The sequence below is a fragment of the Micromonospora gifhornensis genome (assembly GCF_016863515.1).
GTDB classification, from domain to species: Bacteria; Actinomycetota; Actinomycetes; order Mycobacteriales; family Micromonosporaceae; genus Micromonospora; species Micromonospora gifhornensis.
In genome coordinates this window covers 1-53,758 of record NZ_BOPA01000044.1, presented here as the reverse complement: position 1 = coordinate 53,758, position 53,758 = coordinate 1, and the positions used below count along the sequence as shown (strand labels likewise).

Here is a 53,758-nt window from a genome sequence, read left to right as displayed (position 1 = left end):
AAGAAGGTGCCCTTCCTTACCAGCTGGCGCGGGCGGAGAAGGCGATGCTGGCGAGCAGGAAGCCGCCGTTGACGATCGTGAACGCCACGATCACCCAGAACACCAGCGCCGGAGCGACCGCCAGGACCAGGGCCGCCGCGAAGATCACCGCGCCGTAGTCGCGGACCAGCTTGACCAGGCGTACGGGCAGCGAGGTCGAGGTGACCATGCTTGCCGCGTTCGGGCCGGACTGCATCACCGAGGTGACCAGGTTGACCATCCAGCTCCCGGCGAACGCGGCCACCAGCCACACCGGCGTCGAGGGGCGCTGCGCCACCGCAGTCGCGGACAACGCGGCGACCAGGGCGATCTGAGCCGCCACGTCACAGAGCACGTCCACCCGGGCGCCTGCCGCACTGCCCTGGCCGGTCACCCGGGCCAACTGGCCGTCGGCGCAGTCCAGGGCGTACGCCACCTGCCAGCCGACCAGGGCGAGCAGCCCCACCAGCCAGGCCGGTACGTCCCCGGCGGCGACCGGGCCGGCGAGAGCGACCACGGTGGCCGAGGTGGCCAGCCCGAGCACCAGGTTGGTGATGGTCAGTGCGGTAGGCCGGAGCCCGAGACGCTGGGCGACGAGCGCGAAGACCGCACCGATCCACTGGCTGACCGACTCGCTGAACAGGCCACCGCCCCGGTTCACCCGGTGGAAGTCGGCGATCGTGGGGTGGGTCGGCTCAGCCAAGGTGCTCACGGAGGGCGTCAACGTAATCTCCCAGCCGGGTACGAAGGTCGTCAGCGGACAACGCGAGGTGTTCGAGGATGGTGTAGCGGTCCGGCCGGGTACGCGGCGCGAAGGCGACCGCCTCGACGAACTGCTCGTCGGTGAGACCCAACTCGCTCGGCCGGGTGGAGAGGCCGTGCCGGTGCAGGCAGCGGGCGAGCTGGCCGAAGCGCTCCAGGTCACCGCGCAGGAAGGTGCAGAACAGGGCACCCAGGCCGACCTGCTCGCCGTGCGAGCCGGTGCCCGGGTAGAGGTGGTCGATGGCGTGCGAGATCTCGTGGTCGCCGCCGCTGGCCGGCCGGCTGGAACCGCAGACCGACATCGAGATGCCGCCCAGGATCAGCGCCTCGGCCAGCGTGGTCAGGAAGGCGTCATCGGTGATCTTGCCGGGGTGGTTGACCAGGGCCTCCGCCCCGGTCCGGGCCAGCGTCAGGGCCAGTCCGTCGATCGGCTCGTCGCGTACCTGATGGGCCAGCTCCCAGTCGGCACAGGCGCTGAGGTTGCTCACCGCGTCGCCGATGCCGGCCTGGGTCTGCCGATCCGGGCCGTTCTCCACGAAGTCGAGGTCGACCAGGACGGCGATCGGGATGTGTACGCCGTACGACCCCTTGCCGCCCTCGTGGCTCAATGAGGCCACCGGGGAGGCGATGCCGTCGTTGGCGAGGCTGGTCGCCACGGTGACCATCGGGAGGGCGTAGCGGGTGGCGGCGTACTTGGCCGTGTCGATGGTCTTGCCGCCACCGATCCCGACCACCGCGTCGTAGTGTCGGCGGCGCAGTTGGTCGCCCAGCGCGTTGGCCGAGTCGACAGTGCCGCCGCTGACGGTGAAGATGTCGGCCGATCCGAGCGAGGGCCGGCACAGGTCGGCGATCTTCTCGCCCTGCCCGGGGCCGACCACCAACGCCACGTCGCCGCCCCCGGAGATCCGCCGGTCGGCGAGCAGCGCGCCGAGGTCCGACACCGCACCGCGGCGGACCTCGATCGACAGCGGCGTCGTGACGGTACGGGCTAGTAACGGCACGCGATCTCCCGAGCCCGGGCCAGGTCGGCGTGGTTGTCGACCTCGACCCAGGACACGTCCCCGATCGGAGCGGCTCGCACCTCGCCACCCCGGTCGGCGAACTCCTGGTAACCGTCCTCGTAGTACAGGTTCGGGTCGCGTCGCCAGGTCGCCTCCAGCGCATCGGCGAGCGCCTCGGCCACCTGCGGCTCGATCAACGTCGCGCCGATGTACTCGCCGTACGCCTCGGCCGGGTCCATCAGCTTGGTGATCCGGGTGAGCTGGCCGGCGGCGTCGAAGGTGGTCTTCATCTCCTCCTCCGCCAGCGCTTTGATGTTGTCGATCGCCAGCAGCACACCGGGACCACGCTCGGCGAGCAGCGTCTTCTCCACGCTCACCGGGTGCACCGTGTCACCGTTGACCAGCAGCACGCCGCGGGCGAACCAGTCCCGGGCCAGCCAGAGCGAGTACGCGTTGTTCCACTCCTCGGCCTTGTCGTTGTGCACGAGGGTGATCGTGACGCCGTACCGGCGCTCCAGGTCGGCCTGGCGTTCCCGGACGGCGTCCGCGGCGTACCCGACCACCACCACGACGTCCGTGAGTCCCACCTCAGCCAGGTTGCGCAGGGCGATGTCGAGGATGGTGATCTCGCCATCCACCGGCACCAGCGCCTTCGGCAGGGTGTCGGTGTACGGGCGCAGCCGGCGACCCGCGCCAGCCGCCAGCACCATTCCGACCATTCCGGTACCAGTCTCTGTCTCAACGGCGTTCACCGGAGGAGGATAGCGCCGTCCCGTGGGCTGCCGTCGGCCCAGCCGGACAGCGCTGCCAGGTCGGCCAACATCTCCAGCCGCCGCGACCCGGGTCGCCCGGCACCGCGCGCCCAGGTGGCGGCCCGCGACCAGTGCGGCTTACGCGACAAGGGCGGCTGTGCGGCGTGTGCGCTGGTCCGCCGCTGTCGTGTGCGCTGGTCCGCCGCTGTCGTTCAGGAAGGAGTCGACCTCAGCAGGGCGAAGGCTCGCTCCGCGATCTGGCGGATCAGGCCCTCGTTGACGTGGCGGTGCTCGTCCAGCACGTCGACATCGTCCGGACCGAGCCAGCGGTACTCGGTGTGCTTGCCGGCCTCCAGCACCGGTGCGGTCAGGTCACCATCGACCCGGACCAGCCAGTCGTACTCGATCCGGGTCAGACCGTCGTCACCGACGTAGCGGAACTCACCGACCGGGCCGAGGATCTCCGCCACCTGCCAGCCGGTCTCCTCCAGGACCTCCCGACGCAGGGCCTCCTCAACGGTCTCGCCCGGTTCGACGTGACCGCCGACGATGTCCCAGCAGTTGGGGAACAGGCGGCGGTCCGCCGACCGACGCTGAAAGAACAGCCGCCCCTCAGGGTCGACGATCAGCGCTCCCGCACACCGCAACGGCTCGACGGACACCCCAGCACCCTAACCCTCCCCCACCCCACCCACCCACCACCCGCCCGCCCCCTCTACCCGCCCGCCCCTCCGCCCGCCCCCCACCCGCCCGCCCCCCTCTACCCGTCGATCTTGCACTTTGTGTCCCCGCATAACGGTCCTATGCCGCGAATCAGCGTCCAAAAGTGCAAGATCGACGGGGCGAGGCGAGGCGAGGCGGGGCGGGCGGGTGGGGTGGGGTGAGGCGGGGGTGAGGCGGGGCGGGGCGAGGTGGGGTGGGGTGGGGTGGGGTGGGGGTGGGGGTGAGGAGGGGTGGGGCGGTGTGGCGGGGTGGGGTGGGGGGTATGGGGGTTGGGTCGGGGGTGGAGTGGGTTGGTGGGGAGGACAGGATGCGTGGGGCGGACCGGTTGATCGAGCAGCAGTACGCCATGCTGCTGCGGCGGGACGTGGCCCGCCTGCCCGAGTTGTACGCGGTCGACGGCAGCTACGGCATGCCCGGCGTGACGGTGCGTCCGACCGAATTGCCGGCGCTGCTGCGTACCTGGACGGGTGCCTTTCCTGATCTGCGGGTCGACCCACTCGGCGCGGTGCGCACGGCCGGTGGGGCGGCGGTCGAGCATCGGCTGACCGGCACCCACACCGGGGTGCTGCACACCCCGTTCGGCACCGTCGCGCCGACCGGTCAATCCGTGTCCTGGCAGGTGGTGGACATGGTCCGGGTACGGCGGGGTCGGATCGTCACCTGGCGGTGCTACTTCGACTGGGGGCAGCTGATCACCTCGCTCGGGGTGCAGGTGGCGGGCCTTTCCCGGCAGGTGCCGTTGGCATCCGTGTCGACCGGCGAGCCGGTGTTCGCCGGACGGGAACCGGCGGCGGCCTGACCTGCTCCGCCGTCCGGCCGCACCTGCCGCGCAGTCCGGCGCGACCGGGCTGACTCCCCGGTCGGCTGAGCCCGTCCTCCCGGGTCGCCCGCCTCACCTTCCCGGTCGCTCGGCTCACCCGACCCGGTGGCTCAGGATGCGGACATCGCCGTGCCGTCGGCGTACGCCCTGCTACCGCACGTACGCTGAACAGCCATGACCGCCGAGCAGTTGATCTCCTTCGCCCGTGGCGCGCCTTCGCTGGACATCGTCGATGTCGAAGGGCTCAAGGCCGCCGCCGTCCGCGCGTTCGATGCCGATCCCGCCGGGGTGACCGCGTACGGCACCTCCGTCGGCTACCTTCCGCTGCGGAAGTGGATCGCCGAGAAGCACGGGGTCCAGGCCGACCAGGTGTTGATCACCAACGGTTCCCTGCAGGCCGACGCCTTCCTCTTCGACCACCTGGTACGCCCCGGTGACGCCGTGGTGGTGGAGCGGCCGACCTACGACCGGACCCTGCTGAACCTTCAGCGGATGGGCAGCGAGCTGCACGGGATCACCATCCAGCCGGACGGCCTGGACACTGCCGAGCTGCGCAAGCTGCTGGAGTCCGGGGTGCGGCCACGGCTGGCGCACATCATCCCGAACTACCAGAACCCGGCCGGTGTGACGCTCTCCCTGGACAAGCGCCGGGAGCTGCTGGAGTTGGCCGCGGAGTACGGCTTCACGATCTTCGAGGACGACCCGTACGCCGACATCCGGTTCCGTGGCGAGCCGCTGCCGTCGATGCTGTCGATGGACACCCGCGGCGTCGTGGTGCACGCCTCCAGCTTCACCAAGACGGTCTGCCCCGGCGTACGGGTCGGCTACCTGATCGGCCCGGCGGACCTGATCGGTGCCATCGCGAGCAAGGCGACAAGCCTCTACATCTCGCCCGGGATGGTGGCGCAGGCGATCGTGCACCAGTTCTGCGTCTCCGGCGACATCGAGCGGTCGATCGAGACGGTCCGGGCGGCGCTCGGCGAGCGGGCGCGGGTGCTTGCCGAGTCGCTGCGCCGGCACATTCCCGAGGCCCGGTTCGTGGAGCCGGACGGCGGCTACTTCCTCTGGGTCGAGTTGCCGCAGGACGTCGACGTCGAGAAGTTGGCGCCGGCGGCTGCCGAGCGGGGCGTCGCGGTGGTCAAGGGCAGTGATTTCGTCATCGACGGTGGGCGGCACGCGCTCCGGCTCGCCTATTCGGCGGTCACCGCGGATCGCGTCGACGAGGGCGTGCGGCGGCTTTCCGAGGCGATGGAAGCGGTTCGCGGCTGATTATCTGTCGGGTTTCTGACAGTACGGCCACGCCGGTCGCTCCAGGGCTCCCCCTTGGGGCGACCGGCGGCTCACAATGCTGCGAGCGTCACTCACCTGCGTACTGCGGCCTTTCGGGCTTCGACCGTCGTGGACATGCCCGACGCGAGCCGGCCGCCGTACGCCCCGGGTGACGCGGCAGCACCACCCCCGCCCCCATGGCGCCGGGCGGGCCGGGCCGCAGCCTCACCCCCCGTAGCGGTCCGGTCCGTCCGGCGCCACCCCCCGGCGGTCGCCGGAGCCACCATGATCGTCGCCGCGGCGTACCCTGCAAGCCGCAACCAGGGCGTGCGGAGGGGGCGTGATGACCGATCGGATCAAGCGAGGCCGGAACACCTCCACCGCCGACCAGCGGACGTCACCGCCGGATCAGGACCGGGCCCGCTCCGCGGTCGCCGGCCGGGCGCTGCGGCCCCGCGACTGGTCGCCGGTACGCGCCGTGACACGTCGCCTCAGTCCGGACGGAACACGGACGGTGACGGCTCCGGCCGAGTCGCCGCGCAGCGCGGTGGTGGACTGCGCGGTCTACGTCGACGGTAGGCGCCAGCCCGGCGAGTGGAACTTCGCGGAGGCGCTGGCGGCGGCGCGCCGCGAGGAGAGCGGCTTCGTGTGGCTCGGGCTGCACGAGCCGGAGCTGGCCGAGATGACCGAGATCGCCGAGAGCTACGGGCTGCACGAGTTGGCCGTCGAGGACGCCGTCAAGGCTCAGCAGCGGCCCAAGCTGGAGCGCTTCGGCGAGGTCAGCTTCCTGGTGTTGCGTACGGCCCGCTACTGCGAGCACACCGAGCTGACCGAGAACTCCGAGGTCGTGGAGACCGGGCAGGTGATGCTCTTCATCGGTCCACACTTCCTGATCAGTGTCCGGCACGGCGACGCCAGCCGGCTCGCACCGGTTCGGGAGGAGTTGGAGAGCCGGCAGGACCTGCTGCTGCACGGCCCCTGGGCGGTCGCGTACGCGATCACCGACCGGGTCGTCGACCTCTACCTGGAGGTCGCCGACCAGCTCGAGGACGACATGGACGTGCTGGAGATCGAGGTCTTCGACCGTCAGGCCACCGGCCGGATCCAGCGGATCTACCAGCTGAAGCGGGAACTTGTGGAGTTCAAGCGCGCGGTGATGCCGTTGCAGCGTCCGCTGCTCGCGTTGACCACGCAGATGAACCGCGAGGTGCCCAAGGAAGTACGCCGTTACTTCCGTGACGTGCAGGACCACCTCAGTCGTACGGTCGAGCAGGTCAACTCGTACGACGACCTGCTGAACTCGATCCTCCAGGCGCGCCTGGCCCAGGTGACGGTCGACCAGAACAACGACATGCGCAAGATCGCCGCGTGGGCGGCCATCGCCGCCGTCTGGACCGCCATCGCCGGCATCTACGGCATGAACTTCGAGTTCATGCCCGAACTGAAGGTGGCCTACGGCTACCCCGTGGTCCTGGCCCTGATGCTCACCATCTCCCTGGCCCTCTACCGCTGGTTCCGCCGCAACGACTGGCTCTAACCCCCTCCCGCCCTCCCCGCACCCTCACCCCTCTCGCCCGCCGATCTTGCAGTTTCGGTCGCTGATTCGCGACACAAGTCCGCTTTGCACCGACACAAAGTGCAAGATCGACGGGGCGAGGGGGGTGGGTGAGGGTGAGGGGGCAGGGGGTTAGGGGCGGCCGTTGGAGGTGGAGGGGGAGTTGTTGACGGCCTGGGTGAGGTTGTCGGCGGGGCGGCCGCTGGTGGTGCGGGCGCCCTCGGCGACCGAGGGGACCTTGTCGGTCGGGGTGGGCTTGGGCGGGGTGGTGGTCTTGGTGGTGGAGGCGCTGTCGCCAGCGGCCACCGCGGAACTGCCCGCGCCGGTCGAGGCCTTGCCTGCGCCGGCGGGGCCGGTCGTACGCACCTCGATGGTCTCCACCTCCTCGCGCATCGGCTCGAGCGTCGTGCCCGGGTCGTACTCGGCCCACGCCTGCTGTTCCCGGTAGCGCCGCAGGGCCATCGCACCGGCCAGGCCGGCCACCGTGCCGGCGGCGAGCAGGCCGATCATGGTGCCGCGGCGGGACTTCTTCTTCGCCTTCATGTTCTTCGCCTTGACCTTCCTGGTGGCCGCCGCCTTCTTGGTAGCGGCAGCCTTCTTTCCGGCGGCAGCCTTACCGGCTGCCTCGGCCTGCGCCTGCCGCATCGCCAGGGTCAGGGGCGCGAGTGCCGCAGCCGTCGTCGCCAGACCGCTCGACGCGCGATCACGGATCATGACTGTGGCTGGCATGACGGCACTGCGAGCCGCCTCGACCCGTGGACCGACGGTGGCGCCGGCACCCTTCGCCGCGTGCGTGGCAGCCTGACGCAGGTGACCAACGCCGCGGTTCAGCTCGGCCCTGGCCAGTTGCCCCTGGGTCTTGCGCCGCGCGAATCCAAACACGTTCCCACCTCCTGGGAGTTGTCCTCTGTCATCCTCCACCTTCGGATGCCTCCGCATGTCCAGATCGGGCACATGGGAGGATCCGCAAGGAACTGACCAACGAGTGAGGAGTACCCGTGGCCGAGGCTGTCTACGCCACCTTGCACACCAACGCCGGTCCGATCCGGCTGGAGCTTTTCCCGAACCACGCGCCGAAGACGGTCCGCAACTTCGTCGAGCTGGCCGAGGGCACGCGCGAGTACACCGACCCGCGGACCGGCCAGCCGGGCAGCGGTCCGTACTACGACGGCACCATCTCGCACCGGGTGATCAGCGGGTTCATGGTCCAGATGGGTGACCCGACCGGCACCGGTCGCGGCGGCCCGGGCTACAACTTCGCCGACGAGTTCCACCCCGAGCTGCGTTTCGACCGGCCTTACCTGCTGGCGATGGCGAACGCCGGGCCGGGCACCAACGGCTCGCAGTTCTTCATCACGGTCTCGCCGACCCCGCACCTGAACAACCGGCACACCATCTTCGGTCAGGTGGCCGACGAGCAGTCCGCGAAGGTTGTCGACTCGATCGCCAACACCCCCACCGGCCCGAGCGACCGGCCGCTGCAGGACGTCGTCATCGAGCGGGTCGAGATCGAGCGTCAGGGCGCCTGACCCGTACGTCGTCCGGCCGTGTCCGCCGCCCGGGCCTGGGTGTGGCGGGCACGGAGGATCCGACCGGGGTGCGGCCCATCCGTCGCTGCGGCGGATCAAGGTACCTTTGCTCGCATGACTGAGCGCTCGGGCACCTGGGGCTCGCGGTGAGTGAGTCCGCGCCGACCACTCCGGCCTGTTACCGCCACCCCGGGCGGGAGACGTACGTCAGATGCACCAGGTGCGACCGGTCGATCTGTCCGGACTGCATGAACGAGGCATCCGTCGGCTTCCAGTGCCCGGAGTGTGTGTCGGAAGGACGTCGTAGCGTCCGGCCGGCGCGTACCGCCTTCGGTGGCGGTGCCGCCGGCCGGCACGGCTACGTGACCAAGGCGCTGATCGCGATCAACGTGCTGATCATGCTGGTGTCGATCGCCTCCGATCGGGGCGGGGACGCGGCGGCCGGTGGCACCGGCTTCGGCGGTCTGATGGGTGGCAGCACCCCGCTGACCGAGTGGGGTGCCGTGCTGGGTCGGGCGATGTTCCTCGACGGCAGCATCGGCGGGGTCGCCGAGGGCCAGTGGTATCGCCTGGTCACCGCGATGTTCCTGCACTACGGCGTACTGCACCTGCTGCTCAACATGTGGGCGCTCTGGGTGCTGGGCCAGTCGTTGGAGGCGGTGCTCGGGCCGCTGCGCTTCGCCGCGCTCTATTTCATCGCCGGCTTCGGCGGCAACGTCGCGGTGTACGTGTTCAGCCCGCCGAACCAGATGTCGGCCGGCGCGTCCACCGCCATCTTCGGTCTCTTCGCGGCGATATTCGTGATCATGAGAAGGCTCGGTCGGGACACCTCGGCGATCCTGCCGATCCTGGTGATCAACCTGATCTTCACGTTCACCGTGCCGCAGATCTCGATCGCCGGGCACCTCGGTGGCCTGGTGTTCGGCGGGCTCATGGCCCTCGTGCTGGCCTACGCTCCGAGGTCACACCGGACGCTGGTGCAGGCGGTGGGCGGCACGGTGATCATGGTGCTGCTACTCGGCGCGGCGCTGATCCGTACCGTCGCCCTGCTCGCCTGAGGGCGGCCGGGACGGGCGTGCCGGCTCCGGGCGGACGGCGGCCAGGGCGTCGGCGACGTCCTCCGGGTCGGTGCCGAGGTCGAGCCGGCTGAACAGGTGCAGCGTCTCGCTGGTGTCGATCTCCAGCGCCGGGCCGGCGAAGCCGCGTCCGGGTCGGCGCTGCACCCGGATGCTCTCCACCGCCGACCAGGGCAGGTGCTGCCGGCCGGTCCAGCCCTTCGGCACGGTGATCCCGCTCGGATCGACCGCCAGCCGGACCGGCGCGATCACGTCTCGTACGCCCCACCCGGCCAGCAGCGCGGCACCCAACGCGCCGGCCACCGGCCGGAGCAGGTCACCCTCGGCCAGCAGGAACCCCAGGGCGAGGAGGCCGGCCGCGCCGACCAGCTTGAGCACCGGTACGGCGGCAGGAATCCGCCACTGCATCGGGGTCGTCCCGGCAGGAACCCGACCAGCATCCGTTTCGGAAGGCACGAGACCAGCATGCCAGCGCGGGCGGACGGCCGGCAGATGGGCGTAGGATCGAGGCAGCCCAAGTTACCGGGGAGTACAGATGAGTGACGCGGTTGTCGTCGGTGCGGTGCGTACCCCGGTCGGACGGCGCAAGGGCAGCCTTGCCGCAGTGCACCCGGTGGATCTGTCGGCGCACGTGCTGCGCGCCCTCGCCGAACGGACCGGATTCGACCCGGCGCAGGTAGACGACGTGGTGTGGGGGTGCGTCTCCCAGGTCGGCGAGCAGTCCTGGAACGTGGCACGCAACGCGGTGCTCGCCGCCGGTTGGCCCGAGTCGGTGCCCGGCACCACGCTGGACCGGCAGTGCGGCTCCAGCCAGCAGGCGCTGCACTTCGCCGCCGCCACAGTGCTCTCCGGCCAGGCCGACCTGGTGGTCGCCGGCGGGGTGGAGTCGATGACCCGGGTGCCGATGGGTTCCAGCGTGGCCGGTGGCCAGCCGTTCAGCGAGCTGATCCTGGCCCGCTACCGGGGCGTCGAGGGCGTCGCCGAGGATTCGCCGCTGCCGTTCAACCAGGGCGTCGGCGCGGAGTTGATCGCGCAGCGCTGGCGGTTGTCCCGTACTCAGCTCGACGAGTTCGCCCTGGCCAGCCACGAGAAGGCCGCCGCCGCCCAGGACGCCGGAGCGTTCGAGGGCGAGATCGCGCCGGTCGTCCTCCCGGACGGCGGCAAGTTCGCCGCGGACGAGGGCGTACGCCGGGACACCTCACTGGAGAAGCTGGCCGAGTTGCCCACCCCGTTCCGCCCGGACGGAGTGGTCACCGCCGGTTCGGCCTCGCAGATCTCCGATGGCGCGGCCGCGCTGGCCGTCACCACCAGCGAGTGGGCCAGCCGGCACGGCCTGCGGCCGCTGGCCCGCATCCACACCGCCGTGGTCGCCGCCGACGACCCGGTCGCCATGCTCACCGCGCCGATCCCGGCCACCGCGAAGGCGCTGCGCCGCGCGGGGCTGGGCATCGAGGAGATCGGGGTGTACGAGGTAAACGAGGCGTTCGCCCCGGTGCCGCTGGCCTGGCTGGCGGAGACCGAGGCGGACCCGGAGCGGCTCAATCCGCGTGGCGGGGCGATCGCGCTCGGGCACCCGCTCGGCGGATCGGGTGCCCGGATCATGACGACGATGCTCGCCCACATGCGCGACAACGGCATCCGCTACGGCCTCCAGACGATGTGCGAGGGTGGCGGAATGGCGAATGCGACTATCGTCGAGCTGCTCTGACCTGCGCCGCTGAGCCGATCTTCGTAACGTGGAATTTGCAAAAAGCAGTTGCGTGAGCCACGTCACCGGTTGAGCAAGGTCGTTGGGTAGGGCATGGACGTCTTCTCCCGAACGTTCCTTCCCGCCGCTGCCGAAGCCGGGTTGGCGGTGCAGACCGCGACCCGGCACATGCCGGTGTTCCGTCGCTGCGTCGGCTCCAGCGACGCCACAGTTCTGGTCACCCGGTGCAGCCGGCCCGACCGGCCGATGTCCGGCGAGTACCTTCTCCTGCTCACCCACCGACGTCTCGTGATCACCCGGCAGACCCGGGTGCTGCATCGGCTGCGGCTGCACCTCAACACCGAGTTGCGCGAGCTGAGCCACGTGACCTGGAGCCCCGACCCCCGACTGCACTCGGTCGAGTTGGCGGCCACCGCCATCGACGGCATCCGTGAGCGCTTCCTCGTCCGCACCCAGCACCCGAAGCAGGTGTGGCAGCTCGACGCGCTGTTCAACCACGCCTTCCGCACCCGGGTACGCACCACCCGACCCCGGGTACTGGCGACCGTCGCGGAGGCCTCCGCCGTCCGGCCGACCACGCTGCACCCGGCCGCGGCCCACTGACCGTCGCGTCGCCGACAACGACCGGCGAGGCGGCAGGTGAACCCCACCGCCCCGCCGATGATCAGGGCCAGGCGTCAGTAGACGCGAGACCCGATGAAGTCGTCGTACCCGTACCCGACGGGCTGCGCGAACGACCGCGACTCGAACGACCACTGCTGTCGGGAGCTGCTGGAGCAGTTCGCCAACCGCAGCCGGGGGGTGCCCAGCAGCGGGTTGTCGAAGGCCAGGCAGAGGTTGCTGTTGCCGGCGGCGCGGATCTGGTTGCCGGAGAAGACGAACTTCTGGTTGTTGCCACCGTGGCAGTCGTAGATGTTGACAGTCGTGCCGGAGGTCAACGATCCGCCGGTGACGTCCAGGCAACGGTCGTGGGACAGCTCGGAGTGCAGCGACTGCCGCGTCGGGTCGTACCAGAAGCCCTGGTTACGACCCCCGTGACAGCGGTACGACTGCTGCGCGGTGTTGTTGCGTGAGTCGTACCCCTTGCCGTCCACGCAGGTGCCGGTGGCGGCGTTGCGCAGCTGCTTGAACTGCATCAGGCCCGGGTAGAGCACGCCGTTGCCGGTGCTCGCCGGGTCGACGCAGGTGCCCTGCTGCTGGCCGGAGGCGTAGAACTGGGTGATGCACTGGGCGAACATGCCGTGACCCCGGTAGTTCGGGTGGAACGACTGGCGGGCCGCGTTCTCGTCCCAGACGCCGAGTTCGATGTAGAGGCCGCGTACGGAGGTGTTGTCGGTGCACACCTCATGGCCGTGGAAGAGCCGGCTGCCGTCGAGGTAGCGGGTGCCGGTGTTGGCCGCCGCCGCCCGTAGCGCCGATTCGAACAGCGGTACCGCCTTGTTCCGGGCGAAGGCGGCGTCGGCCAGGTAGAGCAGGCAGCCGCCGTTGTACCAACCGGGGAAGTTGGGGTTGTCCTCCACGTCGGGGCTGGCCGGGCTGGAGTACGACATCAGCACCAGCTCATAGTCGGAGTTGAGGTAACCGGCACCGGTCATGGTCCGGCGGATGTCGTTGAGCGCGTCCTCGACGGCGCGCCGGCTGCCGTCGGTGCGTACCGTCCACTGGTCGGTGTAGGTGGGCCAGCAGGGGCCCTGGAAGAGGACGCGGCGCACCGCGCAGTCGGTGGCGACCGGACCGAACTGGATCGTGCCGTCGCCGTTGGCGCCGACCACCACCCAGATCAGTTTGATGTTGGTGTTGCGCGCCTTGATGGCGAGATGGTCGCCCTGGTTCAGCTCGTTGTGCTGGGTCGGGCCGCCCGCGATCAGGTTCCACGGGGTGGCACCCGAGCAGGCGATGTTGTAGCGCTCGTCGGCGGCGATGCCGGTACGGAACACCGCCTGGTCGTACGAGCGGTCGCACCAGTTGCCCGGCTGGTGGGTGCCGGGCACGTAGTTGCCCACCCCTTCGCCGGAGATCTGACTGTCGCCCATGGTGATCAGCGCGGTGCGGCGCTGGGCGAGTGGCCGGATGCCGGGAGTGCCGTACAGCTGGGTGGCCTCGGCGGCGCGGATCGTTTCGAGGTGGGCGGGGAGTGGCTGGACGGCGGGACGGTCGGCCGCGGCGGCCGGTGAGGCCGGCCCGGCCAGCATGGGCAGGACGAGAGCGGTGGCGAGGACGGCGACCTGGACGAGTCGCCGTCGGGGCGTCCGTTCACGCCCGGCAGGGGAACCAGACATCGAGGCGCTCCTTTCGGTTCGATCGCGGGACGTCGATCGAGTTACCGGAAGGTAACGCGTGAGATGCAGGTATGTGAATACGCTTCGGGATACTTGCGTGCAGCGATCAACCGGGCCAAATGGGGCAGGAGGTCAGCGGCCGGGCAGGGCGTAGCCGACGTAACTGCGGAACTCGAACTCCCAGCCGTCGGGCACCAGGTCCGCGCAGAGGGTCCGACTGCCGACGCAGACGATCGCGTCCACCGACGTCGGGTCGGCCGCCGGACGGCCGTCCACCACCGACTGGAGCGCGACCAACTCCGGTGACCGGCCGTTCTCGTCACGCAGCAGCAACCACCACGGGTACTCCCAGTCGTCGTTGCGCTGCGACAGGCCGATCCGGCGGGCCTCGGCGGCGCGTACCGCGTCGGCCGCCCACCGGTACTCCTCCGCCCACTGGGGACGCCGCAGGAAACGCAACTCCCACTCGGCGGTGGTGAAGACCGAGCCCGTGCCGACCAGCCTGCGGGGAAAGCCGTACGACACCGCCAGCACGCCGGCCAGTGCAGAGGTCGCCAACACCGTCACCACGACTGTCGTGGCGATCGACCGCCGCCCACCCGCAGCGCGTCCCGACGTGCCGGCGAGCCTCGCCGAGGCCGAGCGGCGCAGCAGCGCGTCCAGCCAGAGCCCGGCCAGCGGCACCGCCACCGCCAGCGCATAGAGCAACAGCCGGTTCCCCCAGGGCTGCCATTTGATCATCGTGGTGTGCAGCAGCACCGCCACCACGACCACCAGGCCGTACGCCCGCAACGCCCCGGCCGTACCGGGGCTGATCCGGGCCGGGCGGCGGAGCGCCGCCACGACGGCGAGCAACGCCAGCACCCCGGCCAGCGGGAAGGCCACCCGATCCTCGTCCGGATACCAGGACGGCTCAGGGAAGCTCTCCCGCCCGAAGGTGATGTCGCGGTCCTGCGGATCGACGCCGAGCAGGTCGGCCACCCCGACGATCACCCGGGCGGTGACGTCCCGCAGCGGTGCCAGCGGAGTGTCGAACGCGGTGTGCCCGATGCGCAGCGCGTTGACCAGCACCGACGGCGGATCGTGCCGCTCCATCGGCACCGAGTTGCGCAGCCGGTCCGGGCCGAGCGGATGACCGAACTCGGCGTACACCCGGCCCAGGAAGGGACCGACCACGGTGGCGGCGACCACCAGGATCAGCACCGACGCGCCGACCGTACGGGCCAGGCTGCCGGCCGGAATCCGCCGTCGACCGGCCGACCGGGCCAGGTACGCCAGGCGCAACTGACCCAGCCCCCAGAGCACCAGCAGCGGCCCCACCGCGAGCAGGCCACTTGTCTTCGTCACTGCCGCCAGACCGGTGGCCGCACCCAGGGCGAGCAGGTCGCCGAGGTGGGCGCGTCGCCGCAGCCCGTCCAGGGCCAGGGTGGCCGCGCAGACAACCCAGGCGGCACAGACCAGATCGGTCTGGGTGCTGGTCGCCTGCAACGTCACCATCGGCGTGGTGGCCAGCAGGAACGCGGTAAGCAACTGGGCCCGTCGACCACCGCCCAGTTGAGCGGTCAGCCGGGTCACCGCCAGCAGGGCACCCACCCCGGCGGCCCACTGGACCAGGTTGAACAGTGCGTCCGAGCCGGTGAACAGGCGCAGGTGCAGCAGCAGATATTCGGCACCCGGTGGAATGGTGACCTGCCGGTGGATCGCCGTGGCCCAGAACGTCAGGTCACCCTGCGCCACCCACCGTTCCACCTTCGGCAGGTGGTAGGTCTGCGAGTCGAAGTTGTTCGGCGCGGCCAGCAGCGCGATCAGCAGCTCGACCAGGACGAGGCCGCCGACCGTACCGGCGAGCAGCCGCTCGCCCCGACCCGCCGTACGCCAGAAACCGGTGATCGGCGCCCACCAGCGTGCCGGGCCGTCCCCGCCCGGCGTCGGTGCCCGGTCGAAGCCTGCCTCGGCGGGGCGGACCTCGGTGGCCAGTCGGGTGCCGGACGACACCGACGTGCCCGACCCGGCCGTGACCAGGGCGGGTGCGGCGGTGCGGTCCACGGCATCCGCAAGGGACGCCGTCACGGCCTCGGTGGACAGGTTCCGCCGGTCGCGGCGCTGCCGCCACCCGGCTGCCGCCACGCACCCGACCACGAAGAGCAGCCAGGCCACGGCGAACGCGGGCAGTGTCAGCAGCCCCGACCCGCCCAGCACCTCGACTGTCACCACCGCGAACGCGCCGGTGGCCAGGGCGGCCCGGATCACCGCGAGGCGCCGGGGCGCGACACTGTCCACGGTCCGTGGCCGTAACGCCACGGTCAGCGCGACGACGGCAGCGACGGGTGCCAGGACGAGCGGAAAGCCGACGGCCGACATGGCCGGAAGTAAACACCATCAGCCTGAATGTGCGATGGCGGATGTCCATCGGCAGTCGCCACCACATCGCTGAGCTGCCAGGCTAGGCTATGGCCGACACACTGCCGCCCTCGTGGAGATTCCCGTGAAGCTGTCGATCCTCATGCCGGTCTACAACGAGGAAGAGCGCATCGGGGACGCCCTCAAGCAGGCGTTGGCCGTGGAATATCCGTGCGAGATCGAACTCGTGGTGGTCGATGACGGCAGCCGCGACGGCACCGGAGAGGTTCTCGGTCGCGCCGACGACGCCCGACTGCGCGTGATCACGCATCAACGCAACGCAGGCAAGGGTGCCGCGATCCGTACGGCGGTCGCCGCCGCCGAGGGCGAATACATGGTCATCCTCGACGCGGACCTGGAGTACGACCCGCAGGACATCCCCAAACTGCTCGCCCCGGTGCTCGACGGCCGGGCCACCGTGGTCTACGGCAACCGGACCTTCGGCAGCCACAGCGCCTACAGCTTCTGGTACGTGATGGGCAACCGAGGCGTCACCATGGCCGCCAATGTGCTGTTCAACTCCTACATCGGCGACCTGGAGACCTGCTTCAAGCTGATGCCGGTCGCGCTCTACCGCTCGCTGGACATCCGCTCCCGAGGCTTCGGCATGGAGGCCGAGGTGACCGGCAAGCTGCTGCGTCGCCGCATCCGGCCGTACGAGGTGCCGATCAGCTACCGGGCCCGGGGCCGCGAAGAAGGCAAGAAGATCACCTGGCGGGACGGGGTCGAGGCGCTCTGGATCCTCGGACGCGAGCGCACTCGCCGCCGTCCCACCGCTGCCTAGCCCGCGACCGCGGCCGGGGTGAGGAAGCCGGTCAACGCCCGGCGCAACCCGGCCGGGTCCAGCCCGTGCCAGCGCAGATGATCCTCCGCCGAACCGTAGCGGCGTAGCTCCTCCCGACCGACCCCGAGCGTGAGCAGCCGGTGCGGCCGATCCGCCAGCGCTGCCGAGACCACGCGGGCGGAAGTCCCCGCCAGGTAGGGCTCGACCAGGATCACCTCTGTGCCGGCGAGCGCCCGCAGGCCGGCGACGTCGAACGGACGCGGCCGGTGCGTGTAGGCCACCGTGACGGGCAGGTCCGCGACGGCGGCCAGCGCCGCGTCCAGCATCGGGCCGACCGCGACCAGCAGGGCCGCGCCGGGACCCGCGTCCCGCACCACCACCAGATCACCGGCACCGGCGTACGCGCGGTCGTTCTGCAGGATCGACAGCCGCAGGTACGCCGAGGTGTCGGCGGCCACCGTCGCACGCAGCAGCCCGGACACCTCGCCCGGGTGCCCCGGCACGTGCACCGTCCAGTCGCCGAGGGTGTCGAAGAGCGCGACGTCCGCCGGGCTGAAGTGGGTTCGACCGGACTCCGCCCGGTCGAACGAGCCGCCGATGCCGACCAGCACCGCGCTCGCCGCCTGGTGGTCGAGGTCGAGCTTGATCTGCTCGTACGCCCGCTCCACCAGGAACGGCGCGTAGCTGTGCACGATCGGACGCAACCCGGTCAACGCCAGCCCACCGGCCACCCCCACCATCAACTGCTCCCGGATGCCGACGTTGAGCACCCGGTCGGGGTGCCGCTCGGCTGCCGAGGCGAACAGGGAGGCGGAGATGTCGGCGAGCACCAACGCCGTACGCGGCTTCTCGGCCAGCAGGGCGGTGGTGGTGTCGACGAAGCAGTCCCGCATGCTCAGTTCCGCTACCGTGCTCAACTCGCTCATGCCTGCTCTCCGTTGTTGACGACCGCGACGACGACGTGCGGCCGGTGGCCGTGGTGCCCGGTCAGGGCCGCGTGCAGGGCGTCCTGGTCGTGCCCGTCGACGGTGGCGGCGGTCCACCCGTTGACCGTGAAGCGGGTGGCCACCCCGCCCGGCCAGCCGTACGTGGCGGAGGAGTTGTCGACCACGACCGCGGTCAGGTTCGACAGGCCGACGGCACCGGCGTACGCAATCGCCTCGTGGTTGGAGCCCTCGTCCAGTTCGGCGTCGCCGAGCAGCACGTACACCCGGGGGTCGAGCAGGCCCTGGGCGCGCAGGCCGAGCGCGCTGCCGACGGCCAGGCCGAGACCGTGCCCGAGCGACCCGGAGCCGATCTCCACTCCCGGCACCAGCGTCCGGTCCGGGTGGTCGCCGAGCAGGCTGCCCGGCCCACCCTGATCGTCGAGCCAGTCGGGTGGGATGAACCCCTTCGCGGCCAGCACCGCGTAGTAACCGGCGACCGCATGCCCCTTGGAGAGCAGGAACCGATCCCGGTCGGGTTCGTCGACAGTTGCCGGGGTGACCCGCAGGATGCGGTCGTAGAGCACCCACAGCACGTCGAGGGTCGAGTAGACATTCGGCCCGAAGTCGCGCCCGGCACGGACCCGCTCCAGCAGCGGGGCGACAGGGTGTCGACCGTCAAGCGGGGTGACGGGGTGTCGGCCGTCAAGCGGTGCGGCCGCCTCGGCGACCTGCGTGGTGATGGTGGCTAGTGAGGACATGCGGCTAGCCTGCAAGTTGAAGCAGGGTTCAGCTCAAGGCGAAAGTGATGCACGAAGCACTCACCATCGGTCAACTCGCCGCCCGCAGTGGGGTGGCCCAGTCCGCGCTGCGCTACTACGAGCGGCTGGGGCTGATCCGGGCCGACCGCACCGGCGGCAACCAGCGTCGGTACCACCGTGGCGAGTTGCGCCGGGTCGCCTTCATCCGGATCGCCCAGCAGGTCGGCATCTCGCTGGAGGAGATCAGGTCCGCACTGGACTCACTGCCCGCCTCGCGTACGCCCACCGCCGACGACTGGGCGCAGCTGTCGATGGCCTGGCGCGACCGCCTGGACGAGAAGATCAGGTTGTTGAACCGGCTCCGCGACGACCTCGACGGCTGCATCGGCTGCGGCTGCCTGTCCCTGAGCCGCTGCAACCTCTACAACCCCGGCGACGAGTTGGCCGGTGAAGGCCCCGGAGCGCGACTGACCCTGCCCCGCTGATGCTCAGTCGACGGTCAGCAGCACCTTGCCGACATGGTCGCTCGACTCGACCAGGCGGTGCGCCTCGGCCGCCTCGCTGATCGGCATCCGCCGGTCGATCACCGGCCGGATCCGACAGGCCTCGACCAGCGGCCACACCTGTTCGCGTACCCCACGGACGATGGCACTCTTCTGCTCCAACGGGCGGGACCGCAGCGCCGTCGCGGCGACGGTGCCGCGTTTGGCCAGCAACGCACCGAGGTCCAGCTCCCCCTTGCGCCCACCCTGCATGCCGATCGTCACGAGCCGCCCGTCGTACGCCAGAGCGGCGACGTTACGGCCCAGGTACGACGCGCCCATGATGTCGAGGATGACGTCGGCGCCCCCGCCGGAGGTGACCCTGCGGACCTCCTCGACGAAGTCCTGCTCCCGATAGTCGATCAGGTGCGCCGCACCCAACGCCCGCAGCCGATCGTGCTTGGCCGCCCGAGCGGTCGCCACCACCGTCGCGCCCCACGCCGCACCCAACTGGATCGCGAACGTGCCGATCCCGCTGCCACCGCCGTGCACAAGCAACGTCTCGCCCGCCGCCAACCGCGCCAGCTCGACCACGTTGGACCAGACCGTCGACGCCACCTCCGGCAACGCCGCGGCATCCACCAGATCAACCCCATCCGGTACGGGAAGCAGCTGCCCCACCGGCACCGCCACCCGCTCGGCGTACCCGCCACCGGCCAGCAACGCGCAGACCTGCTGGCCCACCGCCCAGCCGTCCACCCCGTCACCGACCGCGCTGATCACGCCCGAGCACTCCAGCCCGAGATACTCCGACGCGCCCGGTGGGGGTGGGTAGTGCCCCTGCCGCTGCAACAGGTCGGCCCGGTTGACGGCGGTGGCCCGTACGTCGACAAGCACCTCGCCCGGCCCCGGCTGTGGATCAGGCACCTCGCTCCAGCTCAGCACCTCCGGCCCACCCGGCTCGGAAACGACGATCGCGCGCATGTCCCCAGTCTTACCCGATCCGCCCCGCACCCCACCTCAAGGTCCCCACCTGCTGCCCGCACAGAGGGTGAGTGATCATGACGAAACGGGTAGCTCCCCCCGTTCGGCGCTCGCTCGGGCGTGGCAGACTAAGCACGGCCGCGCGGCGCGCGGTCCGGGAGGGTTCGCCTAGTGGCCGATGGCGCTGGTCTTGAAAACCGGTAAGGCAGCGATGTCTTCGTGGGTTCGAATCCCACACCCTCCGCCCGTTGAGAAGGTGCCCGATGTCCTGTCGGCTGGGCTAGCTCGGCTCGAAGGCGGCGCGCAGGATGTCGTGGTGCGCCCGTACGTAGCGGATGTCCGCCGCGTAAAGATCGGCGTGCCCTTCCGCGATGTGCCGCTGGAACGCCTCGTTGCCTTGGCCGGCCTGATCGCGCATGAAGTCAATGAGCGCCTGTAAGCGGTCCGGGACGACGTCGACGACCTCGGCACCCACCTCCGGCCCGTACGCGCGGCAGAAGTCGGCGACTCGACGGCCCTGCTCCTGCGGCGTGCCGAAGCTTTCCGGATTGTCCGGCCCCTGCAACGGTCCGAACCGGTAGACAGCGTAGGCGACGTCCCAGCTGCGTGGCCCGGGATGAGCACAGTCGAAGTCGATGAAACCGACCGCCCGGCCGCCCTTGACCACACAGTTGTACTGGGCGGCGTCACCGTGGCACATGACCTCGGCCGGCTGCCGGACCGGGACGAGCCAGTGGTCGTCGGGGAGCGGCCGGAACGTGACGCTCGCGTCGTGGAGCCTGCGCAGCAGGGTGGCTGCGGAGGTGAGGAACTCGCGCGTACGCAGGTCCGGCGTGAGCGCGTCGGGCACCTCACCGTCGAGGAAGGTGACTATCTCGTTGCCCTCGCTGTCGAAGCCGCGTGGCTCCGGAGCGCCGTGGAATCCGTGGTCGTGAAGGTGCCGTAGGAGTCGATGGATCGCTGGCGTCGCTGGTGACGCCGGCCGGTGGACGACGTCGCCGTGACGGCGCACGACGTTCACCCCGCCGCGGAATTCCTGTCGTTCAGTCATGCTCACCAGGACAAGGTCGGTACGCGGTTCGCTCGAATGCGGGCCGCTCGCGGGGTATGAAGGGTGCCAGAAAAGTACATCCACCGGAAGGACCTGTGTCGATGACCCTGGAACGTCCCATCGCCCCGGACCCGTACGAGCTGCTGCCGACGGTCGCCTCGTTCACGCTGACCAGTCAGGACGTCCAGAACGGTGAGCCGATGGATGCTGCGCACGCGCACGGCAGCACCGGCGGCGGCAATGTCTCGCCGCAGCTGTCCTGGTCGGGTTTTCCGGCCGAGACCAAGGGTTTCGCGGTGACCTGCTTCGACCCGGACGCACCGACCGGTAGCGGCTTCTGGCACTGGGTGCTGGTGAACCTGCCGGCCGACGTGACCGAGTTGCCGCGGGGGGTCGCCGACGGCGACCTGCGCGGCGGGTTCACCGTCCGCAACGACTACGGCGAGCAGGGCTTCGGCGGCGCGGCCCCGCCGCCCGGTGACCGCCCCCACCGGTACGTCTTCGCGGTCCACGCACTCGACGTGGACCGCCTCGACCTCACCCCCGACGCCACCCCCGCGTACGTCGGCTTCAACCTGACCTTCCACACCCTCGCCCGCGCCACCATCCGCCCCACCTACCAGATCGCGCCCTGACCCCTCGCCCTGCACCCCGCGCCCTGAACCCCGCGCCCTGAACCCAGTTGATCAAGAGGTTTGCGTCAGAATCCGGCCGGATCCAGACGCAAACCTTTTGATCAACGCGGCGGGCAACGCGGCGGGGAGCGCGGCGGGGGAGCGCCGCGGGGAGGGTGTGGGGTGGGGGTGGGGGTGGGGGTTAGGCGGGGGTGCGGGCTACGGCGAAGACGGATTGGCCGAAGGGGGGGAGGATGGCCTGTTCGGCGGCCTTGGTGGCGGGGAGGACCAGGGTGTCGTAGACCTTCACCATGGGGCCCTCCTTCGGCATCAGGCGAAAGACCTTGGTGGCCATGAAGTAGCCGATCAGGCCGAGGGCGTTGGCGTAGTGGATCTTCTCCACCCGCAGGCCGGCCTCGGTCATTGCCGCTGACAGGGTCTTCTTGGTGTAGCGGCGGACGTGGCCGGTGGCGATGTCGGCGGGGCTCATCGCGAACTGGAAGGCCGGCACGATGATGACCACGGCGCCTCCCGGCCGGACCAGCTCGCCCATGCTGCGCAGGGCGCCGACGTGGTCCTCGATGTGCTCCAGCACGTTGTACGACACCGCGGCGCTGTAGTCGCCCTGCTCCGAGTGCGGCAGGAGCATCTGGCGGACCTCGATGTTGGGCCGGTCGGAGAGCCGCTCCTTGAGCGAGACCAGGCGGTCCGGGTCGGCTTCGGTGGCGGTGAACCGGGGGAGGCGCTCGGCCCACTCCAGGGCGTAGTCGCCGAGACCGCTACCGATCTCGATCGGGTTGTCGCCGAGGTAGGGCACGGCCAGCTCGACGAACCAGCGTCGGTGGTTGACCGCGGTGGCGAGGCCCTCCAGGACCTCGGACTGTATGCGCTGATCCCCAGTGATTTCTGCCATGCGTCGATTCCTCACGATACGACTCGACCGCGCCAGGACCGACTGAGTGAACCATCCGCCCGGCGTGACGGAATTGTCGGGGTCTGGCACAACCGAATTGGTCGGGGGCTAGGTGCACGATCGGTGGTGGTCAGCGAACTTGGCAGATGTTACGCGAGTGACCCGAACCCTGCACGACGGCCTGAATGGCCGACTACGCTGCGAATTGTTATGACTACTCCTGAACCGGGTCGCCACGTCGAGGAGTCTGGGGCGGGAGAGTCACCGGGCGAGCTGGGGGGCGTCGGGCGTTTCAGCAGGTCAGGGCGGTGGAAGGACGTCGCCGCCGTGGCGAGTTTCGTGCTGCTGGCGTTCTGGGTGACGGCCCGGATGTGGTGGAATCCCACACACGGCATTCGGGACAACAAGACGGATATGGCGCAATTCGAATGGATGATGGCGCACGGCGCGCGGGTCCTGACCGAATTTGCCTACCCCTTCTCGTCGGACCGGATGAACGTCCCCGAATCAGTCAATCTGGTGGCAAATACCTCAGTTTTGTCCGTTTCGGTGCCAATGACGCCCATCACGATGGTGTTCGGCACCCGTACCGCGTTCCTGGTCTTCCTCACGCTGGGGATGATCGCCACGGCGACCGCCTGGTACTTCGTGCTGTCCCGGGTGCTCGTCGGTGCGCGCGGCCCGGCCTGGCTGGGCGCGACATTCTGCGCGTACGCGCCGGCGATGATCTCGCACGCCAACGCGCACCCGAACATCGTGTCGCAGTACGTCGTACCCCTGATCATCTGGCGTACGGTGCGGCTGGCCGACGCGGGACGTTGGCTGCGCAACGGCCTCCTGCTCGCGTTGGTGATCGTCTGGCAGGCCTTCCTGAACCTGGAGATCCTGCTGATGACCGCGATCGGTCTCGGCGTGGTGATCGTGGCACTGGCCCTCGCCCGGCCCGAACTACGCGGCCGGACCCGCACCTTCCTGGCCGGGCTCGGCATCGCCGCGGCGGCGTCCGCGATCGTGCTGGCGTACCCGCTGTACGTCCAGTTCTTCGGTCCGGGCGCCTACAACGGGCTGTCCTGGGTGATCCGGGGCTACTCCACCGACCTGGCCTCGTTCGTGGCGTACGCCCGGGAGTCCCTGGCCGGGGACGCGCGGAGCGCGACCGGCCTGGCCAAGAACCCCACCGAGGAGAACTCCTTCTTCGGCTGGCCGCTGGTGATCCTGATGGCGGCGGTGGTCTGGTGGCTGCGCCGCAACGTCGTGGTGCTCGCGCTTGCCGCGTTGGGTGTGCTCTTCGCGGTGCTCTCCCTCGGCCGGGAGATCCGCTTCGACCGGGAGGGGACCGGCATACCGGCCCCGTGGGCGCTGCTGGAGGACCTGCCGGTGCTGCACTCGGTGGTGCCGACCCGCTGGGCGCTGGCGATCACACCGATCATCGGGCTGCTGCTCGCCTACGCTGCCGAGCGTGCCCGGGAGTTGGCGGCCCGCTATCCGGCCCGGCGTGCGCAGATCCGTATCGGCACGGTGACCGTACTGGCGATGGCGCTGGTGCCGGTGCTGCCCACCCCGCTGCCGACCAAGCGCCTCGATCCGACCCCCGAGTTCGTCACCTCCGGTGCCTGGCGTCCCTACCTGGCCGGCGGCCGCAGTTTGGTCACCCTGCCACTACCGGACACCGAGTACGCCGATCCGCTGCGCTGGTCCGCCCAGACCCGGCTGGAGATGCCGATCGCCCGTGGCTACTTCCTCGGCCCGGACACCCGCCCCGGCAAGGATCGGATCGCGTTGTTCGGCGCGCCGCCCCGCCCGACCAGCAGCTTCTTCGCCACCGTCCGGCGCAGCGGCGAGGTGCCGCCGGTCACCGCAGCGGATCGGCGGGAGGCGGTCGAGGATCTGCGCTACTGGCGGGCCGGCGCGGTGGTCCTCGCCCCGCAGGAGCGCGCGGACGCGCTGCGCCAGGCGATGACCGCGTTGACCGGGATCGAGCCGGTGCACACCGGCGGTGTGTGGCTCTGGGACGTCCGACCGCTGACCGGCTGAAGAGCGTGAAGGCCGCTGACCGGCTGAGAGCGTGAGCGGGTCGGTGGGTCGTCAGGCGGTGCGCAGGCAGCAGCCCTGGCACACCTTCGGCTTGGGCAGGGTGAAGGCGAGGCAGCAGGTGCGCCGCTGCACGGTCGGCTTGCCGTCCGCGTCGGGCACCAACTCCACCAGGTCGGCCAGGCCGAGCGTGTCGAGCAGGGTGTCGATCGAATCGACAGTCGAACCGGGCACGCTGTCGGAGGCCGTCAGCAACCCGTGCGCGATGCCGGAGGCCACCGAACCGAGCAGCGTACGGGTGCCGATGCGGACCTCACCCTGGATCGCGGTGATCAGCGGCGACAGGTGCGCTTCCAGCAGGTTGGCCCGCAGCGTCGCCAGCAGCTCCTGCTCGTCGGCCACCACCTGGACCCGCTGCGGCTCGGTGACGACAAGCGGGTCGGCCGGCAGCACCGCGACCCGGGTCGACTGGCGCAGGCCGAGGGTGATCAGGGTGTGCGGGTCGGCGAAGTGCATGAGCGTGCTGTCGGCGTCGAGCAGCGGTACGCGTCGGGCGACCGCCCAGCCGAGCACCACCGGCAACGCCGCCCAGTAGCTGTACGCCTTCCAGGCCAGTGCGGCGGAGGCGTGCGGGCTGCCACCCCAGAGCCGGGCGGCGGACCCGAGCAGCTCCGGCAGGCGACCGCCGTCGGCGAGGGTCGTGGCCGGAGCCCAGTCGGTCTCGTCGACGACCAGCAGCCCCGGTGCCAGCCCGGGGAGGACGTCGGTGCCGAACATGGCCCGCAGTGTCGCGGTCACCGGACCGAAAGCCGCCGAGGAGGCGGTGTGTGCCGGTAGTACGGCTGTCACGTGCTCCACCTCCGTCCGAGATCCTCAATTAAGGCTAGCCTAACCACACTTTGCCGGTGGTGGTAACCCTCGACGGAGGCAGTTACAGAGGCAACAAGTGGGAAGCGCGACACGCGGTTACCCAGCGTGTGCATCGGGAAACGCGCCGCAGTATCGGGGTGAATCGCCCAATCGTCAAGCCTCTTGTCGAGAAAGTGCCAGTCCTGTACACGTCCGGCCACTGAACGTGAAAGTTTTGGTACTCCCGGCCACGAGGAAGCTGATGACGACCTCACCGCTCGATCGGGCTGCCGACTCCTTCGCCGCCGAACTCGCCCGCCACCGCACCGAGCGGGGCCTGTCCAAAAAGCAGCTGGCCACGCTCATGGGCTTCGACCCGTCGTACGTCAGCCACGTCGAAGGGCGGCGGCACCGACCCACCGAGGACTTCGCCCGGCGCGCCGAGGCCGTCCTGGAGGCAAGCGGCGCGATCTGGCAACGCTTCCGGGAGTACGACCACCTGCGCCACGCCCGCACCGAGCGGGACCCGCGCGAGCCCGACCCGACCGGCCGGTGGATCCCGCCGGGCACCGGGCTGATCGTCGAGAACGAGTCGAGCATCCTCACCTACACCGAGGACGGGTACCGCTGCCTGATCCGCCGGGAGCTGTACAACGCCGGCACCGAACCGATCACCCGCTACCTGGTACGGGTCGCCGTGGACCGCTACCCCAACGACCCTGGGCGCTCCAACCGGCACCACCGGGAACGCCCGCTCACCTTCGCCGAACTCGGCCTCCGGGCCTACCGGGAGGAATCCGGCGAACGCGAGGCCATGCACTGGCGGGCCAAGTACGACCGGGACGCGTTCAAGGAAATCTGGCTGCTCTTCGAGAACGGCGAACGACGCTTCCCGCTCTACCCCGGTCACCGCGCCACCATCGAGTACACGTACACCGTCGGCCGGGACAAGTGGGGGCCGTGGTTCCAGCGGGCGGTCCGCGTACCGACCCGGCACCTCGCCGTACGCCTGGATCTGCCTGTCGAACTGGACCCGCAGGTCTGGGGCGCGGAAACCTCGCTGTCGGCGGAGGAGGGCCCGCTGCGCCGGGCCGTCGCCCGGCGCGACGAGGGTGACCGGGCGATCTTCGAATGGGCGACCGACGACCCGCCGCTGAACGCCCGCTACCGGATGCAGTGGCGCTTCCGCGCCCAGTCGGACGCCGAACCGGAGAGCGAGCGGATCCGGCCCTCCGAGCGGATGCGCGGGCTCGGGATTCTCCAACGCGGCGCCGACCTGCTGCGGCAACCGGCCCGCCCGTTCGACCTGCCGCGCGAGGCACGGGCCGCCCGGGAGGTCATCGATCGGTTGACCGACGCGCTGGCCCGCCTCGACGAACTGCACCCGTTCGCCAAGGGAGTGGGGATCGCCGCCCCGCAACTGGAGATCGGCCGGGCCGTGGCCATGATCCGCCCGCCCGACCGGACCGCCGAGCCGCTGGTGCTGCTCAACCCCCGGGTCGTCGACGCGGCAACCGACACCGACGAGCAGTACGAGGGCTGTCTTTCCTTCTTCGACCAGCGAGGACTGGTGCCGCGCCCGCTCCGGCTCGACGTGGAGCACGCCCAACTCGACGGCCAGCGGGTGATCACCTCGTTCGAGTTCGGCATGGCCCGCCTGGTGGCACACGAGATCGACCACCTGGAAGGCCGGCTGTACGTCGACCGGATGGCACCCGGCGTGCCGCTGGTGCCGATCGAGGAATACCGCGAGACCGGCCACCCCTGGCGCTACTGAGCTGTTGCACGACCACGCCTGGTCCGGGTGGGAACGACGCCGGCCAGGGTGGCGTCTGTGTTGCACGACCACGCCTGGTCCGGGTGGGAACGACGCCGGCCAGGCGTGGTCGTGCGGGCGGTGCCGGTCCGCCCGATCGGGGGGACCGGGGCGCGTGCCCCAGGGGGCAGGGGCACGCGCCCCGGTTCGGGGGGAGAAAAGCTCTACAGGTTGCCGAAGGTGTCGTACCGGGTGTGCTGCGGCGGGACGTCGTCGGCCGCGAGGACCCGCAGCGTCGACCGCACCATGGCCGCCGAGCCGGAGACGTAGCAGTCGTGCGTCGTCCACGGGCCGTAGCGGGCCACCACGTCGGAGATGTCGCCGTGCTCGCCGTCGAAGTCCGGGTCGTCACTACAGGCGGAGGTCACCGACAACCACGGATGCGCCGCCACCAGGTCGCGCAACCCGTCCAACCCGTAGAGGTCGGACTCGGTACGCGCGCCGTAGAAGACGTGCACCCAACGGGTCCGGTTGAAGCTGACCAACTCCTCCACCAGCGCCTTGATCGGGGCCAGTCCGACACCACCGGCGACACAGAGCACGTCCCGATCCGACGAGCGGTCCAGGGTCATCGAACCCATCGGGGCGGCCACCCGCAGCAGGTCACCCGGCTTCACCCGGCGGACCAGGGCACCGGAGACCCAGCCGGCGCCCTCGGGCGTACGGACGTGGAACTCCAGCACGTTGTCGTCGTTCGGGGCGTTGGCCACCGAGTACGTGCGCCACACCCGGGGGTGGTAGCGCGGTGCCTCGATGCTGACGTACTGCCCCGCCTTCCAGGCGAGCGGATGTTGCAGCGCCCGGCAGGTGAACACGGCGGTGTCCGGCCCGTACCGCTCGTGGGTGAGCACCTCGGCGTGCCAGAACGGCGGGTTGTCGTCCGCCGCCGCGCCGGCCAGCATCTTCTCGCTGATCGCCGCGTACGCGTCCCGCCAGGCCTGGTCGTACTCCAGGTTCCAGCCGTCCCCGGCGGTGCTGCGCAGCGCGTCCAGCAGCGCCACGCCCATGGTGTCGTAGTTCGCCGCCTCGACGTGGTACTTGCGGTGGTCCCGGCCGAGCGCACGGAGGAACTCGTCGAAGCCCTCCGGGTCGTCCACCGTGTGGATCGCCGCGATGATCGCTTCCAGCAGCCGGTCGCCCTGCCCGGCCATCTGTACCGGGAAGAGTTTGCGCAGTTCCGGATCGAGGAGGAAGAGCCGGGCGTAGAAGTGTTCGCTCAACCGGACCCGGTCGGCCTCGACGAGGGCCCAGCTCTCCTTCAGTAGCCGCGCGAAGTTGTCCACGGGGGCGCTCCTTCTCTGACGGCGGTTCAGGCCCCCATAGAATGTCCACGGAGCGTGTATGAAGGTCGCACAGAATGTGCGATCGCATCGTGAGGCCGACTCAGTGGCACCCGGGTGCCGGCAGTGCGGCCGGTCGGGCAGAGTGGTGCGGTGACCGTTGAGCTCACCCGACCGGTGTCCCGCCGGATGCTCGGCACCGAAACACTCCTGGTGCTGGGCCTCTCCCTCGGCCAGTCGGCCGTCTATGCCACGGTGTCGATCATCGCGAAGCTCACCGCCGAGGGTGGGCTGTCGAAGCAGACCGCCGCGCTCAACACCTCCGCGTCGGCTCGGCCGTACCTCGACCTCACGTACCAGCTGCTCGGGATCGTCTTCGCGTTGCTGCCGGTGCTGCTCGCCGTACACCTGCTGGCGCGTGACCCCGGCGACCCGGCGCGGACCCTCGGCGTGGACTTCCGGCGGCCCGGACCCGACCTGGCCCAGGGTGCCGGGCTGGCGGCGCTGATCGGGCTGCCCGGCCTCGCCCTGTTCTGGGCGGCGGCCCAACTCGGCCTCAACGCCACACTGGTCCCGGCCGCGTTACCCGACCTGTGGTGGGCCGTGCCGGTGCTGATCCTCGCTGCCTTCCAGAACTCGATCCTGGAGGAGGTGATCGTGGTCGGCTACCTGATGACCCGGCTGCGGCAACTCCAGTGGCGGGTCGGCGCGATCATCGCCACCAGCGCCCTGCTCCGCGCCTCCTACCACCTCTACCAGGGCTTCGGCGCGTTCGTCGGCAACGCCGTGATGGGCATCGTCTTCAGCTACTTCTACCTGCGCACCCGCCGCATCATGCCCCTCATCGTTGCCCACGCCCTGCTGGACATCGTCGCCTTCGTCGGCTACACCCTCGTCCCCGACTCCTGGCTCACCTGGCTCTGACCCCCCTTTTCTACGTGGTTGATCAAGAGGTTTGCGTCTGCAATGGGGCCTGATCTGACGCAAACCTCTTGATCAACTTTGGTTTCGGGGTGGGCGGTAGGCGGTGAGGGCTCGGGCGATGAGGCGTTGGGTGGTGGTGGAGGTGGTGATGGCGGCGGTCAGGGGGGCGGCGCCGGGGATGAGGCGCGATGCCAGGCGCAGGGCCAGCCAGCCGCCGGCCTGGGCGGTCAGGGGAGCGGCCAGCCGCCAGGCGGCTTCGAGCGCCCGGGGGCCGGGTTCCTCGCCGGGGCCGTCGGCCGCGCGGGCCGCCGCCAGCGCCGAACGGGCGGCCTCCAGGTCCGGATGCACCAGGGTCAGCACCAACAGCTCCGCCGCCCGGTCCGGGTGCGCCGGATCCCGGTCGTACGCCGCCGCCAGGTGCAGCACCAGACTCGCCTGCGACCAGAGCACCACGGCCAACTCGGCCACCGGCGCAAAGGCACCGGCCAACGCGGCACCCGCCCCACCGACCGTCGCCTGCCGGACGAACCGCTGACCGGCCAGCCGAGCCAGACCGTCCGCGCTCGCCCCCGGGTACGTCTCCCGCAGCCGCCGAGCCCACTGCGCAGCGCGCGGCCCGAGCACCTCGACCGCCGTCAGCGCCAGCAACTCCGGCGCGAAACCCGGATGATCGAGTACGCGCGCCACAAGCGCCCGCAACTCCACCTCCGGCACCTCGCCGGTGCTGCCAGCGACCCCGGCCCGGCCAGCAGCCGTGCTGCTGGTCAGGTCCGGCTCGGCCGCTGTGGCTGTGGGTGCGGTCCGCTGGGCGGCGGCCTTGCGGGCCGGTGTCTTCTTGGCCGCGAGTGGCTGCGGGGTCGCCTTCGCGGACGCGGCCCTGCGTGCTGGCGCCTTCTTCGCAGCGCTCGTCCCGGTGACGTCGGCGTCCTCGACCGTGGTGCCCGGCGGCACGGCGCTCTTGGCAGGAGTCGCTCTTTTGGCGGGAGTTGCTCTCTTGGCCGGCGTCGCCTTCTTCGGGGCAGCCTTCCTCGCTGTGCGGGGAGCCTGCGGAATTGTCGGCGGCTCCGGCTGGCCCTCCTCGCCACTGAGCTGAGGCCTCCCCGGGCCCGAGGTCGAATCGGTGATCCGCGTCTCGCCGACGTCGACCGGCGTGGCCGCGAACGGCGGCGGTGCGGGTGAGGACGAGGCTGACCGCGCCTGCCGCGGCAGCGGCTGCTCCGCAGTGGGAGGCGGCTGGAACAGCACGCCGGGAGCCGCCTTCGCACGCCGAGGACGTGCCCCACCAGGCTCGTTCCGCTCCTCCGGGGTCGGGGCGGGCGGTGCCGGAGGTGGCGTGAAGGTCGCCTCCGGGGAGCGCCGACGTGCTCCCTCGGCAGACTTCGGGCGGTCCTGCTCGCTGGGCGGCTGCTCCTGCATGTCGATGGAGCGTAGTCCGGAAAACGGCAGCGCACAGCGGTCACGTTCCCCATCCGCGCGGCCACGGTCGAGCGGCACCCGATAGTCGCTTTGCTCCCGGCCGGGGCGGACCTGTATCCTCGGGCGCGGTGGTCTGCAGGGCCACCAGGGAGACTTCGCCTAGTCTGGTCTATGGCGCCGCACTGCTAATGCGGTTGGGGTCTTAAAGCCCCTCCCGGGTTCGAATCCCGGAGTCTCCGCGCGAAGGCCGGGTGTGTAGACTGGCCGAGCACCAGCGCCCGTAGCTCAACGGATAGAGCATCTGACTACGGATCAGAAGGTTAGGGGTTCGAGTCCCTTCGGGCGCGCAGACAGCCCCCTAGCAGGCCCAACAGCCGCTAGGGGGCTTCTTGCTATCTAGCCGTCGGTCGCGCCCGCGCCGTGGCAGCGGCCCTCGTCGCGGTCGTTCAGGTCAGCGGGAGTGGGTGGTCCCGATCTATCATCGGCGCTCCGCCCGTTGTCGTACGGGCTGGATTGGTTTCCACCCATGAGGATGTGGAATTGTCTGATCGACTCAGCCCGGCCGGTGCCAGCCTGGGCGCGTCCACCCGTAGCCGCCGCCGGAGTGTCGGCAAGGTCGTCGCGGCGGCGCTCGTGCCGGCAATCCTGCTGGCCATCGGCGCCCCTGCGATCGCCGCAAGCAACACGCTCACCATCACCACGCTGGATCGCAACGGCAAGAAGGTCAACGTCACCACGACGGTGGTCAACCTCGCCACCAGTTCGAGCCGCTCGGTGAAGTCCAACAAGTCGACGAAGCTGCCGAAGGGCAGCTACGCGGTGCTCGCCTCGATCAGGACCGGCTCCGCGGTGACGCTCGGCGCGCGTACGGTCAAGGTCTCCGGTGCCAGCAAGACGACTGTGGACGCCCGCAAGGGCAAGAAGATCACCTTGGGTGTCAGCCCAGCGCCGGCTGGTGAAGGAATCATGGCGCAGACCAGGGCGCAGATCTGCACCAGGTCCGACTCCGCCAGCTACGACGTCGAGGCTTCGGACTGGGACGGCAGCAGCCTCTACGTCATTCCCAACTCGTCGAAGAAGCTTGCCTTCGCCGCGATGCGGCAGTGGAGCGACGGCTCCGGGCTCTCCGACAGCTACGCGGTCATGTACACCCGCACCGGCGTGCCCAGTGGGCTGTCCAAGACCTACAAGCGCTCCTCGCTCGGTACGGTGAACGCGACGGGCCGGCAGGGCACGGCCGCGACAATCGACGGCCTCCACTTCGCGGTGCAGCCGACCAACCGCGTCTGCGGTGACCACATGTACGCCGGCCTTTTCGGCGCCGACCGGCCGTACCGGACCAAGGTGCACCTCTCACCCGGCAACTGGTTGATCCGCGCCAGCAGCTATGCAGCAGCCAAGGACGGCACCACTGTCACCCCCGGCGGCTACATGGTGTCCCGCAAGGTTGTGGCGGGCAAGTCGCACACCCTGAACTTCTTCCGGGCTGCCTGGGGCCCGTCCGCGCGGCTGCCGATCGTGATCAACGGCCGGATCTCCTACTTGCTGAACAGCATGTTCGCCGATCCCGGTTTCCCTCGCGACGACAACGTCGAGGGCGGCGACAAGGCGACCGCGACGCTGACCTTCGGTGGCAAGACGGTCAAGACCAAGAAGGACAAGGGCTGGGAGCCCGGCGATACGTTCCTTGAATACAAGGTGAAGAAATCCGGCTGGTACAAGCTCACCAACAACGCGAGCCGTTACTACCCGGAGATCACCTTCCCAGCCGGGATGCTGTCGCCGAAGACAAGCGTCACGTACCGGTTCAAGGCGAAGCCGAACACCTCGGTGACAGCGCCCGTCTACGCCGTCACCATGCTGCCCACCGGCCTGAACCTCTACAACCAGGCGAAGCCGGGCAGCACCACCGACGTCAAGTTGACGTTGAGCCGGCCCAAGCTCAGCCCTGACGCCAAACTTGGCAAGAACCCGAAGGTGAAGACGGTCACCGCCAAGGCCTCGTTCGACGGCGGCAAGACCTGGCGTTCGGTGAAGGTCAAGAAGATCGACGGCACCTGGACCGCCCAGGTCGGCAACCCCACCTCCGGAGCGGTCTCGCTGCGGACGAGGGTCACCGACACCACCGGCGGCTACACCGATGTGACGATCATCCGGGCGTACGCGATCGGCTGATCGACCTGCTCCGACGGAGGCGCTCCGCTGTAGTCGGGCGGAGGTTGCCTATGCGAAACGGGCGGGCCCGACGTGATGTCGAGCCCGCCCGCTTCCGATCTGGAGCTAGCTGACCTGCCTGTTCTCGAACAGGCCGTCAACCACTGTCACCGTGCGACGAGGTTGAATCGCTGGTTGGTGCCGCCGTGGCAGTCGTAGAGCTGGACCTGGGCACCGTTGGAGGTGCTCCAGACGTCCAGGCAGCGCCCGGACTGGACTCCGCTGATGGTGCCGTTGGAGTTGACGTTCCACTGCTGGTTGGTGCCGCCGTGGCAGCTGTAGATCTGCACGGCTGCGCCGTTGCCGGTGCCGGCGGCATCCAGGCACATGTTGCCGTACACCTGAAGTTGCCTGTTCGCGGTGTAGGTCCACGACTGGTTGGTCTGTCCGTGGCAGTCGTAGAGCTGGACCCGGGTGCCGTTGTTCCGGGAGGAGTTCGGGACATCGATGCAGCGGTTCGACTGGACGCCGACGATCTGGGTGGCCGAGCCCGGCGGCGGCGTGGTGGGCGGAGGGCTGGTCGGCGGCGGGCTGGTGGGCGGGGGGCTGGTCGGCGGCGGAGTGGTCGGGGTGTCGATCAGCGGGCAGGTGCTGCGGTAGGTGACCACGCCGCTGTTGTCCATCAGCGGGCACAGGAACTGGCTGTACCGGGCATCGTTGTCGACGAAGATCTTCAGGAAGGGCAGCATGGTCCGGATCATCACCGGGTTCGACCGTCCGACCATGAAGCCGTGGTCCCCGCCGGCGACCTCGACGTACACGCTCTCCGTGGTGGACGGGAGGCTGTTGTACAGGTCGAGGGCGTAGGACGGGGTGACCACCGTGTCGGCCTGCCCGGAGATGACCATCGTGGGCACCCGGTCGTTGGCCAGGTTCGACGACGGCGAGAAGGGCGTGATGCCGACCGCCGCCTTCAACGCCGGACGCCGCGTGGCGGCGCTCAGCGCGCCACCGCCACCCATGGAGTGACCGGCGACGGCCAACCGGCTCGCGTCGACCCGGTCGCGTACCGGGCTCTGCTGCGTCAGGTAGTCCAACGCGGCGAGCAGCTGGGTGCCGCGGGCGGTGTCGAAGTCGTTACGGCTGTTGGTCTCGATGCCGATCACGACGAAGCCGTGGGATGCCAGCCACGGTCCCATCCAGGCCAGTTCCGCGGAGAACAGTGCGGTGTAGCCCGGCGAGATGGCGATGGCTCCGAAGGTGCCCTGGCTGGTGTCGGTCGGGTAGTAGATCCGGCCGCCGTTGAAGCCGTACCCGGTGGGGACGCTGACCGAGGTGTTGGCGAAGGGGCCGCGCTCGGTGGCGACGCTGGTCCGGGTGGGGTCCGGGCCCCGCTCGTACGGGTTGTCGGCGGCCGACGCCGACCCGGCCGCCACCGTCACGGTGAGCAGTCCGACGGCGGCGGCGATCCCGGCGGCGGCGAGCTTGGTCAGCCGTCCCCGAAAGCTGGGCACTCGGTCAGCGTCGGTGGTCGCCCCGGGTGGGGGATGGTGTGCCTGTCCTTGCACGGTCGGTACCTCCTGGTGGTGGGGGTGATTAAGGGGTGGGCGGGCTCGGCTGGTGCCGAACCCGCCCGCTCCGGCTGTGCCCGAGCCGGACCTGCACGCGGTCAGCGCTGCAGAGTCAGTACTCCCGGGCGGTAGGGCAGGAGGCCGTAGTCGCCGCCCGAGTTGGGGGACCGCCCCTGGTAGAGCAGTTGGAGGTTGCAGGGGTCAATGGTCATGGTCTGGTCGGCGTTGCTGCGGATGAGTTCGCCGTGGCTGATGTCGTTGGTCCAGGTCGCGTTGCTGTTGGCCTTGCCCGCGAACGGGTTGCTCTCGGACGTGGCCTGCGGGGTCCAGGTGCCGCCGAGGCTGGTGGCCGTGAAGGACCGGAAGTAGCGGCCCTGGGAGCCGATCGCCTCGACCAGCATCAGGTAGCGCTGCTGGCCCTGGAGCTTGTACACCTGGACACCCTCGAAGAGGTTGTTCGTGGTGTCGGTCATGATCGTGGTGTAGTTCGACCCGAAGCTGCCGGGGAAGTTGCCGATCGGCATGCTTGCCCGGTAGATGCGGCCGTTGTCGCCGGCGAAGAACAGGTACATGTTCTGGTCGTCACCGATGAGCGCCTGGTCGATCGGGCCGGTGCTGGAGTTCGAGATCGACCCGGTGAACAGGGTCTGCGCGGACGACCAGCTGTTGACGTTGGTCGGGTCGGTCGAGGTCCGGTACGAGAACGCCGGTCCACCCCACTGGTACGCGAGGACCCAGATGTTGCGCGGCGCGAAGTAGAACAGTGACGGCGCGACGGCGGCGAAGGGCATCTGGTTCTGGCTGGCCGAGCCCATCTGGTTCCAGTTGGAGAACAGGCCGAAGTTCATCGAGCCCCAGGTCGTGCCCGTGTCGTGGGTGGTGGCGTAGACCAGGTGCTGACCGTTGTACGGCGCGTGGGTGAAGTCCTTCAACGACACCCAACCCGACCTCGGCTGCGCGAGCGCGCCGGTCGACGACCACCGGTACGACGACGGCAGGTCACAGCTGGTGCCGGGCGGCGGAGACGTCGGCGGCGGGGTGGTGGGCGGCGGGGTGGTCGGCGGCGGGTTGGAACCGCCGAGGGAGACGAGCCGGAACTGCTGGTTGGCACCGGTGTGGCAGTCGTAGAGCTGGACCTGGGCGCCGTTGGAGGTGCTCCAGACGTCGAGGCAGCGTCCGGACTGGACTCCGCTGATGGTGCCGTTGGAGTTGACGTTCCACTGCTGGTTGGTGCCGCTGTGGCAGCTGTAGATCTGCACGGCTGCGCCGTTGCCGGTGCCGGCGGCGTCCAGGCACATGTTGCCGTACACCTGAAGTTGCTTGTTCGCGGTGTACGTCCAGGCCTGGTTGGTCTGCTTGTTGCAGTCGTAGAGCTGGACGCGGGTGCCGTTGCTCTGTGACGCGTTCGGTACGTCGATGCACCGGCCCGACTGGTTGCCGACGATCTCGTTGGCGGAGCCGGATGGAGGCGGGGTCGGGGTCGGGGTCGGTCCCGGAGTGGTCGGCGTGGGGGTCGGCCCGGGGGTGGCGCTGTTCAGCGCGTCCAGGGTGGCCGTGTACGCCTGCTTCTTGTTGCCGTTGTTGTCGAACAGCAGCGGCGTGCCGTAGGAACGCCAGGAGTCGCTGTCCCGGATGCCCCACACGGTGATGCCGTTGCAGCGGGGGACCGCCAGGCAGTCGTTGACCACGGCGCGGTAGGTGTTGGCCTGGGTGCTGCCCGAACCCTCGATGTCCAGCTCGGTGATCTGCACGTCCACCCCGAGGGCGGCGAAGCTGGACAGCGTGGTGCGGTAGTTGCTGTTGTACGCCGACTGGGCGTTGAAGTGCGACTGGAAGCCCACGCAGTCGATCGGTACACCGCGCTGCTTGAAGTCCCGCACCATGTTGTAGACGGCCTGGGTCTTCGCCCAGGTCCAGTTGTCGGTGTTGTAGTCGTTGTAGCAGAGCTTGGCGCCCGGGTCGGCGGCGCGGGCGGCCCGGAACGCGGCCTCGATCCAGTCTCCGCCGGTGCGCTGGAGGTTGGAGTTACGGCGGGCGCCGCTGTTGCCGTCCTCGAACGCCTCGTTCACCACGTCCCACGAGTCGATCTTGCCGCGGTAGTAGGTCGCGACCCGGGTGACGTGGTTGAGCATGGCCGCGCGCAGCGCCTGCCCTTCCATCCGCTCCATCCAGGCGGGCTGCTGCGAGTGCCAGGCCAGGGTGTGACCTCGGACCTTCCAGCCCCGGGAGAGGGCGTGGTTGACGATCCGGTCCGCGTTGCCGAACGTGAAGTTGTTCTGCTGCGGCTCCAGCGCGTCGATTTTCATTTCGTTCTCGGCGGTGACGCTGTTGAACTCGCGGTTCAGGATTCCGGTGTAGACGCCGTCGTTGAGCTTGTTCGCCGCCACGGCGGCACCGAAGTACCGACCGGACTGGCCCGCGGCCGCAGCCAGGGTGGACTCGGCGGCATGGGCCAGAGTGGGCAGCATCGACGCGGCGAGGACCGCAACTATCGCGGTCGTTCCGGTCAGGGAGAGCGTTCGTAGTCGACGCCCGGAGGGACGGGTCCGGGAGATCATGCTGATCCTCCACTAGTGGGATAGGAGATGTCTGTCGCTGTACGGGGCGCTCCGATGGCGGCGACCCACGATGTCGAGTCCGCCGAGCAGGCCGGGACTCACGTCAGCGTTCGCCCAGAGGCGAGCCGGCTGACCAGCGTGTAAAGGGTTCCAACGGGTTGGCCCGGTCTGCCCGCGGAGACGTTGTTGCGGGCGGTGGACTGGCAGGTGGTGGAGAGTGACCGGGTGCGTAGGTGGCCTTGGTCGCGAGAGGCGCCTCCCCGGTCCGGAAGATCATGTTAGCGACAACATCGATCGGTGGCTATCAGGCTGGCAGAAAGTTCCAGCCTTTTCAACCGGTAGTTTCGGTAAGCAATCGGTACCGTTTCCGGCCGTCGCTCCGCAGTGGAGGAATCGACACCTCCGGTGACGCGGAAAAGCCACGAAGTGTGCGTCAACCTTCCGGTCCGGCCCGCGCGTCTATCCGCCGGGAGGTACAGCACCAGCCCGCCAACTCACCCCGCAACTGTCGGGTGCGCTCACCGAACTGCTCGGCCGGCCGCCCGCTCGGAGAGGACGCGCGGTGGGCGGCCCGGTAACCCGGGTCACTCCGCGTCGATCGTCACACCAACAGCGACAGGGGATCTAGAACCAAAGGCGTTTGTGCTGGTCAGCACGGCTCATCGGCGGGCCGAGGGCCGGCGTGGGATGCGGCGGAAGCTGCATATGGTGACGTCATGAGCAAGGCGGGGATGGCTCGGCGGCGGGCGTACGCCCTGGTGATGACGCTGGAGATGGCGCTGATCGGAGCCGGGCTGGGTCTGGTCGCCGGCTGTGGCGTCAACCTCGGTGGGGCACCGGCGGGCACCGGGATCGCGGCCCGGTTGGGCGCCGACTTCGTCGACATCGACGCCGTACCACCGAACCTCACCCAGCCGGTGCCGGCCGTCGGTGCCGCGACCGGAAGCTACACCTGGGACTGCGGTCGCAACGAGAACGGCCACCGCAACACCGTGAACGTGGTCTCCGCGCCCGGTTACCCCGGCCCCGCCCACCACGTGCACGACTACGTCGGCAACCTCTCCACCGATGTCGACTCCACCATCGAGAGCCTGGCCGACGGCGAGACCAGTTGCCGCAACGGCGACCTGTCGACGTACTTCTGGCCGGTGCTGCGCCTGGTCGACGAAGAACCCGCCGATGGGCACGACGGCCCGACCGGCGGGTACGACGGCCCGACCGACGGGCACGGTGGGCGGATCCAGGTGCCGAGCGCGTTCACCCTGACCTACCGGGGCAACCCGCAGGGCAACGTCGTGCCGATGCCGCGCCTGCTGCGGGGCACCGTCGGTGACGCTGCGGCGATCACCAACGGCGGCGCGCGGGCGCGGGCCACCTGGACCTGCGACAGTACGCCTGACCGGCGTACCACCAGTTATCCGGTCTGCCCGCCGGGCGACCAGGTGGTCCGCATCCACGACTTCCCGAGCTGCTGGGACGGTCGCCACCTGGACACCCCCGACCACCGGGCGCACCTCGTCTTCCCGACGGTGGACGGCGGCTGCCCGAAGGGCACCTTCCCGGTGCCGCAGTTGCGCCTGGTCGCCGCCTACGACCTGCCGACCGGCAAGCGGTTCCAGATCGACGCGTTCGACGGGCAACGCAACAGCCCCCTCACCGATCACGCGTTCTTCGTCAACCTCATGCCGGACGAGCTGATGGCGCGGGTGGTCGGCTGCCTGAACAGCGGCCGGACCTGCGTCGACGAGCAGTCCGCAGCGTCTGGGCCGGCACTTCGCAGCTGACGACCGAGCCTCCTCCGTCGGCTCGGCAAGCACACGGAACCGGTCGCGAACCGGTTCAGATGTGCCGTCCGGCTGTGGTGCCGACCACTTTCCGGCCTCGCCGTCGAACTGTGTGAACCGCTGCGTGTCGGTAACCGTGTGGGTGGTGTCAACGCCGGTGGCGCTGACCGTGCCGGGCAATCCGGACCCCTTCGGAGCAGTCCAGCAGGACAGGAGCGGATACCAGCATGGCTAGCTACCACGTCGACACCCAGACCGGGAACAGCCTCGGCTGATTCCCGTTGCGCTCCGGTCGGGGCCGCCCGGCGAGGGGGGCCAGCCACGCGGCCCCGACCGGGTGAGACCAGCGGGTTCCCCATCCACCGCGGCCAGGGTTCGCCGGCCCGACGGTGCTTTTGACATCGGCGTACGCGGGCTGTGCCTGACACCCGCGGCGGCCTCGCGCGCCCGATCGGCTCCCCGCCCGACCACCGGGCTGATCGGCTCGTCCTCGTTTCGTGAGATTGGTACGAAAATGACCTGTTCTTCCGTCCGCAGGCTGTTGCTACCGCTCGTGCCGCCGGACGCGTCTCTACCGCGTGCGGTGACCCGGCCCGGCCGGCCGAGGCGGGCACGGGGGGTGTGGTCCGTGATGGCGACCACCCGTGCTGCCGCCGTTTCTCCGACGCCGTCGGAGGCCCAGGGGGGAACGACATGACCAGGCCGATAACCCGTCGGGGTTGGTCGAGGCCTTCGTCGCCGGAACCCGAGGAACCTGGATCGTCGACGCCGGGGCGGCCGAAGGTGCGGTCGGTGGCCGGGCTGCGGGGCGACCGACGCCGGGAGGTGGCGGACGAGGCGTTGGTGCGGTCGCTGTTCCACGAGCACGGGCGGGCGATGCTCGCGTACGCGTCGCAGTTGACCCGGGACCGGGCGGCGGCCGAGGACGTGGTGCAGGAGGCTCTGGTTCGGGCCTGGCGGCATCCGGACAGCCTGGTCAACGGCAAGGGATCGGTACGCGGCTGGCTGCTGACAGTGGTCCGCAACATCGTCACCGACCAGGTGCGCGCCCGTCGGGCCCGGCCCACCGAGGTGCCGGAGTCGCCCACCGACGTCGCCATCCAACGCGACCACGCCGACCAGGTGGTCAACTCGATGGTGGTGATGGACGCCCTCAACCAGCTCTCCACCGAACACCGTGAGGTGTTGGAGCAGGTGTACCTACTGGGGAGTACAGTCGCGGAAGCCGCCAAGGCGTTGAACATCCCGCCGGGAACGGTCAAGTCACGCTCCTACTACGCACTCCGCGCGCTGCGCGACATCGCAAAGCGCCCGGTCGAAGCGGAACGGCCTGCCTCATGAGCACAAACTCGTCGCACCCGGCCGATGAACACGTTGACATCGGCGGATATCTCATGCAGACGCTCGACGCCGAGCAGGTCCGACAGATCGAGGAGCACCTGACCGGCTGCGCGGAGTGCCGCGACGAGGTCGAGTCCCTACGGGAGTACGAGATGGCGTTGGAGGCGGTACCCGACGCGATGCTGCTGGAAGGACCGCCCGAGGGCGGTGACCTGCTGCTGCAACGCACCCTCCGGCAGATCCGGTCGGAGTCGCGGGAGCAGCGGCAGCGCCGGACCAGTCTGATCGCGGTGGCTGCGGCTGCGGCCGTCGCCGCCTCCGTCTCGGCCGGCGTGATGGTGGGGCGCTCGGCCGACGGTGCGGCCGCGCAGGTCGCCGCCGGGCCGACCCCGGCCGTGTCCGCCACTCCCGCCGCCCCGGGGACCCGGTTCGCCACCGCACTGGACCCGGACACCGGTGTGCGCATGACGGTCGCGGTGGCGCCGTCCGAGGGCTGGGTCCGGGTCAACGCGGCGGTTCTCGGTATACCGGCCGGGGAACGCTGTCGGTTGATCGTCGTCGGTCGGGACGGCAGCACCATCCTGGCCGGCAGTTGGCTGGTCTCCGCGAAGGGCGAGACCGAGGGCGTCTCGCTGGACGGCAGTGCCCTGATCGCGCCGTCCGAGGTGGTCGCGGTCCGGGTGGAGAACACCGACGGCAAGACGTACGCCGACGTGGCGCTGTAGGCGTCGGCACCAGTTACCGGCCGGGGCACCCGTAGCGGGCCCCGGCCGGTGTGGTTACCGGAACAGGTCGGCGCAGGCCGCCGGGTCGGCGGCGGCAAAGCCCTCCCGGAACGCCTGCACCCGGGCGAAACCGGACGGGATGCTGCGGCCGTCGACGTCGGCGGCGATCAGGCTCTCCGGGGCGAGCATCTCCGCCACCGCCTCGTCCAGGTCCCCCGGGGACAGGGCCAGCGGGGCACCCCGCCCGGCCGTGATCGTCCCCGCCCAGAATCCGGTCAGGCAGGCCGTGCGCCCCGCCGCAGCGACACCGCGCAACGGCAGCCCGGCGGCCTGCTGCACGGCGAGCGCGTACCTGGAGGCGATCTCGGCGAAGGCCGCGAAGTCCCCGATCCCGTCACCCCCGTCGGACCGGGCCGTGCCGATCGCGGCCAGCCCGGCGAGGTCCAGCCCGAGCGTGCCCGTCGCCGGGCAGTACGACACCGGCGCGGTACGGCCGCCCTCGGGGCAGTCTGCGACGGTCGTGCCGACGATCGGGGCGGTGTTCGGCCCGAACGCCGCCCGCAGTGTCGACAGCAGGGCCGCCAGCGCGTCCGGGTCGTCGACCGGCAGGTTGCCGTCGTCACCGGGGACCACCGCAGCCGCCGACTGCTGGGTGATCCGCCCGCGTACCTCCGTCTCGTCGATCCGGGCGCAGCGACCGGACCCGTCACCGAACCCGAACTGGAAGGCCGAGACCCGGTCGAAGGCGTTGCCGTGCGCGCCGTCGGTGTCGAAGCCGACCTCCGTCGAGTCGCGGATGAAGAAGAGGGTGCCGAGGACCTGGTTGAGGCCCGGGCCGGTGGCGAGTCGGTAGTGCGGCCCGTTTCCCTCGGCGAGCCAGCGGAAGAAGGCGCCTGTGTAACAGTCGGCCTGCTGTTCCCGCACGATCGAACTGGTCGACCCGCCGACGCCCAGCCGGAACTGCACGGCGTGGCCGAACTCGTGGGCCAGCACCGCCACCACCGACATCGTGCCGAAGGTGTCGGCCAGGGTGGGCAGTAGTTCGCCCCGGTCCCAGGCGACCGTGTCCTCCGCCGGGCAGTAGAAGGCGTTGACCAGGCCCGTCGTGTCGGTGCCGCAGACGACCGGTCCGGGACCGGTCGAGTCGTACGAGAACAGACGCCGGACCGGCGCGAACGGTACGCCGAAGGTTGCCGGCAGCTCCTGCGCCCAGTAGCGCTGCACGTCCTCGACCGCGTTCAACGCGAGGCGGTCGATCTCGCCGCCGTCGCCGTTCACCGCGGTCAGTCCGGTGTCGGGCACACCGGGTCGGGGACCGCTCTGGCCCGAGGTGATCTCCAGTCCGGCAGCCCGGGTCGGGCTCCACTGCTCGGTCTCGGCGGTGCCGGCCACCGACCGGGCGCACCCCGCGAGCAGTACCGCCGCCAGCAGCACCGCCACCCCGTTGATCCGATTTCCCACTCTCGGGCACCTTTCTCGTTGAGCTTGCCGGCCGCCCCGGTCAGGAGGCCGGGCACCACAAACGGGTGTGCCGGCCCGCGCGAGGCGGAGCCGGCACACCCGGTGAAGCAGCGGAGGGGTCAGCCGAAGAGGACGGAGGCGACCGTGTCGTCGAAGTTGATCGAGGCGAGGTCGGCGACGTCGCCGTTCACCACGACCGAGCGGCCGGTGCAGTCCGGCCCGGACCAGAGCTTGAGCGAACCCGACGTGATCAGCGAGGAGGCGACACCGACCCGGCCGACGTTTCGGCAACCGCTGCCGGCGACCCCCTGGGACGGGCCGAGGTCGCTGAAGTTGGCGTCGTCGAAGAGGGTGACGCCGGTCGCCGGTGGAACGTTCGACCCGCCGTCCCGCGGGGTGTCCGCACCGCCGGCCTTCTGACCGTTCGGGGTGATGCCGAACCAGGTGCCGCCGACGCCCTGCCCGAGGGTTTCACCGGGCTGGGTGTCGCGGGCGAACCGGTACACCGGCCAGCCGTTGATGGTGACCTGAAGCCGGCCGTCGTCCCGCCGTACGGTGCCGATCGCCGACTGCTCGACCCCGGCGACGAAGATCGTGCCGCCGGGGGCGATGGTCACCGGGGGCCAGGTGGCCGCGCAGTCGCCGTTGCAGTTCGACTTCGACGGCCTGTTGCTGTCGTTGTCGAAGCGGTAGAGGGTCAGCCGGGCGCCGTTCACCACGACCGGGTCGAGGTCGCCGGCTCTGCTCGCGGTGAGCTGAACCCACTTTGCCGCGGCCCGGGCCACCGCACCCTTCGGTACGCCGCCGTTCGGCACCGCCCAGTCCCCGGTGTTGGCGGGGGAGTTGTTGCCTCGGGCGGTGCCGGTGAGCAGGGAGAGCCCGGCAGCGCCCTCGCCGGGCACCGTAGCGGGGGTGGTCCCGCCCTGTCCGACTGCGCTGGACTGCGGGGCGGGGGTGCTCGGGGTCGAGTCGCAGGCGGCCAGCGCGGCACCGACCGCCATCAGCACAACAACGGACAAAGCACTCTTTCGCGACACTGTTCTCTCCGTTTTCTCCTGGTTTAAGCGCCTTCAAAGCCGCTCGGCATCTACACGCAGCCAGACTGAAAACGGTTCAGAGGTCTCGTGCTCGTGGCTGAGCCGAGAAGGGCGGCCGACCGACGACCGTCATCCGAAATACATGACGAGTCATGAATGTTGGGGGGAGTGCCGGTCCACCACGGATCGGCACAACGAATCGGGGAAAGGATGCTCGCCATGTCTGAGCTTCGGACCGTCGCTGTCACCGGTGCCGCGAGCGGCCTGGGGCGTGAGCTCGCGCTGCAGTTCGCCGCGTCGGGCTACACGGTCTACGGGACCGCGCTTTCGATGGAGGAGGCCGGCGGTCTCGCGGACGAGCCGGGTGTCAACCTCAGCGTCGTCGACGTCGCCGACGATTCGGCCGTCCGTGCCTGGGCGGACGAGGTTGCCGAGGCCGTGGGCGACCATGGCCTGGACATCCTGATCAACAACGCCGGCATCCTCACCCCGGGCCCGCTGGAGGTGCTGCCCATCGCGGAGATACGCCGGGAGTTCGACGTCAACGTCTTCGGCACCATCTCGGCGACAAATGCCTTCCTGCCGTTGCTGCGCACCGCCCGGGGGCGGATCGTGCTGATCGGCGCGATGACCGGTCGCTTCCCGTTGCAGTTCAACGGACCGTCGAGCGCGACCAAGGCCGCGCTCGAGGCGATCGCCGACGTCTACCGCAACGAACTGCGTCCGTTCGGGGTCGACGTGGTGATCGCCCAGGCCGGAAACATGCTCACCGGCGGACCGGCCAAGACCGCTGCGGCGCTGGACCGCGTCACCGAGAGCTTCACCGCGCAGCAGCGAGATCTGTACGGCGAGAACTTCGCCGCCTTCAAGGACGCGCTCAACGGCATGCAGGGTTCCGGGCTGCCTGCCGTGGACGCGGCGGCCTGGGTGGTCCGCCTCGCCACCGAGGAGCCTGCCCCCAGTCGGGCACCGGTCGGGCAGGACGCGGTGGAGATCCTGCGCCGGGTCGCCAGTGACACCGACGAGCAACTCGACGCGCTGCGCGCCGAACTGCTGGGTTCCCGCGTCGCCTGAGCCCGGCCTGCCGTCGCCGGGGCGGTGGACGACCCTGCCCACCGTCCCGGCATCACCGTTCTGGACCCAGCCGCACCGGCTGCCGAAATACATGACTCGTCATGTACGTTGAGGTCGGTGGGCGCGCCGTGAGCCGCCGTCAGACCCCACCAACCCGGAAAGGCATCACCATGCAGTTCGGCATCTTCTCCGTCAGTGACGTCACCCGGAACCCGGTCACCGGCACCACACCGAGCGAGGCGGAACGCATCGACGCCCTGACCCGGATCGCGGTAAAGGCCGAAGAAGTCGGTCTGGACGTCTTCGCGATCGGCGAGCACCACAACCCGCCGTTCTTCTCCTCCTCCCCGGCGGCCTTCCTGGCCCACGTCGCCGCGCTGACCAAGCGGATCATCCTCTCGACCTCGGTCACCTTGATCACCACGAACGATCCCGTGCGCATCGCCGAGGAGTACGCGATGGTCCAACACCTGGCCAAGGGCCGGCTGGACCTCACGCTCGGTCGCGGCAACACCGTTCCCGTCTATCCCTGGTTCGGTCAGGACATCCGTAAAGGGCTGCCGCTGGCCCTGGAGAACTACAACCTGCTGCACCGGCTGTGGCGGGAGGACGTCGTGGACTGGGAGGGCTCGTACCGCTCGGCTTTGCAGGGCTTCACCTCGACCCCTCGGCCGCTCGACGACGTACCGCCCTTCGTCTGGCACGGCTCGATCCGTACGCCGGAGATCGCCGAGCAGGCCGCCTACTACGGCAACGGCTTCTTCGCCAACAACATCCTGGCTCCGACCGGGCACTTCCTGCCGCTCGTCAACCTCTACCGGCGGCGCTTCGCCCACTACGGGCACGGCACCGAGGAGCAGGCGATCGTCGGGCTGGGCGGTCAGGCCTTCATCGCCCGCCGGTCGCAGGACGCCTTTCGCACCTTCCGCCCGTACTTCGACGAGGCACCGGTCTACGACCACAGCATCTCGCTGGAGACGTACGCCGAGCGCACCCCGCTGAGCGTCGGCAGCCCGCAGCAGGTCATCGACAAGACGCTCGAATTCCAGGAGATGTTCGGCGACTACCAGCGCCAACTCTGGGTCATGGACCACGCCGGCATGCCGCTGAAGATGGTTCTCGAACAGCTCGACCTGCTCGGCGAGGAGGTCGTCCCGGTGCTGCGCAAGGAGATGGCGTCGCGTCGCTCCCCACAGGCCGCCCCGGCACCCACCCATGAGCAGCGGGTCCGGCAGAAGTACGGCGACGGGCAGCCGCGGCAGCCGCGACCCAACGCCAACCGTGGTGACAACGTCACGGGCACCTCGCCCTACCAGGACAGCGACCCCGCGACGCCCGCCGTCTACCCGGTGATCCGGTGAACGCGGAGGAGCGGCTGGCGAACGAGGCCTGGGAGAGCCTTTTCAGGGCCCAGGTCCTCCTCGCCCGCCGGTTCCTGGCCGACGACATCTGGCACGAGCTCACGCCCAACGAGTACGACGTCCTCTACACGCTCAGGAAATCGCCTCGGGGCATGAGCATGACGGAGATCAACCGCGGCATCCTCATGACGCAGGCCGGGGTGTCGCGGTTGTGCAGCCGGCTCGTGCAGCGCGGACTCGTCGCTCGCGACTGCGACCCCCGTGACCGTCGCGCCTCCGTCCTCACGTTGACCGAGAAGGGCGCCGCGCTCCAGCGGGCCGTCGGCACCCGCCACGCCCAGGCGGTCACGTCGGCCATGACAGCGGCGCTCACCCCGGCCCAGCTCACCGAGCTGCGGGCCCTCGCCCAGCAGATCATCGACCGGGTCGACCCCGGCCCCACCCGACACGACAGTCAGGACTCGGCATGACCTTCGAGCCCTCGCGCGTCCCGGCGACCGCCGCCGACACCGCGCCCGCGAACACCGACCCGATGCCCGCCGACACCGCGCCCCGCCGCATCGTCGTGGTCAACGGTGGTACGAGCGTGCCCTCGTCCTCGCGTCGGCTCGCCGACCGCATCGCGCAGAAGACCCTCGACCGGCTCGCTGCCCGGGACATCAAGGCCACCGTCGCGATCATCGACCTCGGGCCGCTCGCCGGTGAGATCGCCAGCGCCATCGTCACTGGTCACCCGCAAGGTGATCTCCTCACGGCGATCCAGACCCTGGCCGCGGCCGACGGCGTGGTCGTCACCACGCCCGTCTACAAGGCCGGCATGAGCGGGCTGTTGAAATCCTTCGTGGACGTGCTCGACAACGACCTGCTCATCGCCACACCCATCGCGCTCGGTGCCACCGCGGGCACCTCGCGGCACGCCCTGGTGATCGACGATCAGCTGCGTCCGCTCTTCGCCTTCATGCGGGCTCTGCCGGTCCCGACCTCGGTCTTCGCCGCTCCTGAGGACTGGGGCGACGCCTCCCTCGGCAGTCGGATCGACCGCACGGCGGCCGAGTTGGCGGCGCTCGTGGCGAGTTCCGTCCGCAGCGCCATCACCGACCAGAGTTGGGACAGCTACCAGCACACCTGGGGTGGAAACGCCCGGCCGGGCAGCAGCCCGCTGGAGATCGACTTCAACACCGACCTCATGCGGCTCGCGACCGGCGGGTCGAGCCGGGCCGGCCGGGAGATCGGCACAGCCTGAGGCGGTGCCGACGGGCCGGGAGAGCAGCTCGGGCGGGTCGGTTAGCCTGCCTGGTCATGGGGGCATCCGACGACGACCGGCTGGACCTGGTCGTCGATCCGGTCCGACCCACCGGGCGTACGCTGCTGGCCGGCGGTGTCGAGCAGTCGTACGTCGACCTTGCCGATCCCACGTACCTGCACTTCGAGTACGTCCGGCGGATGGCCGCCGTGGCCGATCTCGCCGCGCCCGCCGGTCGGCCGCTGGACGTGCTGCACCTCGGCGGCGGCGCACTGACGCTGCCGCGTTACCTCGCCGCCACCCGGCCCGGCTCGGCACAGCTGGTCGTCGAGCGGGAGCCGGCCGTGGTCGACCTGGTGACACGCGAGCTGCCGCCCGTCCCGGCCGGTGTCGAGATCCACGTCGCCGACGCGCGGGACGCGGTGGCCGAGGTCCCCGCCGGGGCGTACGACCTGGTGCTCGCCGACATCTACCGGGCGGCCCGGATGCCGCCGCACGTGGCGACCGTGGCGTTCGCCGCCGAGGTCGCCCGGGTGCTGCGACCGGACGGCATCTACCTGGTGAACGTGACCGACCTGCCGCCGTTGGTCCTGGCCCGGGTGCAGGCGGCCACCCTGCGGGCGGTCTTCGCCGACGTCTGCGTCGTCGCCGACCGTCGGATGCTGCGCGGCCGGCGGTACGGCAACGTGGTCCTCGCCGCGGCGCTGCGCCCGGACCGACTACCCGTGGCGCGCCTGGTGGTACGAGCGCTGCGTGATCCGCTGCCCGGCGGCGTGCTGCACGGGCCGGCGCTCGACACGTTCATCGCCGGTGCCCGTCCGCGTACCGACGACGTCGAGCGGTGAGACCGGTCAGTCGTCGAGCAGCCCCGCATGGCCCGCGAGAGCTGCGGCCTGGGCGCGGTTGGAGACCCGCAACTTGCGCAGCAGCGCGGCCGACATCCGCTTCACGGTCCGGTCGGAGACGTGCATCTGATCGGCGATCTCCAGCGTGCTCCGGCCGGCGGCGATGGATCGGAGCAGGGCACGCTCCGCCTCGTCGAGGCTGACCGGCGGGAACCGGGCGGGTCGGAGCAACGTGCTCAGCAGTTGCGTCGGCATCACCGCCCAGCCGTCCAGGACCGCCAGCAGTGGGGGAAGCAGCTTCTCCGGCTCGGCGCTCTTGGGCACGTACGCCTCGGCGCCGGCCTCCAGCGCCTGGAGCGGCGAACTCAGGTCCTCCGCGTCGGACATGGCCACGATGCGGACCTGTGGCGTGGTCCGTCGGATGGCCGCCACGGCTCGGATCCCCCCGGGCGCCGGCATGTGCAGATCGACCAGGGCCAGGTCGGGTACGCACCGGCGGACCAGCGAGGCCGCCGCCGCGGCGTCGGCGGTGAAGCCCACCACCTGCGCCCGCCCATCCGTGGCGGCAGGAAGGAGCAGTTCGAGGCCGCGAGCGAAGATCGGCTGGCCGTCGACGACTGCGACCCGGATGGGGGAACAGTGTGACATGTTCGCTCCTTCCCGGTTAACGAGCCATCATGCGCATTCGTACCGAAGGTGATCCCGGACCGTGACTGGACCGGATGACCCAGCGGGGTCGCCGAATGGCCCATATGGGCCAGCGTCCGGGGAAGTGCCGTGGCGTACCTGCTGCGGCCTGAAGCAGCACATCCCCCGCAGGCCGTCTGTCGCCTGGAGGTGTGTTCATGACCGAAATCGTCCTGCGTCCGATCGCTGACGCGTTCATGCAGGTTGGTGTCTACGTCGCCGTGATGGTGGCGCTCTTCGGTTGGCTGCGCTGGCGCTACGGAGACCGGGTCACCGACGGGCTGACCCGGCATCGGCGGTTCGGGCCGATGGTCGGAGCGTTGCTGGGGGTGAGTCCCGGCTGCGGTGGCGCGATCATCCTCATGCCGCTGTACGCCCGAGGCAAGGTGTCGTTCGGCACGGTGATCGCCGCCCTGGTGGCGACCATGGGCGATTCCTCGTGGGTGGTGATGGCCTGGAATCCGATGTTCGCGCTCAAGATCCACACGCTGCTCTTCGTGGTCGGTCTGATCACCGGGTACGTGGTGGACGCGCTCGGCATCGACCCGGCGCGTGCGGTACGCCGGACGCCCGCCGTGGTGGCCGTGCCCGCCGGGTCCGCGGCGGTGGCCACGCCCGCCGGCTCCGCACCCCTCAGGCCCACGCCCGTCGGATCCGGCGTCGGCGGTTCGGGGTCCAGCCGTTCCGGGTCGGGCGGTTCCGGGTCGGGCGGTTCGGGGTCCTCGCCGGTCGGGTCCGGGGTCGGTGGCGGCCTGGTTGCGGTCGGCGTGCCCGACCTGGCCGGCTCACGACGGTTGCTCGGTGGCGTGCTGCCACAGCTGTCCGCGTCCACGATCTTCTGGGGCTTGACCGTGCCGGCCTTCGCCGTGTCGGTGCCGGTGCTGTTCCAACTTGTCGATCCGGCGGTGCTCACTCGGGCACTCGGTGGGATCGACCCGTACCTGGCGCTCGGTGTGCTCGGCACCCTGCTCGCCACGGTGATCTTCGCTGCCGGTCGTGGGCGGCTGGCCGACGACAACCTGGAGACCGCACACCCGCAGTCGATGGGGGCGACCATGCGGCACAGCGCCCACGAGGCGTCCTTCATCACCGTCTGGGTGGCGGTGGCGTACCTGGCCTGGCAGGTGGTCACCAGCACCACCGGATTCGACGGTTCACAGATCGCGCTCGGTGGGCTGCTGGGGGTGCTGATCGGTGCCGGCATCGGCCTGATTCCCGGCTGCGCGGTGCAGATCGTCTTCACCGGCCTGTACGTCAGCGGAGGGCTGCCACTGCCGACCCTGGTCGCGAACGCCATAAGTCAGGACGGCGACGCGTTGATCCCGCTCGCCGCGCTGCGCCGGCACTCCGCGTTGATGGCCACGGTCATCACCACCATTCCGGCGGTGGTGGTCGGGTCGGCCCTGCTGCTCCTGCTCTGACCAGCGCGGTCCTCGGCCGGGGTCGGTGGGCGTCAGTCCTGCGGACCCAGGCCGAGGTACGGGCCGAGCAGCCGGCGTAACCGGGCAAGCGTGATGTCCGCGGTCTTCCTCGCCTGCGTGCGGGCGGTGGCGCCGACGTCCTGGGACGCCCGCACGATGAGGGAGTCGATCAGCTCGGCCATCGTCTCCGGCTCCGGCTCACCGAACTCGGTGAGCGCCTGCCGCAGGGGCCCCTGGAGTTGGGCGTGGAACTCCTCCATCGGGCCCTGCAACACACGCGGTTCCACCACCCGGCTCAGGGCCCGGGCCACCGCCTGCTCGGAGCTTGCGAACAGGTCGACGTTCGCCACCACGTACGCCCAGATGCGGGTGCCCGGCGTCGGCGCCGCCGCCACCCGCTCCAGAACCTGGCCCGCCCAGGTCGGGAAGACGTCCGCCACGACGGCGGCGAGGAGATCCTCGGCGGAGGCGAAGTACTGGTAGACGCTGGAGCGGGCGAGCCCGGCACGACGTCCGATCGCCGCCATGGAGGGCGCCTGCTCGGTCTCGGCCAACAGAGCGCGTGCCGCGTCCAGCAGGGCACGCCGTTGTCGGGCGTGGTGCTCGGCGACGCTGGCCGCCTGGATCCGCGGCACGCGCTCCTCCTCGTCTGGGTAGCCGGTCTGGGCGGTGACCTCAGACCGAGGCGTTGCTCTCGGCGGGCAGCAGCCTGCCGTCGATCATCTCAAGCACCCGGTCGCAGTGGTGCAGCACCTCATGGTCGTGGGTGACCATGACGGTGGCGACCCCGTGTTCGTGCGCCTCACGGGCCAGCAGCGCGACGACGTCCTGACTGCGCTGGCGGTCCAGGGCCGCGGTCGGTTCGTCCACCAGAAGCACCTGCGGGCGGGTGACAAGTGCCCGCGCGATGCCGACCCGCTGCCGTTCGCCGCCGGAGAGCTGGTGCGGGCGTCGGTCCGCCTTGTGCGACATGCCGACCTCGGCCAGCAGTTCCCGAGGGTCGCGCGGGTTGGCGACCTTGCCGAAGGTCAGCGGCAGCCGTACCTGGTCCAGGCTGGTGAGCGAGGGGATCAGGTTGCCGCTCTGGAACACGAAGCCGATCCGCTCCCGACGGATCGCGGTGAGCCGGCGCGGCGACTGCGCACTGAGGTCCAGGTCGTTGAGCCGGATCGTGCCCGAGGTGGGGCTGATGAGCGCTCCGCAGACCGCCAGCAGGCTGGACTTGCCGGCGCCGGAGGGGCCGACGACCGCGACCAGCTCGCCCGCCTCGACCTCCATGTTGACCTTGTCGAGGGCGGTGACGGTGTCTTCGCCGTCGCCGTGGATCAGGGTGACGTCGGACAGGGACAGCATGGCGGTCATCGGTTGCCTCCGAGCGCGGTGAGCGGGTCGACGCGAGTGATGCGCAGGACGGCCACGGTGGCACCGACGACGCCCAGAATGAGCAGCAGAGCGGTGGCGACGGCGATGGGTGCGGCCTCCAGCACGAACGGCATGGGGGTGGCCGAGATGGCGGCACCGGCTGCCACGCCGATCGCGACGCCGACCCCGGCGGAGAGGACCAGGAGCACCACCGACTGGAGCAGGCTGTCCCGAAGCAGGTAACGGGTGCTGGCACCGAGCGCCCGGATCACCGCGATCTCCTGCTTGCGCTGCACGGTGAGCACGGTGAAGAACGCGCCCACCACGAGGGCCGAGATGGCGTAGAGGAAGACCTGGATCAGCTGAAGCGTGGAGGTCTCGGCGGTGTAGCCCGGCGAGGCGCCGAAGGACTGCTCCAGGGTCATGGAGGTCGTGCCGGCGTCCTTGTCGCCGGCCGCCAGGTCGACGTCGGCACCGTCGGCGGCGCGTACGGCGACCGCGGTGATCTCGTTGTAGATGCGCTCGGGTGCGGCGTCGCCCGCCCGTACGCCTGCCTTCACTTCCTGCCACGAGCGCAGCGGGAGGTAACCGATGTCGACGTGGCCGAAGGTGTGCTGCTCGCCGAGGATGCCCACCACCTTGAGGGGGGTCCCGGCGGGTTCCAGTTCGATCGTGTCGCCCACCGAGATGCCCAGTTCGGCGGCGGTGGAGCTGATCACCACCTCGCCTTCGCCGGCCAGGCGCTGACCCTCGGCGACGGCCGGGTCGAGGAAGGAGCCGACCTCGACGCCGAAGAGGGCGAGGTCGACCTCGATTCCCTCGTTCGTCCGACCGTTGGCGAGGGTGTTGCCCAGCGGTGCCGCCTCGGCGACACCGTCCTGGGTCGCCCAGGTGTCGACGGCTGAGGTCTCGACCACGCTGCGGGAGAAGGCGGAGTCCTTGGCGACCTCGTGCTGGAAGGCCAGCGAGGTCACGGGGAGACGTTTCAGGCCGGAGACTCCGTCATTGACCAGCCCGACGGAGAGTCCGCTCAGCAGTACGGTGAGGATCGCGATGAGCGCGACGACGACGCCCATCAGGGCGAATCGACCGCGGGCGAAAGTAAGTTCGCGTATGGCGAGGAACATGGGCTCACCGCATCCGATAGGTAGCCGACAGCATGTCGGCAAAGATACCGACGCCCTGTCGAGAAGATGGCGCCAGGACGGATGCTGTGAATCAACTCACGCAGAGTGAGGGTTGACCTCGCCGAATTGCGGCTCGGCGGGTGGTCGCCCCTTCAATTCGTGAAAGCCGGGCCGGTTTCACGATCATTGCCGGTCCGGTACGCCTCCCGGGCGCTGGCGCTGGCGCTGGCGCTGGCGCTGGCGCGGGTGCGGGTGCGGGTGCGCCGACGACCGAATCATGCGTAAACGCCGATGTTAGCGCCATCAGGGAGCGCGCTGCGGATGCGCCGTCCTGGGCCGGGGCGGTGGACAGGGCGGTGCCTGCACAACGACGGTCGGCACTGGCCGCGCCCGCCTTCCCGGCGCGGACAGTCTCCGTGAAACCGCCAAGTTACGACTTGACGAACGACATGTTATCGCCCACATTCGATGTTCAAGGGTGATGACGCCGGAGGTTCACCGGGCAGGCCTGTGTCGTCGGATCTTGGTTCAGGCGTGCGCCAGGGCATGCGGACGCCACTGTTAGCGCTAACACGCTACGGCTCGGTCGCTGCGCGTCGTGGTGTGCCCGTCCTGGGCCGTTCGGGGTCCTGGTCATCTTGAAGGAGGATCATGTCTGCCTTTGGTAGATCTGAATTGCTCGCGCCGCCGCCGTCGCGTCGGCGCGGGCGGTTGCTGCGCGTCGTCGCGGCCGGCGTGGCGGCGGTGGTGGGCGGTGTCACCGCCGTGGCGGTGACGTCGACCCCGGCCGCTGCGGCGACTGTCGACACGAACGCCTGGTACGTGCTGCTCAACCGCAACAGCGGCAAGGCCCTGGACGTGTACAACCTGGCCACCAACGATGGAGCGCGGATCACCCAGTGGGCGCGTAACAACGGCAACCAGCAGCAGTGGCAGTTCGTCGACTCGGGCGGCGGCTACTACCGCCTGAAGTCGCGGCTGTCGGGCAAGGTGCTCGACATCTACAACTGGTCGACCGCCAACGGCGGCAGCATCGTGCAGTGGACCGACCACAACGGAGCGAACCAGCAGTTCCGGCTGGCCGACTCCGACGGTGGCCACATCCGGCTGATCAGCCGGCACAGCAACAAGGTGGTGGAGGTGCAGGGCGCCTCGACCGCCGACGGTGGAAACATCGTGCAGTACGACGACTGGAACGGCGCCAACCAGCAGTGGCAGCTCGTCCGCGTCGACGGGGGCAACAACCCCGACCCGACCCCCACCACGCCGCCGCCGACCGGCACCTGC

The 53,758-nt window shown here is 70.1% G+C and carries 48 protein-coding genes and 3 tRNA genes; 27 read left to right on the top strand and 24 right to left on the bottom strand.

What is annotated here, in order from left to right; genetic code table 11:
- Positions 1-16: 16 nt before the first annotated feature.
- The 4 genes from Vgi01_RS26210 to Vgi01_RS26195 form a co-directional block, all read right to left on the bottom strand.
- Positions 17-730 (bottom strand): CDP-alcohol phosphatidyltransferase family protein, encoded by a 714-nt coding sequence (locus Vgi01_RS26210; RefSeq protein WP_204292857.1) that lies wholly within the window; start codon positions 728-730, stop codon positions 17-19.
- The gene (locus tag Vgi01_RS26205; protein ID WP_204292856.1) at positions 714-1,781 is read right to left on the bottom strand and encodes an iron-containing alcohol dehydrogenase family protein; all 1,068 of its coding nucleotides are present in this window, start codon (positions 1,779-1,781) and stop codon (positions 714-716) included. Before Vgi01_RS26205 ends, Vgi01_RS26210 begins: the two co-directional genes overlap by 17 nt.
- The gene (locus Vgi01_RS26200; RefSeq protein WP_102656578.1) at positions 1,769-2,500 is read right to left on the bottom strand and encodes a phosphocholine cytidylyltransferase family protein; all 732 of its coding nucleotides are present in this window, start codon (positions 2,498-2,500) and stop codon (positions 1,769-1,771) included. The genes Vgi01_RS26205 and Vgi01_RS26200 overlap by 13 nt, the downstream gene beginning before the upstream one ends.
- 245 nt (positions 2,501-2,745) lie before the next feature.
- Positions 2,746-3,195 carry an NUDIX domain-containing protein gene (locus Vgi01_RS26195; protein ID WP_102656577.1) on the bottom strand — a complete coding sequence of 150 codons (450 nt, stop codon included), beginning with the start codon at positions 3,193-3,195 and terminating at the stop codon, positions 2,746-2,748.
- A gap of 368 nt (positions 3,196-3,563) precedes the next feature.
- Between Vgi01_RS26195 and Vgi01_RS26190 the strand changes: the two genes are divergently transcribed.
- The 3 genes from Vgi01_RS26190 (at position 3,564) to corA (ending at position 6,882) form a co-directional block, all read left to right on the top strand.
- Entirely contained in the window at positions 3,564-4,055 is a 492-nt protein-coding gene (locus Vgi01_RS26190; RefSeq protein ID WP_204292855.1) for an ester cyclase, read from the top strand.
- A 195-nt stretch (positions 4,056-4,250) separates the two neighbouring features.
- A complete protein-coding gene (locus Vgi01_RS26185; protein ID WP_204292854.1) occupies positions 4,251-5,345 on the top strand; it encodes an aminotransferase-like domain-containing protein in 1,095 nt (364 codons plus the stop codon).
- Between the two features lie 478 nt (positions 5,346-5,823).
- A complete protein-coding gene (gene corA / locus Vgi01_RS26180) occupies positions 5,824-6,882 on the top strand; it encodes a magnesium/cobalt transporter CorA (protein ID WP_373307045.1) in 1,059 nt (352 codons plus the stop codon).
- Between the two features lie 150 nt (positions 6,883-7,032).
- Here corA and Vgi01_RS26175 read toward each other — a convergent pair whose 3' ends face one another.
- A complete protein-coding gene (locus tag Vgi01_RS26175) occupies positions 7,033-7,839 on the bottom strand; it encodes a hypothetical protein (RefSeq protein ID WP_204292852.1) in 807 nt (268 codons plus the stop codon).
- Between the two features lie 59 nt (positions 7,840-7,898).
- Here Vgi01_RS26175 and Vgi01_RS26170 point away from each other — a divergent pair, with 59 nt between their 5' ends.
- A complete protein-coding gene (locus Vgi01_RS26170; RefSeq protein WP_204292851.1) occupies positions 7,899-8,429 on the top strand; it encodes a peptidylprolyl isomerase in 531 nt (176 codons plus the stop codon).
- A gap of 146 nt (positions 8,430-8,575) precedes the next feature.
- Entirely contained in the window at positions 8,576-9,487 is a 912-nt protein-coding gene (locus Vgi01_RS26165) for a rhomboid family intramembrane serine protease (protein WP_102660856.1), read from the top strand.
- Here the strand turns inward: Vgi01_RS26165 and Vgi01_RS26160 are convergent.
- On the bottom strand, positions 9,443-9,913 hold the full coding sequence (locus Vgi01_RS26160) for a PH domain-containing protein (protein ID WP_204292850.1): 471 nt from the start codon (positions 9,911-9,913) through the stop codon (positions 9,443-9,445). The genes Vgi01_RS26165 and Vgi01_RS26160 overlap by 45 nt on opposite strands.
- Positions 9,914-10,040: 127 nt before the next feature.
- Here Vgi01_RS26160 and Vgi01_RS26155 point away from each other — a divergent pair, with 127 nt between their 5' ends.
- Together Vgi01_RS26155 and Vgi01_RS26150 are read left to right on the top strand one after the other, a co-directional pair.
- Positions 10,041-11,213 (top strand): thiolase family protein, encoded by a 1,173-nt coding sequence (locus Vgi01_RS26155; protein WP_102660854.1) that lies wholly within the window; start codon positions 10,041-10,043, stop codon positions 11,211-11,213.
- 93 nt (positions 11,214-11,306) lie between these two features.
- On the top strand, positions 11,307-11,816 hold the full coding sequence (locus Vgi01_RS26150) for a hypothetical protein (RefSeq protein ID WP_102660853.1): 510 nt from the start codon (positions 11,307-11,309) through the stop codon (positions 11,814-11,816).
- Between the two features lie 74 nt (positions 11,817-11,890).
- On the opposite strand, the gene Vgi01_RS26145 is transcribed toward Vgi01_RS26150, so the two are convergent.
- A complete protein-coding gene (locus Vgi01_RS26145) occupies positions 11,891-13,492 on the bottom strand; it encodes a ricin-type beta-trefoil lectin domain protein (RefSeq protein ID WP_204292849.1) in 1,602 nt (533 codons plus the stop codon).
- A gap of 132 nt (positions 13,493-13,624) precedes the next feature.
- The gene (locus tag Vgi01_RS26140; RefSeq protein ID WP_204292848.1) at positions 13,625-15,853 is read right to left on the bottom strand and encodes a glycosyltransferase family 39 protein; all 2,229 of its coding nucleotides are present in this window, start codon (positions 15,851-15,853) and stop codon (positions 13,625-13,627) included.
- A gap of 124 nt (positions 15,854-15,977) precedes the next feature.
- Between Vgi01_RS26140 and Vgi01_RS26135 the strand changes: the two genes are divergently transcribed.
- The gene (locus tag Vgi01_RS26135) at positions 15,978-16,676 is read left to right on the top strand and encodes a glycosyltransferase family 2 protein (protein WP_013736487.1); all 699 of its coding nucleotides are present in this window, start codon (positions 15,978-15,980) and stop codon (positions 16,674-16,676) included.
- Here the strand turns inward: Vgi01_RS26135 and Vgi01_RS26130 are convergent.
- Together Vgi01_RS26130 and Vgi01_RS26125 are read right to left on the bottom strand one after the other, a co-directional pair.
- Positions 16,673-17,569 (bottom strand): transketolase family protein, encoded by an 897-nt coding sequence (locus tag Vgi01_RS26130; protein ID WP_204292863.1) that lies wholly within the window; start codon positions 17,567-17,569, stop codon positions 16,673-16,675. The two genes, Vgi01_RS26135 and Vgi01_RS26130, sit on opposite strands and share 4 nt — an antisense overlap.
- Before the next feature lie 29 nt (positions 17,570-17,598).
- Positions 17,599-18,360 (bottom strand): thiamine pyrophosphate-binding protein, encoded by a 762-nt coding sequence (locus Vgi01_RS26125; RefSeq protein WP_239089166.1) that lies wholly within the window; start codon positions 18,358-18,360, stop codon positions 17,599-17,601.
- 47 nt (positions 18,361-18,407) lie between these two features.
- Here Vgi01_RS26125 and soxR point away from each other — a divergent pair, with 47 nt between their 5' ends.
- Positions 18,408-18,845 (top strand): redox-sensitive transcriptional activator SoxR, encoded by a 438-nt coding sequence (soxR, locus tag Vgi01_RS26120; protein ID WP_102660859.1) that lies wholly within the window; start codon positions 18,408-18,410, stop codon positions 18,843-18,845.
- Between the two features lie 3 nt (positions 18,846-18,848).
- Here the strand turns inward: soxR and Vgi01_RS26115 are convergent, their stop codons facing one another.
- Complete coding sequence (locus Vgi01_RS26115) at positions 18,849-19,826, bottom strand: NAD(P)H-quinone oxidoreductase (RefSeq protein WP_204292847.1); 978 nt, start codon at positions 19,824-19,826, stop codon at positions 18,849-18,851.
- Between the two features lie 157 nt (positions 19,827-19,983).
- Between Vgi01_RS26115 and Vgi01_RS26110 the strand changes: the two genes are divergently transcribed.
- Positions 19,984-20,070 (top strand) — tRNA-Ser (locus tag Vgi01_RS26110).
- Between the two features lie 36 nt (positions 20,071-20,106).
- On the opposite strand, the gene Vgi01_RS26105 is transcribed toward Vgi01_RS26110, so the two are convergent.
- Positions 20,107-20,877, bottom strand: coding sequence for a phosphotransferase (locus tag Vgi01_RS26105; protein ID WP_204292846.1), 771 nt, complete (start codon positions 20,875-20,877; stop codon positions 20,107-20,109).
- Positions 20,878-20,978: 101 nt separating this feature from the next.
- Between Vgi01_RS26105 and Vgi01_RS26100 the strand changes: the two genes are divergently transcribed.
- Positions 20,979-21,512 carry a YbhB/YbcL family Raf kinase inhibitor-like protein gene (locus Vgi01_RS26100; protein WP_204292845.1) on the top strand — a complete coding sequence of 178 codons (534 nt, stop codon included), beginning with the start codon at positions 20,979-20,981 and terminating at the stop codon, positions 21,510-21,512.
- A gap of 181 nt (positions 21,513-21,693) precedes the next feature.
- On the opposite strand, the gene Vgi01_RS26095 is transcribed toward Vgi01_RS26100, so the two are convergent.
- On the bottom strand, positions 21,694-22,404 hold the full coding sequence (locus Vgi01_RS26095; RefSeq protein ID WP_204292844.1) for a class I SAM-dependent methyltransferase: 711 nt from the start codon (positions 22,402-22,404) through the stop codon (positions 21,694-21,696).
- Between the two features lie 210 nt (positions 22,405-22,614).
- On the opposite strand from Vgi01_RS26095, the gene Vgi01_RS26090 reads away from it, so the two are divergent.
- A complete protein-coding gene (locus Vgi01_RS26090) occupies positions 22,615-24,438 on the top strand; it encodes a DUF6311 domain-containing protein (protein ID WP_373307042.1) in 1,824 nt (607 codons plus the stop codon).
- Positions 24,439-24,489: 51 nt separating this feature from the next.
- Here Vgi01_RS26090 and Vgi01_RS26085 read toward each other — a convergent pair whose 3' ends face one another.
- Positions 24,490-25,212 (bottom strand): hypothetical protein, encoded by a 723-nt coding sequence (locus tag Vgi01_RS26085; RefSeq protein ID WP_204292861.1) that lies wholly within the window; start codon positions 25,210-25,212, stop codon positions 24,490-24,492.
- 334 nt (positions 25,213-25,546) lie between these two features.
- Here Vgi01_RS26085 and Vgi01_RS26080 point away from each other — a divergent pair, with 334 nt between their 5' ends.
- Positions 25,547-27,061 (top strand): peptide deformylase, encoded by a 1,515-nt coding sequence (locus Vgi01_RS26080; protein ID WP_204292842.1) that lies wholly within the window; start codon positions 25,547-25,549, stop codon positions 27,059-27,061.
- Positions 27,062-27,264: 203 nt separating this feature from the next.
- Here the strand turns inward: Vgi01_RS26080 and Vgi01_RS26075 are convergent, their stop codons facing one another.
- Positions 27,265-28,383, bottom strand: coding sequence for a globin domain-containing protein (locus tag Vgi01_RS26075; RefSeq protein ID WP_102660920.1), 1,119 nt, complete (start codon positions 28,381-28,383; stop codon positions 27,265-27,267).
- A gap of 150 nt (positions 28,384-28,533) precedes the next feature.
- Here Vgi01_RS26075 and Vgi01_RS26070 point away from each other — a divergent pair, with 150 nt between their 5' ends.
- The gene (locus Vgi01_RS26070) at positions 28,534-29,304 is read left to right on the top strand and encodes a CPBP family intramembrane glutamic endopeptidase (RefSeq protein ID WP_204292841.1); all 771 of its coding nucleotides are present in this window, start codon (positions 28,534-28,536) and stop codon (positions 29,302-29,304) included.
- Between the two features lie 72 nt (positions 29,305-29,376).
- Here Vgi01_RS26070 and Vgi01_RS26065 read toward each other — a convergent pair whose 3' ends face one another.
- Positions 29,377-30,255: a hypothetical protein gene (locus Vgi01_RS26065; RefSeq protein ID WP_204292840.1), complete on the bottom strand. Its 879-nt coding sequence runs from the start codon at positions 30,253-30,255 to the stop codon at positions 29,377-29,379.
- Positions 30,256-30,868: 613 nt separating this feature from the next.
- On the opposite strand from Vgi01_RS26065, the gene Vgi01_RS26060 reads away from it, so the two are divergent.
- The 3 genes from Vgi01_RS26060 to Vgi01_RS26050 all read left to right on the top strand — a co-directional run bounded on the left by Vgi01_RS26060 (position 30,869) and on the right by Vgi01_RS26050 (position 32,895).
- Positions 30,869-30,959 (top strand) — tRNA-Ser (locus Vgi01_RS26060).
- Positions 30,960-30,994: 35 nt separating this feature from the next.
- Positions 30,995-31,067 (top strand) — tRNA-Arg (locus tag Vgi01_RS26055).
- A gap of 193 nt (positions 31,068-31,260) precedes the next feature.
- On the top strand, positions 31,261-32,895 hold the full coding sequence (locus tag Vgi01_RS26050) for a hypothetical protein (protein WP_146017647.1): 1,635 nt from the start codon (positions 31,261-31,263) through the stop codon (positions 32,893-32,895).
- A gap of 146 nt (positions 32,896-33,041) precedes the next feature.
- Here Vgi01_RS26050 and Vgi01_RS26045 read toward each other — a convergent pair whose 3' ends face one another.
- Both Vgi01_RS26045 and Vgi01_RS26040 read right to left on the bottom strand, forming a co-directional pair.
- Complete coding sequence (locus Vgi01_RS26045) at positions 33,042-34,388, bottom strand: poly(ethylene terephthalate) hydrolase family protein (protein WP_204292839.1); 1,347 nt, start codon at positions 34,386-34,388, stop codon at positions 33,042-33,044.
- Positions 34,389-34,543: 155 nt separating this feature from the next.
- Positions 34,544-37,003 (bottom strand): non-reducing end alpha-L-arabinofuranosidase family hydrolase, encoded by a 2,460-nt coding sequence (locus Vgi01_RS26040; protein ID WP_373307041.1) that lies wholly within the window; start codon positions 37,001-37,003, stop codon positions 34,544-34,546.
- A 716-nt stretch (positions 37,004-37,719) separates the two neighbouring features.
- On the opposite strand from Vgi01_RS26040, the gene Vgi01_RS26035 reads away from it, so the two are divergent.
- From Vgi01_RS26035 to Vgi01_RS26025, 3 genes are all read left to right on the top strand, one after another.
- Positions 37,720-38,787, top strand: a complete 1,068-nt coding sequence (locus Vgi01_RS26035) for a DUF1996 domain-containing protein (RefSeq protein ID WP_204292838.1) — start codon at positions 37,720-37,722, stop codon at positions 38,785-38,787.
- Between the two features lie 825 nt (positions 38,788-39,612).
- Entirely contained in the window at positions 39,613-40,128 is a 516-nt protein-coding gene (locus Vgi01_RS26030; protein ID WP_425559701.1) for a sigma-70 family RNA polymerase sigma factor, read from the top strand.
- Positions 40,125-40,853: a zf-HC2 domain-containing protein gene (locus Vgi01_RS26025; RefSeq protein ID WP_204292836.1), complete on the top strand. Its 729-nt coding sequence runs from the start codon at positions 40,125-40,127 to the stop codon at positions 40,851-40,853. Before Vgi01_RS26030 ends, Vgi01_RS26025 begins: the two co-directional genes overlap by 4 nt.
- A gap of 54 nt (positions 40,854-40,907) precedes the next feature.
- On the opposite strand, the gene Vgi01_RS26020 is transcribed toward Vgi01_RS26025, so the two are convergent.
- Positions 40,908-42,314 (bottom strand): neutral zinc metallopeptidase, encoded by a 1,407-nt coding sequence (locus Vgi01_RS26020; protein WP_204292835.1) that lies wholly within the window; start codon positions 42,312-42,314, stop codon positions 40,908-40,910.
- A gap of 119 nt (positions 42,315-42,433) precedes the next feature.
- A complete protein-coding gene (locus Vgi01_RS26015) occupies positions 42,434-43,333 on the bottom strand; it encodes a hypothetical protein (RefSeq protein ID WP_239089163.1) in 900 nt (299 codons plus the stop codon).
- Positions 43,334-43,570: 237 nt separating this feature from the next.
- On the opposite strand from Vgi01_RS26015, the gene Vgi01_RS26010 reads away from it, so the two are divergent.
- The 5 genes from Vgi01_RS26010 to Vgi01_RS25990 all read left to right on the top strand — a co-directional run bounded on the left by Vgi01_RS26010 (position 43,571) and on the right by Vgi01_RS25990 (position 47,874).
- Complete coding sequence (locus Vgi01_RS26010) at positions 43,571-44,425, top strand: SDR family NAD(P)-dependent oxidoreductase (protein ID WP_204292834.1); 855 nt, start codon at positions 43,571-43,573, stop codon at positions 44,423-44,425.
- 170 nt (positions 44,426-44,595) lie between these two features.
- A complete protein-coding gene (locus Vgi01_RS26005) occupies positions 44,596-45,786 on the top strand; it encodes an LLM class flavin-dependent oxidoreductase (RefSeq protein ID WP_102660609.1) in 1,191 nt (396 codons plus the stop codon).
- On the top strand, positions 45,783-46,256 hold the full coding sequence (locus Vgi01_RS26000) for a MarR family winged helix-turn-helix transcriptional regulator (RefSeq protein ID WP_102660608.1): 474 nt from the start codon (positions 45,783-45,785) through the stop codon (positions 46,254-46,256). Before Vgi01_RS26005 ends, Vgi01_RS26000 begins: the two co-directional genes overlap by 4 nt.
- A complete protein-coding gene (locus tag Vgi01_RS25995; RefSeq protein ID WP_239089162.1) occupies positions 46,253-47,029 on the top strand; it encodes a CE1759 family FMN reductase in 777 nt (258 codons plus the stop codon). The genes Vgi01_RS26000 and Vgi01_RS25995 overlap by 4 nt, the downstream gene beginning before the upstream one ends.
- A gap of 56 nt (positions 47,030-47,085) precedes the next feature.
- Positions 47,086-47,874 (top strand): spermidine synthase, encoded by a 789-nt coding sequence (locus tag Vgi01_RS25990; RefSeq protein WP_204292833.1) that lies wholly within the window; start codon positions 47,086-47,088, stop codon positions 47,872-47,874.
- Positions 47,875-47,880: 6 nt separating this feature from the next.
- Here the strand turns inward: Vgi01_RS25990 and Vgi01_RS25985 are convergent, their stop codons facing one another.
- Positions 47,881-48,522: a response regulator transcription factor gene (locus tag Vgi01_RS25985; RefSeq protein WP_204292832.1), complete on the bottom strand. Its 642-nt coding sequence runs from the start codon at positions 48,520-48,522 to the stop codon at positions 47,881-47,883.
- A 197-nt stretch (positions 48,523-48,719) separates the two neighbouring features.
- Between Vgi01_RS25985 and Vgi01_RS25980 the strand changes: the two genes are divergently transcribed.
- A complete protein-coding gene (locus Vgi01_RS25980) occupies positions 48,720-49,982 on the top strand; it encodes a putative manganese transporter (protein ID WP_204292831.1) in 1,263 nt (420 codons plus the stop codon).
- 32 nt (positions 49,983-50,014) lie between these two features.
- On the opposite strand, the gene Vgi01_RS25975 is transcribed toward Vgi01_RS25980, so the two are convergent.
- From Vgi01_RS25975 to Vgi01_RS25965, 3 genes are read right to left on the bottom strand one after another with little or no spacing between them, the layout of a single operon-like run.
- Complete coding sequence (locus Vgi01_RS25975; protein ID WP_204292830.1) at positions 50,015-50,617, bottom strand: TetR/AcrR family transcriptional regulator; 603 nt, start codon at positions 50,615-50,617, stop codon at positions 50,015-50,017.
- Positions 50,618-50,657: 40 nt separating this feature from the next.
- Entirely contained in the window at positions 50,658-51,344 is a 687-nt protein-coding gene (locus Vgi01_RS25970; protein WP_204292829.1) for an ABC transporter ATP-binding protein, read from the bottom strand.
- Complete coding sequence (locus Vgi01_RS25965) at positions 51,341-52,420, bottom strand: ABC transporter permease (protein WP_239089161.1); 1,080 nt, start codon at positions 52,418-52,420, stop codon at positions 51,341-51,343. The genes Vgi01_RS25970 and Vgi01_RS25965 overlap by 4 nt, the downstream gene beginning before the upstream one ends.
- 702 nt (positions 52,421-53,122) lie before the next feature.
- Between Vgi01_RS25965 and Vgi01_RS25960 the strand changes: the two genes are divergently transcribed.
- Positions 53,123-53,758 (top strand): RICIN domain-containing protein (locus tag Vgi01_RS25960; RefSeq protein ID WP_204292827.1); only part of this gene is annotated, 636 nt, incomplete at its 3' end.

Coding starts and splice junctions, on each gene's coding strand:
- Vgi01_RS26200 (WP_102656578.1), bottom strand. CDS start 2,500: ATGGTCGGAATGGTGCTGGCGGCTGGCGCGGGTCGCCGGCTGCGCCCG.
- Vgi01_RS26190 (WP_204292855.1), top strand. CDS start 3,564: ATGCGTGGGGCGGACCGGTTGATCGAGCAGCAGTACGCCATGCTGCTG.
- Vgi01_RS26185 (WP_204292854.1), top strand. CDS start 4,251: ATGACCGCCGAGCAGTTGATCTCCTTCGCCCGTGGCGCGCCTTCGCTG.
- Vgi01_RS26175 (WP_204292852.1), bottom strand. CDS start 7,839: ATGCGGAGGCATCCGAAGGTGGAGGATGACAGAGGACAACTCCCAGGA.
- Vgi01_RS26160 (WP_204292850.1), bottom strand. CDS start 9,913: ATGCAGTGGCGGATTCCTGCCGCCGTACCGGTGCTCAAGCTGGTCGGC.
- Vgi01_RS26155 (WP_102660854.1), top strand. CDS start 10,041: ATGAGTGACGCGGTTGTCGTCGGTGCGGTGCGTACCCCGGTCGGACGG.
- Vgi01_RS26150 (WP_102660853.1), top strand. CDS start 11,307: ATGGACGTCTTCTCCCGAACGTTCCTTCCCGCCGCTGCCGAAGCCGGG.
- Vgi01_RS26145 (WP_204292849.1), bottom strand. CDS start 13,492: ATGTCTGGTTCCCCTGCCGGGCGTGAACGGACGCCCCGACGGCGACTC.
- Vgi01_RS26140 (WP_204292848.1), bottom strand. CDS start 15,853: ATGTCGGCCGTCGGCTTTCCGCTCGTCCTGGCACCCGTCGCTGCCGTC.
- Vgi01_RS26130 (WP_204292863.1), bottom strand. CDS start 17,569: ATGCGGGACTGCTTCGTCGACACCACCACCGCCCTGCTGGCCGAGAAG.
- Vgi01_RS26125 (WP_239089166.1), bottom strand. CDS start 18,360: ATGTCCTCACTAGCCACCATCACCACGCAGGTCGCCGAGGCGGCCGCA.
- soxR (WP_102660859.1), top strand. CDS start 18,408: ATGCACGAAGCACTCACCATCGGTCAACTCGCCGCCCGCAGTGGGGTG.
- Vgi01_RS26115 (WP_204292847.1), bottom strand. CDS start 19,826: ATGCGCGCGATCGTCGTTTCCGAGCCGGGTGGGCCGGAGGTGCTGAGC.
- Vgi01_RS26105 (WP_204292846.1), bottom strand. CDS start 20,877: ATGACTGAACGACAGGAATTCCGCGGCGGGGTGAACGTCGTGCGCCGT.
- Vgi01_RS26100 (WP_204292845.1), top strand. CDS start 20,979: ATGACCCTGGAACGTCCCATCGCCCCGGACCCGTACGAGCTGCTGCCG.
- Vgi01_RS26095 (WP_204292844.1), bottom strand. CDS start 22,404: ATGGCAGAAATCACTGGGGATCAGCGCATACAGTCCGAGGTCCTGGAG.
- Vgi01_RS26090 (WP_373307042.1), top strand. CDS start 22,615: ATGACTACTCCTGAACCGGGTCGCCACGTCGAGGAGTCTGGGGCGGGA.
- Vgi01_RS26085 (WP_204292861.1), bottom strand. CDS start 25,212: ATGTTCGGCACCGACGTCCTCCCCGGGCTGGCACCGGGGCTGCTGGTC.
- Vgi01_RS26080 (WP_204292842.1), top strand. CDS start 25,547: ATGACGACCTCACCGCTCGATCGGGCTGCCGACTCCTTCGCCGCCGAA.
- Vgi01_RS26040 (WP_373307041.1), bottom strand. CDS start 37,003: ATGATCTCCCGGACCCGTCCCTCCGGGCGTCGACTACGAACGCTCTCC.
- Vgi01_RS26035 (WP_204292838.1), top strand. CDS start 37,720: ATGAGCAAGGCGGGGATGGCTCGGCGGCGGGCGTACGCCCTGGTGATG.
- Vgi01_RS26025 (WP_204292836.1), top strand. CDS start 40,125: ATGAGCACAAACTCGTCGCACCCGGCCGATGAACACGTTGACATCGGC.
- Vgi01_RS26010 (WP_204292834.1), top strand. CDS start 43,571: ATGTCTGAGCTTCGGACCGTCGCTGTCACCGGTGCCGCGAGCGGCCTG.
- Vgi01_RS26005 (WP_102660609.1), top strand. CDS start 44,596: ATGCAGTTCGGCATCTTCTCCGTCAGTGACGTCACCCGGAACCCGGTC.
- Vgi01_RS25995 (WP_239089162.1), top strand. CDS start 46,253: ATGACCTTCGAGCCCTCGCGCGTCCCGGCGACCGCCGCCGACACCGCG.
- Vgi01_RS25990 (WP_204292833.1), top strand. CDS start 47,086: ATGGGGGCATCCGACGACGACCGGCTGGACCTGGTCGTCGATCCGGTC.
- Vgi01_RS25985 (WP_204292832.1), bottom strand. CDS start 48,522: ATGTCACACTGTTCCCCCATCCGGGTCGCAGTCGTCGACGGCCAGCCG.
- Vgi01_RS25980 (WP_204292831.1), top strand. CDS start 48,720: ATGACCGAAATCGTCCTGCGTCCGATCGCTGACGCGTTCATGCAGGTT.
- Vgi01_RS25970 (WP_204292829.1), bottom strand. CDS start 51,344: ATGACCGCCATGCTGTCCCTGTCCGACGTCACCCTGATCCACGGCGAC.
- Vgi01_RS25965 (WP_239089161.1), bottom strand. CDS start 52,420: ATGGGCGTCGTCGTCGCGCTCATCGCGATCCTCACCGTACTGCTGAGC.